A 57671-nucleotide genomic window follows, 5' to 3' on the forward strand; every position below is an offset into this window, starting at 1 on the left:
TTAAATATTAAACACCGATCCTCACAATAATATTATGCCATTATGCCAAATTTCTGCTTTTTTTTGAAAAAATAACATTTAAATAATTCAATATAGTAAAAAATATAAAAGAAGATGTAAATTTTGTGTTTGGCTCATACCTCTTACTTATCAGAACACTTACAAGAGCAACTTAAATAATTTAAATTAACTTTCGTAAATAATGTTGAATCGTTTGAAGATTGGAACCAAAATTGGAGCAGGTTTTGCCTTGAGCTTGGCAATTCTGAGTACGATTGGTTTAATCTCTTACCAAAGTACCAATGAGCTAATTGAAACTTCCCGCAAAGAAAACCACACTTACCAAGTGTTAAGTCAGCTTGAAGAACTCAACTTGCAACTGACAAATGCTGAAACTGGGCAACGTGGTTACATTATTACTGGAGAACAGCGTTATTTAGAACCTTATAATGCTGCCATACAAGCACTAAATCAAAAAATCAACGAACTTCAAAGGTTGACATCAGATAACCCCAATCAACAAAATCGGATTGATATTTTGCAGCCATTGCTAACCGAGAGAATGACTGTAATGAAAGATGTCATTAATCTACGGCAAAGTAAGGGCTTAGAAGCTGCCCAACAAGCTGTGTTGACAGATCGGGGTAAGCAGTTGATGGATCAGATCCAGAAACTTATCCAAGCAATGAAAAATGAGGAGAATTTACTCTTAAAGCAGCGCTCTGAGAGGGCACGGGCAGCTGCCCAACAAACTATTGCCAATATTATTTATAGTATTCCTCTATTTTCTCTAATCTTGGCTACGATCGGATTTATCCTCACCAGGCATATTTCAGTACCGCTGAAGCGAGTTTCTGATTTGGCTCAAAAGGTCGCGGAAGGTGATTTATCGGTGAGTTTATTAGATAGCGATCGCCAAGACGAAATCGGCGTACTGAAACGAACTTTCAGCCAGATGATTGTTAATTTGCGAAATACAACTCAAAAAAATGACGAGCAAAACTGGCTAAAATCTAACTTGGCTGAATTTACCCAGATGCTCCAAGGGCAGCGAAATCTAGAAAGTGTGTCTAGGATGATATTGTCAAATCTAGCACCGCTAGTTGGGGCAACTCAGGGCATTTTTTATATCATGGACTCAACAGACGACCAGCCTTTATTGAAATTGTTGAGTAGTTATGCTTACAAAGAGCGTAAAAATCTGGCAAATCAGTTTCGATTAGGGGAGGGATTGGTAGGACAATGCGCCTTAGAAAAACAAAGAATTCTCTTAATGGAAGTTCCCAGTGACTATATCCGCATCAGTTCCGGCTTGGGAGAAGCTCCACCACTGAATATTATTGTGTTACCCATACTATTTGAAACTCAGGTAAATGCTGTAATTGAACTTGCCTCTTTTCAACCTTTTAGCGAACTTCACCTTTCATTTCTAGAGCAATTGAGTGAAATTTTGGGTGTCTTTTTAAATAACATTGCCTCACAATTCCAAACTCAGCAACTACTTGAAGAATCTGTTGCTTTAACAGAGGAACTCCAAACCCAGCAAGAAGAACTACAGCAGAGCAATCAACGGCTAGAAGAACAAGCTCAAGAATTGCAAGAATCACAATTTCTTGTCAAGCAGTCCAACGAAGAATTACAGCAACTCAACGAAGAGTTAGAAGAAAAAGCAGAACTATTAGAAATCCAAAATCAAGAAGTTGCCCGCAAAAACCAGGAGATTGAAGGGGCAAGGCAGTCATTAGAAGAAAAAGCTGAGCAACTGGAATTATCTTCTAAATATAAGTCAGAATTTTTGGCGAATATGTCCCATGAGTTACGGACACCACTAAATAGCCTGTTAATTTTAGCAAGATTGTTATCAGATAATTCAGGTAACAACTTGACCGATAAACAAGTAGAATATAGCCGGACAATTTATTCTGCCGGGACTGATTTACTGGAGTTAATTAATGACATTTTAGATTTGGCAAAAATTGAGTCGGGTACTATGTTACTAAACATTGAGCAAGTTGCCTTTACGGATTTGCAAACATCTTTAGACCATACTTTCGCTCAAGTTGCCCAAAATCAAAAACTCAGTTTTGCCATTGAATTGGACGACAATTTACCCCCGGTAATTTCTACCGACTCCAAACGCTTGCAACAAGTTCTAAAAAATCTCCTAGCCAACGCCTTTAAGTTTACTGAACAAGGAGGCGTCAAGTTAAAAATTAGTATGGCAACTGAGAAATCCAGGGTTGATAATCCGATGGTTGCTTTTGCAGTCACGGATACAGGTATTGGCATTCCAGCCGAAAAACAGAGGATTATTTTCGAGGCATTTCAGCAAGCAGATGGCACAACTAGCCGCAGGTATGGCGGAACTGGCTTGGGCTTGTCCATCAGCCGTGAACTAGCTCAACTTTTGGGCGGGAGAATTGAACTAGTCAGCCAACCAGAACACGGAAGTACTTTCACTCTCTACTTACCGCTGATAGAAAAAGGGGAAATGGGAAGACGGGCGGCTTTAGAAAAAACACAAAGTCGAGTTGAGGGAAAGGGAGAAATAGCTAAAAATGTTCTCACCACTTTAGTGCATTCCACCTCCAAAATGCCGCCGATTGAAAGCCGAACCACTTCTGTGGACATTTCTCCATCAGCGAAAGTGGTTCCCACCCCCAACCCAATCCCAGACGATCGCGAAATAATTGAATCAGGCGATCGCGTTTTGCTGATTATTGAAGATGACGATAAATTTGCTCGCATCTTATTAGATATGGCACGTCAGCAGGGCTTTAAAGGAATTGTTGCTTTACAGAGTAAACAAGGTCTAACACTGGCGCAACAGTTTAAGCCAAATGCAATTATGCTAGATATTTATATGCCTGAGATGGATGGTTGGACGGTGCTAGATCGTCTCAAGCATAACCCAGACACCAGACACATACCAGTACACATACTTTCTGTAGATGAAAGACAGCAACGGGGATTACAACTAGGAGCAATTACTTATCTACAAAAACCTGTTTCTCCAGAAGACCTAAATCAGGTATTAACAGAGATTAAAGGCTTTATTGAGCGTCAGGTAAAAAATCTTTTAGTAGTAGAAGATGACCGCATACAAGCTCAAAGTATTATTGAATTGATTGGTAATAACGATGTCCATAGTACAGCTGTGGGTACGGGAGCAGAAGCACTCGAAATATTGCGATCGCAACATTTTGATTGTATGGTACTGGATTTAGGTCTGCCCGATATGACGGGATTTGCACTGATTGAGCAGATCAAACTTGAACCCAGGCTGATGAAACTACCGATCATCGTCTACACCGGCAAAGAACTAAGCCGACAAGAAGAAACCAAACTGCGGGGGCTAGCAGAGACAATTATTATTAAAAATGTGCGATCGCCAGAACGGTTATTAGACGAAACAGCCCTGTTTTTGCACCGAGTACAAGCAAATTTGCCACCACCTAAGCGGCAAATTCTCGAACAGCTACACCAAACCGATCCGGTGCTAGCTAATCGGAAAATTTTGATTGTCGATGATGACTTACGAAATATCTTTGCCATCACCAGCTTTTTAGAAAGCTATCACATGCAAGTGCTGTTTGCTGAAAATGGCAGAGATGGCATCAAGAAACTGCAAGCTAATCCTGACATCAATATTGTTTTGATGGACATCATGATGCCAGAAATGGACGGTTACGAAACCACCCGCGTCATCCGCCAGCAACCACAGTTTCGCTCATTACCAATAATTGCTTTAACTGCCAAAGCCATGCCAGGCGATCGCGAAAAGTGCATCGAGGCTGGAGCCTCTGACTATATCACTAAACCTGTAGATACCGAGCAACTGCTTTCACTGCTCCGCGTTTGGTTGTATAGGTGAGGGGATTGGGGATTGGGGATTGGGAATTAGGCGTTAGGAGTTTTGTTTATCTCCTTGTCCCCTTGTCACCATCTTTAGTTAAAACAATATCAATGACACGAAATTCATTTCAATAATAAAATAATTTATAGAACTTCTATCTTTTGACGAAATAACTCTGTTTCATGCAACTTTTTAGGTTATTTCTCTAGATAAAACATCTTTCTCTCGGTGGATAGGTGTACTTACATTAATATACCTGTTATGTTTCCAATATGACAATAGTAAGACAAACCCCCTTAAACACATCAGTCAGTTCTCCAGAAAAATTAGCAGAAAAGTATATTGAAGCAGAGCGTATGCATGATGTTCTGCTATTACTGCAAAATCTGATTAACAGTGAAGAAGCCACTGTGAAACTTATTCTGGATTGTCTGTATGATGTTGGCTCAGTCAACCTAATCAACCAAAAGCTGCGGGTACAACCTCTAAACAGGTTGATGAAATTAATTGCCCGAATGTCCAAACCAGTTTTTAGAATCTTAGCTTTTAATTGGTTTAAAAAGAACTGTCCGCAACTGATTGCTGATTGGTTACACTCTCAGGTAACTTTTGGAACTCCCCAAGCCAGACCCCAAGAACTAGCGATCGAAGTTGCACAAGTTAAACCATATTCTACATCACAGACAGAAATTCTCAGCCAAGAGATTAAAAATCTGCGTTACCAGGTGAGATGGCTAGCTGGAATTTCCATAATTGCGATCGCTGTTTTAGGAGTAACAGCCACTTGGTTAAAATAATTCGTTATGATGCTCCTACGCTAAACGTAATTCGTAATTTATAGGACTTATACACGAGTTGAGCAATAATAATCCCCAGAGGATTCTGAGAAATAAGAGTTTTATTTCTGAATTTACTTGAGTAGGAAGGAAACAGAATTAAGAAAATAGAAGTAATTAAGTTTTGTAACGGGTAGTGAAAAATATCTGTAAAACTTACCTATGAAAAACGAGACCCAGAATCTAAACCCTGAGAGTTTGTTAAAAGTAGCACCAATATCAAACTTAATCGATCCACTAAGCTATTTTAGAGGTAAGATTCACTTGGGTTATAAAACCCTACCAGCTAGCTTAAAATCTAAATCATAAAAATCATCTAAAGCCGACAAACATTATTTGAAAATCCCATTCAGAGATGGGCTATTAACTATTAATTACAAATTACGTTACTGTAGCGTTAGTAAGTATTCGAGCGTCATTACGAATTATGAATGATTATGACTTTGCTCAAACCCAGCTTGGAGGACATCGAAATATATCTGCTTTTGGAAGGGGTGTATCAATACTATGGTTACGATTTCCGTAATTATGCTCTTTCCTCATTGAAGCGGCGCATTCAAGGCTTTATGCAGTTAGAAGGGTTAACAAATATTTCTGCATTGCAAGAACGGTTACTGCACAACCGTGCATATCTAGAACGATTTTTACTGGCTTTGACAGTAAATGTAACATCCATGTTTCGCGATCCTAGCTTTTATAACACCTTCAGAAATCAAGTTATCCCATTCTTACAGACCTATCCATTTATTCGCATCTGGCACGCTGGATGTTCCAGCGGTGAAGAAGTCTACTCAATGGCAATTCTGCTGCAAGAAGAAGGACTTTATCATCGTTGCCGCATATATGCAACTGATACCAACGAAAAGGTATTACAAAATGCCAAAACTGGTATTTTTTCGCTAAAATTAATGCAGGAATATACACACCTTTACCTAAAAGCAGGGGGCAAAAAATCTTTTTCTGAATACTATACGGCAGCTTATGACAATGCTATTTTTCGATCGTCCTTAAGAGAAAATATTGTCTTTGCACAGCATAATCTAGCAACAGATAGCTCTTTTAATGAGTTTAATGTTATCCTGTGTCGGAATGTGCTGATATATTTCAACCAGATACTTCAAAAGCGGGTACATGAACTGTTTTATAATAGCCTCTGCACTTTTGGTATCTTGGGTTTAGGAAGACAAGAATCCATTAGATTCACTTCCTATGAGCAGCATTATGAAGAGCTAATCAAAGGTGAAAAGCTGTATAGAAAAATCGGGATGTAATAAGATTGTTTAGACTGAGGTGATGATGCAGAGCAAATGTTAATTAGAATATTTATACTGGGTAAATTTTAACATTCTGATATTTTTACCAAAAAATACTATTAAAAAAAACCATTAACTTGGATTATAAATAAAGATTTTATGGCAAACACTCTTTCAATTACCGATTCGCTACTTCCTAATCCTGTACCAAAATCAACTATTATTCGTTTAGAAAATATATATAAAATCTACGGTACTGGTGAAACTGAAGTCAAAGCACTCAATGATGTGAATTTGAGTATTCACAACGGTGAATATTGTTCAATTATGGGACCTTCTGGTTCAGGTAAATCCACAGCGATGAATATTATCGGCTGTTTAGATCGACCCACAGGCGGACATTATTACTTAGACAATATAGATGTAGCGCAAATGGATGATAAATCCTTGGCACACATTCGCAACAAAAAGCTAGGTTTTGTATTCCAACAATTCCACTTATTACCCCAACTGACAGCACTAGAAAATGTGATGCTGCCAATGGTGTATGCTAGGGTGACTCCTGGAGAAAGACGCGATCGCGCTACAGTTGCACTGACGCGAGTAGGTTTAGCAAATCGCCTCAACAATAAACCAACTCAACTATCTGGTGGACAACAGCAACGAGTGGCCATCGCCAGAGCGATCGTTAATCGTCCTGTGGTACTCTTAGCCGATGAACCCACAGGCGCACTTGATTCGCGCACAACCCAAGAAGTCTTAGATATCTTTGGCGAACTCAATGCTAGTGGGATCACCGTAGTCATGGTAACTCATGAACCAGAAGTTGCCCGTCAAACCCAGCGCATCATTTGGTTCCGTGATGGTCAAGTAGTACACTCTAACCTCACCCCAGCCGAATTGAATCATCTAGCTGTGTCATAAATGATTAAAGTCCTTGTACTGTTCTCTGCGGGACGCTCTCTGTAGGTTCCTCAGAGGGGTAGTTAGAACCCGCAGAGTAGGCAGACTTTACTTGTGTAGGCGTGGCTCGAAGTCCTCAGGACTGATTATAAACTTGTGGTTTTCCCAGTTTCTGCTTGTGTTGCGATCGGCTTAACATCGGTATAACCCAATTCACCAGCTATTGTACGGAACACCGAAATTTGCTCGTCAAACTCTAGTTTTTCTATTTCGGAAAGCAAATCATTAATTGCCTTAGCTGGCTGATAGGTGGCTGGTAATCCAACTACTGTATTTCCCATAGCTACCGCCCAAGCATACCAAACTAACAGCTGGTTGTTTTCTTTGATCGCTCCATAGGCACGAGAATATTCGGTATCTTTCCGATTAACTATATCTCGCATGATATCTAGTTGCTGCTCATCTGATAATTCAAAATAGTCACCTAACAGAAGTGGTGCTAATTCTGGTTCAGCCGCAGCTGGAGCAGCTGGCGTGATAGAATCACCCATTTTTTCATAAACAAAATAGAACCAGGCTAATTTGTCATCGGTATTTAACGCGTTAAACCCATCTACGACTTTTTGAGTTTCATTGCTTCGCGCTTGAGAAATAGTTTTATCGTAACTTGCAGTCATAATTTATCATCAATGGTAATTAAACAAGTCAACCTAAGTGTTAACAGAATTCGATAATCAGATTCTACTATCAATAGAAAGAGTTAAATGAATTGGGAATTACAGGTTTAATCCACCTTTTAATAGAGGTACAAATCTCTCGCAAGGAAGCAATAAAATACAGAATCATTTTGCTATTATTACCCCAGTAATAAAAAATTTACCTAAGGTTTTAATTATGTCTGATGAAGTAAAACCCAATGTTAATCAAGCTCCCACTCATGACGCTCAATTAGCTGCCGAAAGCATAGCTACTGGTGAAGAAAAAGCACCAAAGGTCGATTTTGAAGCTGATTATGCAGCCGCACAGCAATTTAGTGTTAGTGAAGTTGATCGCACAGGAAAAGGAGCATCAGCAGCCGAAGCCGCAACTGCTCCTAAATATAAAGTCCCTGAAACAAAAGAGATAAAAACTCAAGCTCAGTCAACAGGTAATCCTGATGATTATGTAGAGTTAGCTAAGGAAGTTGGAAATTCCCAAACTGAGGGTGTAGATAGTGTCAGTGACGATCTAGTAAAACAAGCTTTAGAAAAGGGTCAAGCGAAAAAGTAATACCATTTTGGATTATCAAAGAGTTATAACTAATCGCTTTGAGTACTCCATGTGTCGCAATCAGTCGCAATCATTAGTCACTAATAGTCAATAATTTTGATAACCGCAACTTTTTCTAGAAGTCGCGGTTATCAATCTGTTTTAAGTAAATGAATTTAGAATTCTGAATTATTACTTCATTACTTCTAATAGTTCGCTAGGTCGGTGAATTAAATAATCTGGATTTTGCTTAGCTAGAACTTCCGATGAGTTAAAGCCCCAAGTTACGGCAATTACTTGAATATTTGCTTTTTTTGATGCTTCTATATCTCTGGTTTCATCTCCAACATAAATCACTTCTTGAGGTTTAAGTTGTTTTTGCCTCAATACATTATTGATGATCGTTGTTTTACCAAAAATTGTAATTCCTGAATATATAAAATCAAATAAGTGATTTAAATCATTAATCCGGAGAAATTGTGTAACATTTTCTTTAGAATTAGAAGTGATGATTCCCAGCTTATACCCTTGAGCTTGAAGTTCTATTAATGCTTCTTTCATTCCCGGAATAGGCTTTAATTCTGGGATTTTCCTTTTTAATTCTCCTTTAACTTTTTTCACGAGAAAAGGTATTTTAAATAGAGAAACTCCAGAGTACTTAATAATTTCCCTAGATGTTAAGTTCTTGAGGAGAGCTAATTGGTCTGGAGTGATTTGTATATAACCAAAGTCTACAGCTAGACGATTAGCAATACTGACAAGGGCATCTACTGTATCGGCAATTGTGCCATCAAAATCAAAAATAATTACTTTTTGGGTCATCTCTGGCGTGGATGCGTCAAGATTAGCTCTAGCGTTGCGTCGTAACATTTCTGGTTTAATCCGCCGCAAGGCAGATGCTGGAAATCGTTTATCCCACTCCCGATCTGAGATTTGGGCTAATTCTAGCAGTTGGGGAGCAACATTCCCAGGATAAGGCCCAAATTCTGCCACATCAGTTATACAGGCAAAACGTTGATTCCAAGGACAAACATCTTGGCAGATATCGCAACCAGCAACCCAGCCTTGCAAGTTAGGTGTGAGTGTCTGTGGCAATTCTTCTGCCCGATTTTCAATCGTATGATAAGCAATGCAGCGATTAGCATCCACAATAAAAGGCTGAGTAATTGCACCTGTAGGACAAGCTTCAAGACAACGAGTACAACTACCGCAGTGTTCTGTATGGGGGCGATCGCTTTCTAGTTCCAAATTTGTCAACACTTCTCCTAAAAATACCCAAGAACCGTACTCGCGCGTAATCACATTACCATTTTTGGCAATCCAACCAATTCCGGCTTGTTGTGCCCACACTTTATCTTGTACTGGTCCAGTGTCTGCATAATAAATAGCCCGCACGCTTTGATCCAGTGATTCTAACCATGTGGCTAGCTGCTTGAGTTTTTTATGTATCACCTTGTGATAGTCTCTTCCCCACCCATAACGGGAAATTTTGGCATATTCTTCACCTTCAGGACGTTGATGTGGTGTGTAGTAATTCAATGCTACACACACTAGCGATCGCACTTCTGGCATCACTAACCGAATATCCTGACGCTTTGGATTCTTCATCCACTCCATATTGGCGTGATAACCCAGGGCTATCCATGCCTCCAACCTCTCTGTTTCTGTGGTATCTACCATATCTACAGCAGCAATTCCAACCTTATGAAAGCCCAACTCGCTGGCTTTTTCTTTCACTACGCTGCTGTTTACCGAACACTCATTCATTGTTTTATATTTGGATTTTGCCTAAATACAGGCGTAACAACTATACATTATTTAGTTATTTATTTGGATTAATATTTGTTGCTTCTTTTACATTGAGAATTCAGGAGTGATGATTGAAAAAAGAGATAAGGAGACAAATCAGATGGTGATTCAGACCCCACTTGATTTTAAGTCGAACAAATTATAACGCCTTGGCGGAGCGTTTCGGGCTCCCATCCTGACATCTGACATCAAAACTTCTATCGTGAGATATATTTCTACATACGTGGAAATATATCTCAACAGAGGCTTTCTTTTTACCTCTTTTTGTAATGAAATTAATATTTAGCTAGTATGATACAGGTAATACTATGACCTTTGCTGAATTTATATCCCCAGTAGAGGGGAAAACAGAATTCGAGATTGAGGGAATTACAGAAACAAGTGTAGTCCGTTATTTTCAAACATTAAATTCAGGAGAATTTGAGGTAACTGCCGCCTTATTTACCAAGGATGGTGTGATGCATCCACCATTTGAATCTGATATTCTTGGCACAGATGCGATCGCAGCTTACTTAAAACAAGAGGCCAAAAATATAAAAACCTACCCAAAAGCAGGAATAGCCGAGACTTTGGAAAACGGTAATATCCAAATCCAAGTCACAGGTAAAGCACAAAATTCTTGGTGTAGCGTAAATATCTTGTGGCTATTTATACTCAACCAACAAAGTCAAATTCTATATACTAGAATCAAACTTTTAGCTTCACCCCAAGAGCTACTTTCTTTACGTCGTGAGAACTAGCAACTAACCAATAATTATTCATTTATAATTCATAATTATGAAACTTGCTAATAATCGATAGAGACATAAAAGCACCCTAAGATCATTAGTTGAGGCAAAATGACTTAAATTATGCGATAAGAATTATGAATTAGTAATAGTAATTATGAATTAATTGGACTTATTCATTTGACTAATTCGGGTAAAGTAGCTTCTAACTTCAGACAATTAGCCCCATTAATTTGCAACTTGTAGTCAACTTTATCCATCAGACGATTCATAATCAGCCAACCATAACCACCTTCTTGTTTTTCCATCGGGTTTGGAGCGTAGTATGTAGACATATCAAAGCCTTCGCCGTAGTCCCAAACCTCTAGGGCAAGATCCCGATCTTTTAGTTCCAAACGCAGCAAAATAGGCAAATTTGGTTTGTCTTTGTGGGCATGACGTACTGCATTTGAGTAGGCTTCCACTAAAGCTAATCTTAAGCGACTGGATTGGCGTGACCAATCCACTGATTCTCCTAGCTCAATTTTTAAACATCCCAACAACCAATTTTCCACAATATTGAGAAAATTCAAATCACTTGGTACATGAAGCTCACTTTTCATTACTTACAAAATCTCCAGCGAGAGTATAGTTTGATCATCTTCTTGCACGTGGTTATCTGCCTGAATACGAGCTACTAAATGGTTAAGAGAAAGGGGTTTTTGCTCTTGTTGTAAGAGATACCAAAGTCCATCTTGATTCAGCATAGAACGGTCAACTGGTTCAACGCCAGACACTGTTTTTATTGTTGAATCCAAATTATTTGATACCATTGCTTCTGTAATACCATCACTAGCTAGTAATAATGTGTCTCCAGGAGCGAGAACCAAGCGACCAGACTGGGCTTGCCACTTGGGCAAGATCCCCAAAGGAACGCTGCGGACTTTGAGGTAATTGGGATTTTCGGCTAATCCCGATTGCTGTGACCATAATAGTGGATAGATATGACCAGCATTCGTGTAAACGAGTTCCCTCGTGGTAGGGGTATAACAGGCTAACACAAGAGTAATAAAATAATTATTGCTAATTAAATCTTCACTCAGAGCGTGGTTAAGGTTTTGCATAATGATATTTGGCTCGGCTGGCGCTTCTTGAGATAATTCCCGGCGCAAGACGGAAATAACACTAGCCATAAATAAAGCCGCTGGGACACCCTTGCCAGAAACGTCACCCACTGCCAACCACAAATCGCCTTTAGGATGGACAAAGACTTCAAAAAAATCTCCTCCGACTTCCCGCGCGGGGTAGCAGCAAGCCTGAACCTTCACACCTTTGATATCAGGTAAACTTTGGCGTAGTAGGTTGTATTGAATTTGGCGAGCTACTTCCAACTCAGTGTGAATCTGCTGTTGCTTTTCCTGGAGCCGTTGGTAGAGTTTTGCTTGAGACAGAGCTAAAGCTGCTTGTTCGGCAACACCTGCAATCAGTTGAATGTCTTCGTATTGCCAAGGGCAATCACGTCCCCATTGGTGGAGAGCCAGTACAGCTAACAGGTGTTGCTGGTAGCTAAGTGGCACAACCAGGTGGTGACATGGGTTACCGTCATATATTTCTTCAGCAAGTTGATAATGGCGGGTTTCCAGCACTTTTTCAATTAAAGCACTGGGGTCGAACGCGCAATCAAAGACATGACATTGAGGATCGTGATATGAAAATATATCTGGTGTTAAGCGATCGCCTTCTATTGGCCTGAGCAAGCAACTGGTAGCTTCAAATGTTTGTCCAATCGTTGCTACAGTCTTTTCCAGCATACTGTCGTAGTCTAAAGACTCCCGAATTGCCGTTGTGACCGCATTAAACAAAGATTCTCGCCGTAAAGCACGACTTAACTCTTGTGTGCGCTTCTTCACTACGCGATATGTATCAGTGGCTTGCTCAACTAACGTTCTGAGCCGCTCTGGATTCCAGGGTTTGGTGATGTACTTGAATACCTGACCAGAGTTAATCGCATCTACCAAATCTTCGACATCAGTGAAACCAGTTAACAAAATCCGAATTGTGTCCGGAAAGCGTTCCACTGTGCGACTAAAAAATTCGCTGCCGCTCATTTCTGGCATTCTCTGGTCAGAAATAATTACAGCCATCTCGCCAACTTTATCCAAGATTTCTAGGGCACCAAGAGCATGATTAGCTTTGTATACTTGAAAATCTCGTCTAAAAGTGCGGTAGAGTAAATCTAAGTTATCCGGCTCATCATCTACCACCATGAGCTTGAGTTTTTCTACCCCTGTCTCAGCCATATTTGACTTTATTTTTCAACTATTTTAATGGCGAGATAGTACAATATTTATCCCACCTGACAACCAAGAAAAATTCCGAAATGATCATTTTCAACAGTTATCAGTTATCAGTGTTTGAAACCTTGATAACTGTTCACTGTTTGGTAAATTTAACTTTTATCCTACTAACCCAGAACGCAAGGCGCGGACTGCTGCTTGAGTACGGTCATCGGCACATAGCTTATTCAAAATATTGCGGACGTGAGTTTTAACAGTCCCAACAGTGATGTAAAGTCTTTCCGCAATTACTGCATTGCTACAACCTTCGACAATCAACTGTAACACTTCCAACTCCCTTTCTGTCAGGGTGTAGGGTTCAATTTCTTCCAGATTTTCGGCAAAATCAGGGTTAGGAGCAATGGTCTTAGTCTCTACAAAAGCCGATTTCGACTTTTGGGGATTTTGTTGGGCTTGTTGTAATACAATCCGAGCGATCGCCGGATCGATCCACGCGTTGCCATTGTAAGTTACTCGCACCGCTTCCAGCAAATTATCAAATTTGATATCCTTCATACAATACGAGTCTGCCCCAGCAGCAAAAGCTGCCAACACCGCTTCTTTATTATCCCGCAGCGTCAAAATTAACACTTTTGTGCTTAACTCCTCCGTATTGGTAGATTTTACCTCCCGTGTCAATTCAATACCATCCTTATCTGGTAAACCAATATCTACTATGGCAATATCTGGCTGTAGCACTTTTAACATTTTTAGCCCGTCAACGGCATTGGCAGCTTCACCTACAACTTCAATGTCATTTTTTTGTAGTAGTGCTGTCCGAATACTCACACGAGTTAGGTCATGATCTTCAATCAGAGCGATACGAATTTTACTCATAGCTAACTTCAGCCTGTTACACTACCTTAACTGTAAAGTCGAGTTTACTAAAAAGTCTTAATAGGCGGAGATTAAGGACATCTGTGTATATGGCTTTTCATGGGAAGTCTTAAAACCCTTGTTGATAGAAGGTGTAGGCTGTAGGGGAAATGATGAAAGTCTTACTACACCCGACAGCCGTTCCCTTTTTCCAGATCAGATGAAAAGTCAGGTCATTTGTCCTTTATCATTGGTGAGCCACTGCGTTGGACGGGTTTTCCGACTTGTTCGCTCTTAGTATTCCCGCAGGGCAGACTAGTAAGTGGCTTTATTGGTAAGGGTTTTAAGCTCGTTTATCCCCACCGACTTACTTACCTCCTCCTAATTTCTTCTCTGATAAAAATATTTGATAAATTAAACGTTTAAGTTAACGTTTAAGGAGATGTGGTGTAGGATGAATCAAAAATTAGGTTATGTCTGAATCGCTTGAAGCATTTTCAGTGTTGGGAATACAAGTTCATGTGATGAGTCACTATCCCGCCTGGTTGTTAAAATGCCTGCAAGAAGGCAGAGGAACTCATGTAGTAACGCTCAATGCAGAAATGACTATCCAGGCAGAGCGAAATAAATTCCTAGCTCAGGTGATTCAAAATGCTGAACTAGTAATTCCAGATGGAGCCGGAGTTGTTCTATATTTGCGCTGGCTCCTATGGCAAAAAGTGCAGCGTTCTCCAGGAATTGAATTAGCAGAAAAACTTTTGCAGGAACTTGGACAACAGAAGACAGGAGCAAAGGTATTTTTTTATGGAGGAGCGCCTGAAGTAGCTGCAAAAACAGCAGAGTTTTGGCAGCAGCAAGTTCCAGATTTGAATATAGTAGGTACTCACTCAGGCTACCATTCCCCAGAAGAAGAAGCACAATTGCGGCAAACTCTTGCCCAATTACAGCCACAAGTAATTTTTGTCGGTTTAGGAGTGCCACGTCAAGAATTATGGATTGCCGAAAACCGCCATTTGTGTCCCCAAGCAATTTGGATTGGCGTTGGTGGCAGTTTTGATATTTGGTCGGGAACTAAAACTCGCGCTCCTGCTTGGTTAGGAAATAACAATTTGGAATGGCTATATCGGCTGTATCAAGAACCTTGGCGCTGGCGTCGGATGTTGGCTTTGCCAGAATTTGCGATAAAAGCCTTTGTTTATAGGTTGACTGCAAGGGGTGCAATTAAGTGCTAAGTGGGGATTGGGGAAGGTGGAGTCGTCCCCTCTGGGGATAAGGGGTAATTGGGACACTTCTCTGCGAGAGGCTGTGCCAACGACAAGCTCAGTGCATCGCTGGGGAGATGTGGAGACTTGTACTGAGTTTCGACTACGCAAAAATCGAGCGTTCGCGTAGCGTCTCCGTTAGGAGAAGTCGAGATTCAACTACCGCAAAGCCGAAGTATGAGGAGAGAATTTCACCCCATCTCCCCACCATCCCACCACCCTACGTCTCCCATGCCCAATGCCCAATTCTGTGTATTAGTACTGAACTCTTCAAAAAGTTTTAATTTTCTCTGTTGAATTTGAAATTCCCAGGCAAAACCTGGGAATCCTGGTTTTGGGGGGAATATCAAATTCTAAGTTGCCAAAGTGTTTAGCTTTGGGTATGAGGAAAATTTAACAATGCCAGTATTAACAACTCAAGTTAAGACAGAGAAATCCGTTGAGCGAGAGAACAGTGAAACTCAACAGCACATTAGTAATACTCCTGCCAAGGTGCAATTGCAATCTGTAACTAAAACTTATACTAATGGTTGTCACGCCTTATTGAATGCGAATCTTGAGGTTAAAAAGGGAGAATTTATTTTTATCACAGGACCAAGCGGTTCTGGTAAATCAACCCTGTTGAAACTGCTGTATGGTCAGGAGTTACCGACACAGGGAGAAGTTATTGTTGATGAATGTAATGTAGCAGCTTTAAGGGGCGATCGCCTGTCATTATTACGGCGACGTATTGGCATTATATTTCAAGACTACAAACTAATTACTCAACGGACTGTAGCGGAAAATGTGACTTTTGTCCTGCAAGCTCAAGGGTATACCCGTAAAGAAATTCAACGGCGTTTAGAGCCAACATTAAAACTGGTAGGTTTGCTGAATAAAGCTGACTGCTTTCCAGATCAACTGTCTGGGGGAGAACAACAGCGGGTAAGTATTGCGCGGGCGATCGTTAGCACACCACCACTGCTGTTGGCAGATGAACCAACGGGAAATCTCGATCCAGATAATTCCTGGCAAGTTATACAAATTCTCCAAAAGTTAAATTCCTTTGGCGCTACGGTGATTGTTACAACCCACGATGAGCAATTAGTCCGGCGTTGCAATCATCCAGTAGTACAAGTTCGTAATGGACAGCTATCTCGAAAATAGATATTGGGTATGGGGCTAGGAGTGCTGTTAGCGATAGCGGGGCGTTTAGCCCGTGCTGTACATGGATAGCGGGGCGTTTAGCCCATGCTGAGTTAGGAGTTAGGAGTTAGGAGTTTTGTTTATCCCCTTGTCCCCTTGTCCCATACCCAATAACTAATAAATATGATGTTTAATTTTTGCTGAGACGGGTACGAAGGTTGTGGCTGTTTTGGGTGGTAGTGCTTGTAGGCGATCGCAAGCTTGTAAGCTTTTAAAAGCTGCCTCTCGAATCACAAGTTCTTCCTCTCGACTCAGTAGGAGTTGTAAGCATTGGACTACATCTTGCTGCACTGAAGAATCAACTCGTTTACGGGCGATCAATTTAGTCAGTTGACGTAGGGCAATTAACCGCTTTAATGGATCTTTTTCTGTTAAATTCACTAATAAGCGATTGAGATGGTCTTCTTCTCGATTTCCATAAAAGTTGACGATTTGCCATACCAATAAAATTAAAGTTAAAAGGGTTCCCACTCCTTGAGCGATCGCACCAGCAGCAATCCAGGGACTGGGGGAGTCAACCCAAATTGCCGCCGCCATGTAAGTGCTGACAGTAGCAAGACCACCACTGATGACTGCTAAAACTAAACGACGGTTTGAATTGTTTAAAAACTCACGTATTTTACACCACCGTAATTGCCAGTCCCACTCCTGCATTGAGTAAACCAATACCATTACTCCAACGCCAATTAAGAGAGCTAATAAAAGTTTCCAGTTCCACAACAGCATCGCAACAACAATTGTCAGGAACCCCAAAAAGCCTCCAGGTCCAGAGAAGCGCTTGAAAGTTTGTTGTTTTGAGCTTCCTCCTATCTCGATCTTTGGAAGCGACCAGTTGGGAATCTGGTTGATCGATTGTCGCCAAGAAGACGAAGCCTGTGCCACAGTGTTTACCTACTTGATTACGAAACTACCTATTGTATAAGTTTTATTAGAGACAAATAAACAAACGAGCATCCCGAATTGCTAAAAATACGAGGCCATTAGAAATCTCAGACCAGTTAGCACCTTTCAGGAGATTGATGAATAATATACTCTAAAAGAATACCCGGACTAGGGCGATTCAGTTTAATTTTGTTACTGAGTTTTTAACGTTTTAAGTCTAAAGACAAAAACGAAAGTCATCAAGGGTGAACTGACCATCAAAAGCACAGAAGGTCACACTATGGATGTTATTCACAGTTATGGATAATAACGTATTAGGGGAAATTCCTGAGTCAGAATTGGCAAGATTAGCGCTTGCTAATACAGTTTGTCCAAGAAGTTGCCGATCGCGATCGTAGGCGGAAAGCACTAATCGCTGCGAACTAGTGACAAAGGCGCTAACTGAGTTAACAGGGCGTAAGAAAGTAGCTTCTAAAAATCCGCTTTTGGGCGCTCCCATTAAGACTGTTAGCCCTGAATGACTTGGAAATGCTGGGTTTGATGGCTGTATTGCCAGAGAATTGTGAAAAATGACTCCCCAGCGTTCATACTGCCGTTCTACTGCTTCAAAACACTTTAAGTCTTCCAAGTCTAAACAAATACAAGTAGGTAGAGTCAATTTGGCAAACTCAATACCTGAATCTACTTGACCACGCCGAGATGAAGTTGCAATTTGGTTTTCTATATTTTCTATATTAAAGTTGTCAAGCGCAAATTTAGGGTCTTCAATCCTTGGTACTTTATTTGATTGAAGAGTAGCCTGCTTTACCATGACATTCCACCTTACCATTACCTAGAGAATAATCAGATTAGTAATATATCAAAAGCTATTCTTTTTAGATCCAGAACTAAAATTAATAGCTTATTAAATGAGCGTTTTGACTATTCTCGACGCTCAAAATTATTTATCAGTTTCTTGCTAGAGTACCATAAAAACTCATATGAATTCATCCCATAGTGATACTCGCTACCATTGAAAACCCTTGCAATACAGTACTTACAACGTAATCTTACTGGCTTATGTGAAAAAAGAATCACAAAATATTTACAAAAAAATCAGTAATTTTACATCTACTTAATCTAACGGTGGCCAGAAGTCTTAAAGTAATTGGTTGGCAGATAATAAAACTAAAGACCCAAAGAAAGCAGATGTAGGGACGCAAACAAAGACAAAGAACTCTCTCTGTCCCCGAAATTCTGATTAGCCAAAGCCGTCCCTCAGACTTCTCTTGGCGTCCCCATGTCTTTGCATCTCCGTGCTAATCACTAGGTGAAAAAAATATTTATGTTTCAGCCAATAGGATTTGAGCAACGCTCCGTAATGACCTCACTAGGTAAAATGGTGTACTATACTGCCCCTGGATCGCCTTGGCAGGACGATGTGACCGCCAAAGACGACCGCGAAACCTTAGTATTCCTACACGGCTTTGGGGGTGGATCTTCTGCTTATGAGTGGTCGAAAGTTTATCCGGCTTTTGCTGCTGAATATCGGATTATTGCACCAGATTTGATTGGTTGGGGTAGATCTGAGCATCCAGCACGAAGTTACAGTATTGACGATTATTTGACAACGATTCGGGAGTTTTTTGAGCAGACTTGTACCAGAGCAGTAACAACGATCGCTTCTTCCCTGACCGCAGCATTTACAATTCGAGTAGCGATCGCTCATCCTGATTTATTTAAGTCTTTAATTCTGACTACTCCTGCAGGACTTTCTGACTTTGGCGAAGACTATTCTCGGAGCTTTTTTGCTCAGTTAGTCAGTGTTCCCGTGATTGACCGTTTGATATACAGTACTGGAGTTGCTACCAGTGGTGGTATTCGCGCTTTCTTAGAGCAACGACAATTTGCCCAGTCTAATCGAGTGTACGAAGAAATTGTAGATGCTTATCTACAATCTGCCCAACAAACTAATGCTGAGTATGCAGCACTGTCCTTTGTCCGTGGTGATTTGTGCTTTGATTTATCCCTTTATATTCAACAGTTAACCACTCCCACCGCCATTATTTGGGGAGAAAAATCCCAGTTTACAGGTCCCTCAATTGGTCGTCGCCTCGCCGAAATCAATCCCCAAGCAATCCGATTTTTTCAACAATTGGAAGATGTGGGGTTAACGCCACAGTTAGAATTGCCAGCGGTCACAATTGGGTTAATTCGCCGATTTTTATCTATCTTTGCTTAATTAATCCAAGAATTCAGAAGTCAGAATTCCAAATAATCAGAAAATCAAACCTCCTAATTAAGGCTTGATTTTTTTTAAGCGTTATAGTTTTTGAATTCTGAATTCTGGATTGTCAATCCCACAAATACTATTTATCTTTTAATCTGACATCAATGACAGTGGCATTGAAGTTGTAGTTAAATCCTTCTAACTCAAATGGCATCCCAATTTTAACTTTACTGTTACCAAGAACTGGCCCACTCTCGGTAACTTGGGCTTTGCCATCTAAAGTCAAAAGCAAATCGGTACTAAAATTGTTGGTTTTTGGATCGGGCAATTCTTTAACGGAACCATCCGGTTGGGAAACATTAACTGTTCTGGCTAGCTGTTGAATTGATTTAATCTCAATCTCTCCATAGGGTTGATTGCGGATAATCACATTAGTTTTACCGCCTTTTTTTAATCCGTTATTGAATAATTGTTCGGGGTCACGTACATTCAAACCACGTACTACTAAATCTACCTCTATGGGAACTGTTTTTGCACCAACTTGGGCAACAGAACCAGAAGTGCCAGGAAAGATAAATATGCCAAATAAAACTAGCAGAATTACCAGCACAGCACCTAAATCTAGGAGGTTGATTTTGCCGAACAAACGACCTTTTGAATCTAAAATAGTCATAAAAAATTTCCTAGGTAATAGCCAAGTAATTGATTGTAGCAAGAAGGTTTTCAATGGAAACGGCAATTTTCCCTGTTTATTAATAACTCAAAGTGGCTGGGTGTTGCGGTTATGCGACAGTTTATCACGAGTTAGTAAGTTTCAAGCCGCGCTAGCCAACGCAAAAATTTTTGTTTAAGCCTATCTCTAGAGGGAATCGTGAGCCGTTCCCAGTTCAGTATATTTGCTTAAGGATTAGTTGTATAATAACCCATTTGGTTTTAAGCTAACAATGCAACTTAGAATACTCTAAATCCGTCTCATAATTTGTCTTATCATTTTACGTTCTCTCAAAATTATTTTCAGTACAGATTATGTTGAATTGGAAAGGTTTTTTTGTAAATTATCGTATCTGGCGGCGTCGCTGGTTTTATCCACTAATTTCAGTAGTAGTCGCTTTGAGTCTGTGCTTGGGTACACCCATGCCTGGAAGAACTTTAGACTTCTTGCCCCTTTTACTCCAAGGAGTCCAGGCATTTCAGCTTTCTAATATATCACCTCGTCAGGAAGTCGATCTTGGTAAACAAATCAATCAGGAATTAGTGGGGAGTGAAGTTAAGCTTTACCGCGATCCTGAAGTTAATCGCTATGTGGAACAAGTTGGGCGGCGTTTAGCAGCCAATAGCGATCGCCCCAATCTTCCCTATACTTTTCAGATAGTTCAGGATGACTCTATTAATGCCTTTGCTACTTTAGGAGGCTATGTATATGTCCATACGGGTTTACTGAAAACCGCAGACAATGAAGCGGAACTAGCAAGTGTACTCGCCCATGAAATTGGTCACATTGGCGGAAAACACGTAGTCAAACAGATGCAGCAAAAAGCTCTCGAAAGTGGTTTATTAACAGCAGCTGGCTTAGATCGTAATTCAGCAGTGCAAATTGGTGTACAGTTAGCGCGAGACTTACCACGTAGTCGTCAAAACGAATTTGAGGCCGATCAAAGAGGACTACGGACTTTGACACGTACTGGTTATGCTCAGTCGGCAATGGTTTCTTTTATGCAAAAGTTGTTGAAAAAAGGTGGTTCTACACCGACATTTTTGAGTACCCACCCTGGAACAAGCGATCGCATTGCTGCCCTCAGACGTGCAATTGACTCTCAACCTAGTAATGGAAGTTATGGTTTGGATAATGTTAGTTATAGAGCCAATATTCGACCATTAGTGAGGTCTTGAGGTCAACGATCGAGTGAGCATCCTAATTCTAATTGTGGCGGGCAACTTTGATTTTGGTTGGATCAACTGCGATCGCTAAATCTTCTAAGGGCAAGGCACGAAGATAATTTCTAAAAATGTTAACTTGATAAACCAACTGATTTGTAATATCCAGTCCAGTCAACCAGCCACTGCGGGGATGATAAGCACCAGTATCTATCCCTAGCCATCCCTGTCCTTGTGCGAGTTGTCCAGGAGAAACACCCGGTAGGGTAAAGGTAATGGTGTGACCGATGATAATTTGTTTATCGGGAAAGTAAGGCTTTTTAATACTGTGAAATTCTTCTCTTATCCAGCACAGTTGCTCGGCTGTTTGTTCGCTCACTGACTTTAAAGGGTCAACACCAGCATGAGTTAACCAAATATCCCCTAAGTCGATATATGTAGGTAAAGTTTTAAACCAATCTAGATGGTCATCAGGAATTGTTGCCTCGTGATAACTAGCTACGGTAGCTTGCCCCCCACTGTACAGCCATGCTTGCATCTTTGGGGAACAACTCCTTTCATCAGTCAAAATGCTTAATAACATCTGCTCATGATTTCCCAGCAAACAGGCGTAGTTATTTCGTTTGACAAAATTAACTACTTGTGCGCTGTGAGGTCCGCGATCGATTAAGTCTCCCAGAAAATACACTTGATCCTCTGATGTGGGGGCGATCGCCTCCAACAATGTCATTAAACCTTCATAATGACCATGTACATCCCCAATTACAATTCGTCTGGGGTTAATTTCGCTCATTGTCTCTTAGCTGCGATAATTTGGAATTTTGGCTAACACTTCTGCTACAGTTTAAGCTGTCTGGTTTCCGCAAGAACAGGTGAAATTACTGGATAAGTTTTATTTTAATTTAAAGTTTAATTTTAATTTAATTATTATTCCAGCAATGAATAAAGTTGACTGATGATAGCGATATATTACAGCCAATACTTTTTGTAACAATTTCAAAACCAGTAAGCTCAATCTACTTTGTTAGCCTAGAATTTAAGCTGTTGCTACATAACTCTTCAATCTCACAATGTCTAATGATTTTTCTGCTGATATTAGTTCACGCATTTGTAACCACATGAATGAGGATCATGCTGAAGCTGTAGTTCTTTATGCTAAAGCTTTTGGTGGTGTAACAGATGCGATCGCAGCCGAAATGCTGTCAATTGATGCACATGGTATGGATTTAACAGCTCAAGTGAATGGAGAAACTCTGCCAGTTCGTATTCAATTCGATCGTGTCTTAGCTAATGCAGAAGATGCTCATCAAACTCTGATTGCAATGGTAAAACAGGCGCGGGTAAAAGCAAACTAGAAAATTATAAGGTAACTTAGAGCGGTTTTCAATTGAATAATTTATATGAGTAGGGGCACAATATATTGTGCCCCTACAATGGTTTGTATTTCACACATTTAAAATAAAAATGCTATGCAGAAAATTCAATTTGTTGATTTATTTTCAGGAATAGGGGGAATTAGATTAGCTTTTGAACAGGCCGCTGATTCTTTAAATATAGAAAGTGAATGCGTTTTCAGCAGCGAAATCAATTCAGATGCTCGATTAGTTTATGAAAAAAACTTTGGTCAAACACCTTTAGGTGATATTCGATTAATTGAGAAACTACCAGAACATGAATTTTTATTAGCTGGGTTTCCTTGTCAGTCTTTTTCTCATGCTGGCAAAAAAGAAGGGTTTGGCGATACACGAGGCACACTATTTTTTGAAATAACCAGATTACTTGATAGCTATAAACCACAAGCTTTTATTTTTGAAAACGTCCGAGGGCTTTACAATCACGATCGAGGGCAAACACTAGCAACTATTAAGCATGAAATTAAAAAAAGAGGTTATAGTTTTGATGCTTTTTTACTTAATAGTGCAAACTTTGGCTTACCACAAAATCGTGTCCGTATTTATCTGGTAGGTATTTTAAACGCTTCCCCTAATTTTAAATTAATTTCTGATTTAGGTCCAAAAGATTCTCATTCATATAACCCTCAGCAATTATCTTTGTTTTATCCTACGAAAAAATCTGTGACTGTTGGCGATATTTTGGAAGAAAATCCAGAGGAAAAGTACGATTGTTCCCCAGAGTTTGTCAATGCTTTGAAACGAATATTTAATAATGATTTAAATCGCTTACATGGAGTCAGGCTGATTGATTATCGTGGTGGAAATTCTATTCACTCTTGGGATTTAGGATTGCGCGGTGAGTGTAGTAGTGAAGAAATTGAATTAATGAATCGTTTCATCTTGAAGAGACGGAATAAAGAATTTGGACAAGAACAAGATGGTAAATTATTAACTCAAGAACAAATCGCTAGTTTTTTTGAACATTCTGAACTGCGAGAAATTTTAAATTCACTCGTTACTAAAAAATATCTAAAACTGATTAATAATAAATATAAACCTCTATCAGGTAACTTTTCATTTGAAGTTTATAAATTTATCGATCCAAATAAGATTTCGGTAACGTTAGTTGCGAGTGATGCCAATAGATTGGGAGTTTATCATAATCACAGAGTGCGGCGATTAACTCCGCGAGAAGGAGCAAGACTGCAAGGTTTTCCTGATAGCTTTATACTTCATCATAATGATAATAAAGCTTATTACCAACTAGGAAATTCTGTAAGTATTAATGTAGTGAAAGCAGTAGCTCAAGAAGCGATAATGAAAATCCCAATTAACTCTTTATGTACAAGATAAATAAATATGTGATTAGTGCCACCTTTTTCAGAAATGGCTTAGCATAAATCTCAATACAACGCTAGACTTGACAAAGATTCTCTTCTTAATTGCTTCGTAAATATTCAATTGCAGCCTCTAATTTTGAGGAATAACTTTCAGCAAATCTTTCAAACCAAAGTCCTTCAGACGAGAAAGGATCTACTTTAGCTAGCCATTCTTTGGCCTCGATTTTTAAAGCCTCTAGTTGTTTAGCCTTGAGTTGTTCTTGTTGAATTCTTTCCTGTTCTAGCTGTTGCTGTCTTTTCAATTCCTCTGCAACATCCTTTTCGACAAAATCAGCCTTCACTTCTGCCAAAAGATTATCGATTAAAGATGCTGATTTTGGTGATGTTGGAATAAACGATTGGGATGTGGTTGATTTTGGTTGTTGTTGAGGTTGTACTTGTTCGTATTCAGTTTTGAGTTCAGCTAACAGCTTATCAATCGAATCCATTTTTACAAGTCCTATAAAAAGAAAATCGACATTCTATGTGGTATTTGTTCAAAATGGCACAACAAAAAGATTTTTCAATTTTTAATTTTGCCGAGAGGCATCAATAAATCATCTACAAAGAATCGATAAAACCCTTGCTCTAGTGGAATTAGAAATTACGAATTACCCAAAATTATGCTAGTCATTAATAGCATTGAGTAACACTTCTGATAAACTCATATCTTCCATATCTTCCATAGTGATTGTGTCACAGATATCAAACTTAGCACCAGCTCCTTGGAGTTCATCGTCTAAAACTTTGAGAAAACGGGTAGCTTGCTGATCTTTACCGACTTGAATGAAAGAAATAGCTAATTCTTCGTCTCGATCCATTCGACGAGAAGCTTCAATAATGACCTTCATCACTGCTTTGCGATCGTCTGGTTCACCATCAGTAACTACTAAAATTGTTTCACCATTTGGCTTAGTTTGACCGGCTCCTTTGCGTTGAAAGTAATCATCAGTTGCGTGTTTTAATACACCTGCCAAGTCAGTTGTACCAGAAGGATCGTTTTCTTGAAAGATTTGTGATACCTTACTGGATGTCACATTGTCATAGCGCTTAAATTTCCCAGCAAATAGATAGATAGTGATGCCATCTGGGTCAAATTGCTCACATTTACTAGCTAAAGCTAAAGTAGATTCTTGTGATGCTACCCATCTGGTTCTACCACCCTTTGTATCTGGGGTTGACATGCTGCCACTCTTGTCAATAATTAAGGTGTAATCACGATTTTCTAGCATTTATAATTTCCCCAAGTGGTTACTAAAAATTTCTCAATTATCAATCAATTCTGTACGAAGGCTAATATTTCTCAAAACCCTGATGATTTATGAGATAAAGCTTACAAAATTAAGTCTTACAACAAGCAGTTTACAACTAGCTGAAGTACAGAATCAATAAGTGAAAATCAGATATATAACGTGTGTTACATCTGAATAATTCTGCTGTATCAGTCAGTTATGGCTTTGCTTAATACATCTGCAAGGCTCATTTCTTCTAAGTCATCTAAAGTGACTGTATCGCAAATATCGAATTTAGCACCAACACTTTGCAGTTGGTCATCTAAAGCTTTGAGAAACTTAGTTGCTTGGGCATCTGAACCTACTTGGATGAGCGAAATTGCCAATTCTTCATCACGCTCCATTTGACGAGTAGCATTAATGATGACTTCAAATACAGCTTTGCGGTCGTCTGGTTCACCATCAGTAATTACTAAAATTGTTTCTCCATTTGGTTTGGTTTTACCAGCAGCTTTACGTTGAAAGTAATTATTTGTTGCATCTTGGAGTACACCTGCTAAGTTTGTGGTTCCAGAGGGGTCATTTTCGAGAAATATTTGTGTGACTTTGGCTGATGTAACATCGTCGTAGCGTTTAAATTTACCAGAAAACACGTAAACAGTGATGCCATCGGGGTCAAATTGTTCCGCTTTCCTTGCCAAAGCGAGTGTAGACTCTTGTGCTATTTCCCATCTACTTCTACCACCCACCTGATCGGGTGTGGACATACTACCGCTTTTATCAATGATTAGTGTGTAGTCGCGATCGCTCATCATACTTCTTCCTGTGATTGTTGGTCTGTAGTTATAGTCTAGTCCAGGATTTTGACGATACAGTGGGCTTGTTAAGGTTCTGTATTAGTTCACCGGCTCATTTGCTACTTAAAACAGCTATGGTTACTGGGATTCCCCACTTGTAACCGCCCTACTCAATCTCTAAGATAAAACTGCCGTTAAGCATTTGGGAACACTAAATTTGCAAGCCTTCAAAATTTAGCAGCATGGTCAGTATTCCCGGATACCACGTAACTGAAGAAATCTACAATGGTTCGAGAACCCTGGTTTATCGAGGATATCGAGAAATTGACTCATTACGTGTAGCGATCAAACTACTGAAAAATCCTTATCCGGGTTTGGGCGAACTCGTGCAATTTCGCAATCAATACACCATCGCCAAAAATCTGAACTCACCCAAAATCATCCAAACCTATAGCCTAGAGGCATATCAAAATGGTTATGCGTTAGTAATGGAAGACTTTGGGGGGATTTCTCTCAAAGATTATTTTGCCTTTGACCAAACACGATATGTCGAGTCTTTACAAGAGTTTTTAGAAATAGCGATCGCACTAGGCGATACCTTAGACATACTCTACCGAGAGCAAATTATTCATAAAGATATTAAACCCGCTAATATTTTAATTAATCCCGAAAGTAAAGAAGTTAAATTAATTGACTTTAGTATTGCATCTTTATTACCAAGAGAAACTCAAACTATTATCAGTCCCAACATTTTAGAAGGAACACTCGCTTATATATCCCCAGAACAAACAGGAAGAATGAACAGGGGAATTGACTACCGCACTGACTTCTATTCTTTGGGTGTAACTTTCTATGAATTGCTCACAGGAGAGTTACCATTTACATCAAAAGATGTGATGGAGTTGCTACATTCTCACATTGCTAGACCAGCACCAAATTTAAGGGAAAAAGAGATACCTCAAGTCCTTGGCGATATTGTCAGCAAATTGATGGCGAAAAATGCTGAAGACAGATATCAGAGTGCATTAGGATTGAAATTTGATTTAGAAAATTGCTTACATCAGCTACAAGAAACTGGTAAGATTCAGGCTTTTGAGGTTGGGCGTAGGGATGTGTGCGATCGCTTCATCATCCCTGAGAAACTTTACGGACGAGAAGCCGAAGTAGAAACCTTACTCCAAGCATTTGAAAGAGTCGCTAACCCCCCTGAATCCGCTGAGGGACTAAGGGGGGTAGAAATGATACTAATAGCTGGTTTTTCTGGTATTGGTAAAACAGCAGTTGTCAACGAAGTTCATAAACCAATTGTGCGACAACGCGGTTATTTTATCAAAGGGAAATATGACCAATTTCAACGTAACATTCCCTTTTCGGCATTTGTACAAGCATTTCGGGATTTAATTGGGCAATTTTTAACAGAAAGTAATATTCAAATTCAGCAATGGAAAAGTAAAATATTACAGGCTGTCAGGGAAAATGGACAGGTAATTATTGAAGTCATCCCGGAATTAGAAAAAATTATTGGCCAACAACCACCAGCTATAGAATTATTAGGAACTGCGGCACAAAATAGATTTAATTTAATATTCCAAAAATTTACCCAAGTGTTTACTAGTAAAGAACATCCATTAGTGATGTTTTTAGATGATTTGCAATGGGCTGATTCGGCATCGCTGAAGTTAATAGAGTTGTTAATGACTGATACAGGTCATCTTTTATTAATTGGTGCATATCGTGATAATGAAGTCAACCTTGCCCATCCTTTAATGTTGACTTTGAATGAAATTGCCAAAACCCAAGCAAAGATTAATACGATTACTTTAGAACCACTAAATCAAAGGCAAGTAAATCAATTAGTCGCTGATACACTTAAATGTTCAGAAAAATTGGCATTATCTCTTTCTAAATTAGTCTATCAAAAAACTCAAGGAAATCCATTTTTTACTACACAATTTATCAAGGCATTGTATCAAGATAGGCTAATTAAATTTAACTTTGAGTCACGCTGTTGGGAATGTGACATTACACAAGTTAGTCAACAGGCGCTTACAGATGATGTCGTTGAGTTTATGGCCTTGCAATTAGAAAAACTACCATCCTCTACACAAAATGTCCTGAAGTTAGCAGCTTGTATTGGCAATCAGTTTGATTTATCTACTTTGGCAATTGTTTTAGAACAATCAGAGGTAGAAACAGCTGCTGATTTATGGAAATCATTGCAAGAAGGGTTGATTTTACCGATTACTGATGTTTATAAATTTTATCATGATTCATCTGGTCAAACTCTGCGGGAAGGCGAAGCGCTAATTTCATTAGAAAATAGCGAACAAATGACAGTTACTTATAGATTTTTACATGACCGAGTACAACAAGCAGCCTATTTACTGATTCCTGATAACCAGAAAACAGCAACTCATCTGAAAATCGGGCAGTTACTCCGAGAAAATTTATCCGAGATGAATCAAGAGGAAAAACTGTTTGATATTGTCCTTCATTTAAATTTAGGACGAGCGTTAATTACTGAAGCAAGCGATCGCCAAGTCTTAGCTCAACTTAACTTAAAAGCTGGAGTCAAGGCGAGAAATTCTACAGCTTACGCAGCAGCAAGGGTGTATTTGCAAACGGGGATTGAGCTACTCACAGCAAACTGTTGGCAAAATCAGTATGAATTAACCCTAAATCTCTATATTGCTGCTGCGGAAGTTGCCTATTTGAATGCTGACTTTGAAAGTATGGAACAGCAAGCTGGGTTGGTGTTGCAATCAGCGCAGACAATTTTAGACAAAATCAAAATTTACGAAATTCAAATCGCTGCCCAGACAGCTCAAAGCCAAATGCTAGAGGCGATCGCAGTGGGTAGAGAGGCGCTACGGCAATTGGGGGTTGAATTACCTAACGAACCTGACGAAGCCAAGACTGGCAAAGCCATACAAACCCTTGTCAGCCAACTCCAGGGTAGACGGATTGAGGAATTGAGCGATCTGCCCATCGTGACCGATCCCACAACTCAGGCAGCTATGCAACTGTTAGCAATCTTATTGCCATCCATTCTCCAGGGAATGCCAGGTTTATTGCCCTTGTTGAGCGCAACAATGGTAAGTTTATCACTCCAGTTTGGCAATACACCCGCATCAACTGCGGGGTATGCAAGTTACGGTATGGTGCTGTGTGCCTTTTTCGGGGAAGTCGAAACAGCTTATGCTTTTGGGAAATTGGGACTCTCCTTGCTGGAGCAGTTCAATGCCCAGAAATTCAAGTCGATGATTATGGTTTTGTTTGGGTGCTTTATTCAGCATCGGCAGGAAGATATGAGAGCAGCGATACTGACGCTGAAGTGTGGCTATGCTGCGGGTATGGAAACTGGTGATTTTCTCTACGCTAGCTACAACATAGCTAGTTACTTCGATCTCAAATTCTTAATTGGGGTAGAACTGGATAGTTGGGAATCAGAAATAGCAGGTTATATTGCTGCTTTGGCACAAACCAAACAATATTCGGCCCAGATTTATTTGGATATGAAACAGGAAGTGGTGCAGAACTTGAGGAAAACGGTGAGTGAACCACATTACTTAATTGGCACTGCATACGATGAAACGGTGATGATTCCCAAGCACCATCAGGATAATGAACTAACTGCGATCGCTCAAGTTTATATCTACAAACTACTACTTGCCTACAACTTCGGCAATTACGCAGCTGCCCTAGACTATATCTCCCAAACCAAACAGTATTTGATGGCAGTATCGGGAATGGTTTGTGTTCCCATTTTCCATTTCTATGCAGTTCTGACATACTTGGCAATTTTCTCCACACAGTCAGAACAGACGCAAGCTGAAATTATGATCCATGTAGAAACCCATCAAACAACTCTACAGCAATGGGCACAGCACGCTCCCATGAATTATCTCCATAAGTGGTATTTGCTTGAGGCGGAACGGCATCGGGTTTTAGATCATAAACTAGATGCCATTGAAATGTACGATCGCGCCATTCAGCTGGCTCAAGAAAACGGCTACATCCACGAAGAAGCAATCAGCAATGAATTAGCAGCTAAATTCTATCTTGATTGGGGTAAAAAGCAATTTGCTCAAATTCATATCATAAATGCTTACTACGGCTATGCTCGTTGGGGAGCAAAAGCTAAAATTGCAGACTTAGAACAACGCTATCCCGAATTATTAGCAACCATACTCCAACAGTCACAAAGCAGCCTTAATTTAGACAATACTATTGTCAGCTTTGCTTCTCAAACTCTCTTTTCTAATAGTAAAAGTATTTCCCAAAGTCTAGATGTAGCAACTATTTCTAAAGCTTCTCAAGCATTATCAAGTGAAATTAAGCTCGAGCAATTGTTATCAATTTTCATGGAAGTAATCATCGAAAATGTAGGTGCGGATAAATGTGTTTTGATGTTATCCAAAGATAACAGTTTAACTATAGAAGCAACCGCAAAATTAAAGGCAACTAACACAACGATTCATAGCACTTTGCAGCCATCCATACCCATAGAATTAAGTCCAGATATTCCTGTGAGTGTAATTAACTATGTCTCTCGTACCAGTGAAACCTTAGTTATCGATCGTGCAATAGTTAAAATTTCCTTAGCATCTGACCCTTATTTTCAACAGCAGCAACCCCAAAGTATTTTGTGTACACCCATCATCAACCAAGGAAAATTGATTGGTATCCTTTATTTAGAAAATAACCTGACAGCAGGAGTATTTACAAGCGATCGCCTACAAGTTCTCAATCTCCTTACTACTCAAGCCGCAATTTCTTTAGAAAATGCCCAACTTTATCGCCAATCAGAGGATTATTCCCATACTCTGGAGCAAAAAGTCAAAGAACGCACCCAGGAACTAAACCATTATTGCACTCAATTAGAATCAACACTAGAAAAACTTTATTCCACTCAAGCGCAACTAATTCAATCTGAAAAAATGTCTGGATTGGGTCAGCTAGTTGCTGGAATTGCTCATGAAATTAATAATCCAATTAATTTTATTTATGGCAACTTGGAACCTGCGAGTGCATACGTTACATCCTTAATTGAATTAAATAGTTTATACCAGCAATTCTATCCAAAACCATTAGCAGAGATTAGAGATAAAATTGCCGATATGGAATTAGAATTTCTGTTAGATGATTTACCAAAACTATTATCATCAATGAAATTGGGAGCAGACCGCATTCGTCAAATTGTGCTGTCACTACGGAATTTTTCTCGATTGGATGAAGCAGAAATTAAACCAGTAGATATTCATTCTGGTATTGATAGTACTCTTTTAATTTTGCAGCATCGCCTGAAAAATAATAGCAAATATCCAGAGATTACAGTCATTCAAAAGTATGGTCAATTGCCTTTAGTTAATTGTTATGCTTCTGCTCTTAATCAGGTGTTTATGAATATTATCAATAATGCTATTGATGCCTTTGAAGAATTACAATCTAATCGTCAACCTACTATTGTCATTCGGACTGAATTATGCAATCAAAAAAAGGTATTAATCAGCATTGCAGACAATGGTGTAGGGATAAGCGAGTCAGTTAAAAATAAGATATTTAATCCATTTTTTACCACGAAGTCTATAGGTCATGGTACAGGTTTGGGATTGTCAACTAGCTATTCAATTGTGGTCGAAAAACATGGTGGTCAATTAAGCTGCATTTCTACACTAGGAGAGGGTACAGAATTTATCATTGAAATACCAATATAGATTTTTGCTAGAGATTATCGTTAAAATAAAATCTCTAGTTATTGTCGATTACTCTTGTACTTGTTATGATGACAACTCAGTTTTCATGGACTAAGCAGTGGTATCCAATTAGTCCGTTAAGCTACTTGGATACTTGTAATCCGACACCAGTGACTCTTCTGGGAAAAAAGTTGGTGATTTGGAGAGACAAAAATCAAAAATGGATAGTGATGAATGATGTTTGTCCTCACAAGTTGGCGCGGCTATCTATGGGAAGTATCACTGAAGATGGAACCATGATGTGTAGACATCATGGTTGGTGTTTTAATGGAGACGGGAAATGTACTTTTATCCCCATGTTGACTGGTAGTGAAGCAGAAGTAACTGCTTGCGATAGTTTAAGATCGAGAATAACTACATATCCCACACAAGTTATTCAAGGATTACTTTGGGTCTGGCCAGATGATACTTCAACAGCCTTTGAAGATTGTAATTCAAAGCAACCAGCTACTATACCTGAGTGCGAACTAGATATATCTTCCACGCCCTGGCATATGACAGAAGTTCCAGTTAGTTATACGGTGTCTGTTGAAAGTACTTTTGACCCTTCTCATGCAGAATTTCTTCATCAAGGAATAGGTTTGTTTTCACCTCAAGCAGCTGTACCTATGCAAGATTTTGCAGCTGTTGGAGAAATATCGGCTGAAGGAGGTTTTACTCTTAAACATCAAGGATACAATCTTTTCAACAAAGATATGGAAGCTATGCGGAGGTTTACTCCACCTTCCTGTAACACTACAATATACCGCTATCCCAACGGAAAAACTAATTTATTCCAGTTGTATTTTGTACCTACACAACCAGGTTTCTGTAGGTACATTGGCAAGTTTATTTCTGATGGAAATTCCGTTAAAAGGAACTTTTTGTTGGAGATTATGCCTAAGGATTTGCAAACTGGGTTACAGCACTTATCTGCATACAAGCTAAGCGATCAAGATTTATCAGTTATGCACTCCCAAGAAGTGAATCAGTTATCATTAGACAAAAAATGGCAACGTGCATACTTTATGCCTTCTCCTGCTGATGTAGGCATTATAACTTTTAGAAAATGGCTAGATGAATTTGCTGGAGGTAGGCCTTCGTGGGAAGGGTGTGTAGAAGGGAGTGTAAAAGAATTAAATGATGAACAACTTTACGACCGATGGCATAGACATACAAAGCATTGTCCTAGTTGTCGTAATTCTGTAATTTTTATAGAAAAAATCCGAATGTTTTGTAAGATTTGCAGTCTGATATTTATGCTTTTAACATTGGTCTCGATCTTTATCGGTTTTCCTCTGAAACTGGCGCTAATATCAACAATTCTTGGAGTCTTGAGTTTTTTCTTTTCATATCTATCAGACGATATCAGACAACTTTTTTTTAGCAGTGTTCCCAAAAGAGGTTTACCTCTGCTCAAGCTTTATGAAAGCAAAGAAGGACTTTAGTCCTCAAAATCAGGGCTGTTGGCGGAGCCTCTCTAAGAGTTGCGTTCCCGTAGGGTAGTCCTCACTACAAACTAAAAGTTTTTATTTTTGTGACACTTCCGAAAGTTCTAATATACAGATAATTTTGACAACAAAAGCCCAGTCAATCTCAGAACTGAGCTTTTGGCTATGTCAATCTACCAAAGGAGGTAGAGTGTGCGATCGCCACTAGACTTCTTGCAGAAGTCGGGAAAAGGGGGAAAGGTTTTGTATTTTCCCCCGCCCCTTATCCCCAAAGGGGACCCCAACTTCCCCTTTAACCTTTTCCCTTTTCCCACCTCTTGCAAAAAGCACTTTTGCAAGAGGTCTACTGATTAAGCAGCAGGTTTTAGAGATTAACCTTGACAACTTTGTTCTTTTCTTTCTCAGTTTTAGGTAGTGTCAGATGCAAGATGCCGTCTTTATAATCTGCCGAAACGTTAGTATTTTGAATCCGAGCAGATAAAGGAATTACACGTTGGAATTTACCGTAGTAAAATTCAGTCTTGGTAGTCCCATTTTCTTCGGTTTTAGTTTCAGACTTCCGCTCACCGCTAATGTGAACAGCATCTTCAGTGACTTGAATATCTAGATCTTTAGCATCGATTCCTGGTAGTTCTAGCTTCAGATAAATGGCATTATCAGTTTCTTTTAGTTCCGCAGCTGGAACTTTGATAAAATCTCTGTCCACCAATCCAGACGGTACTCTGTTGTCTTCAAATAAGTTATTGATTTGACGTTGTAGAGTGTCGATTTCTCTCCAAGGATTCCAACGAACTAATGTCATAACTCTTCCTCCCATTAATTAGTTTTGTTTAATTAGTTTTGCACTTGGCTCTGTGCTTAATTTCAATGTTACGTATGATTTAAACTGCTGTAAATTCGGTTTTTAGCACCAATAAATTGATGATTACCGCACCATGTTAGGTACGGTAAAAATTACGGTTTACTCGAATTATTGTGTTCGGTAAACCGTAAAATATTAGAACAGACTTCTGAAAGTCACATATCCCCAGCTCCTTTGAGAAGTGGGGGATATTCTCTCTCACGAATGATTTAGGATTGCTATATCAATCAACCAATGGGACGATTCCCAGGATTGACTGCATGAATATATTCACTACCCGATCGCGGTCTTCCTCGTTTATAATAGGCTTCTTCTGGTTGACCCCACCCTAGCTGCAAAATTATTTCCAAAAAGCTAGAATTTTCCCACTTACACAAACTTGCCCATTCTGTTCTGTGAGCAATTCTCTCTACATCAGGTGTGACAATCTGTTGGTGTTGTTTACTATTATTGAAACTCAAGTACAAATCCATCTCCATAGTGACTTCATACCAAAATTCCAAAATAGAATTTTTAGCAGCTTTTAATACTTCTAAGTCACTAATAAGGGCGATTAATTCAGTATGGACTTCGGGATAATCCAAACTTTTACCTTTGACTGTAACCTTGCGCCAGATAATACCTGAAACTTCATTTTCTCTTTGATACTCGTGAATTGCAGCTTTGAAATCTTGATAGGCAGTAAATTGTTGTAGCCCATCAGTTTTGATAAACTGGTCAATTACGGGATTACCAGAAACTGTTACTTCTAATTTTAGGCGTTTTCCATTAAGGCAAGCTTGGCGCTCATCTGCCAAAATTTGGATTAGTTCCTGGGTGGTGTAAACCTTTGACATCAGAATACACTTTAGTTAGACATTGGTTATTGGGCATCCCTTCTCTGCGAGACGCTACGAGAACGGCTTACCTCGGCTACTTCGGCTTTGCGGTAGTTGAATCTCGACTTCTCCTAACGGAGACGCTACGCGAACGCTCGATTTGAGCGTAGTCGAAACTCAATACAAGTCCGCTCGGTACAAGTAGCTCAGGTCAAGTGGGCATTAGGCATTTGCTATGAACTATAGACTGTGAATTAAGTTTCTAACTCGTTAATACAGAATATTTAAAAAAGTAGGTGGACATAATGAAATCTTAAATAAGACAAGTAAAATCAGCTTGTTGAGGAGATTTTACGTTATGTCTTTTGCTCTGTGCCTTCTGCCTTCTACTTATTATGCTTTGGCATCGGAAGAAATGCAGTAACAGATAGCACTAAAAATTAGGGCAGACCAATTTGGTCTACCCTAGAAGTTATTTAGCTAACTCACTGCTGAACTCATTGAAAGCCCGTCGCTTTAGCTGTGCGGTTTCAGTGCGTGGTGATAAATCAAATATTTTGCGAAATTCATCGTCTATCTCTTCAAAAGGTACTTGACCCTTCTTATTCAAAACGACCTCACCTGATTGATTAAAGACCAGAACTTGAGGAACACTCCCAGAGTAATAATATCCTGGTTCTCTAGGGTCGTAGGTCTCTTTGGGCGGGATAGTATCTACATTAATAGGGATAATCTCTGCTACCCGACCGTAGAATTCTTGTACCCGTGAAATGGAAATGGCATATCTTTTTGACTCGCTGCTGTCATCCACATAAAACGCCAAAAATACAGGTTTATGTTCTGCTAAAGACTGTGCGAGTGTTTGTCTGGGAGGAACCAATGAACCATTACCAGCATAAACGACAAACATGTTGCCATCATATCTATCATCATTGAGACCAGCATATGCAGTTTGCATACTTATAATGAACAGACAAACAACCAACAACAAGCATTTGGACAGCAATTTTTGCCAGCCAGTAATTTTTTTATGTAAAAAAAGAAACTTTGTGCTATTCATCAAAAGAAACCTTGCAAGCTACTACTTGTCGTGAGTTGTACTGAAATCGGCAAACTGGGCTGGATATATAATTACGTCCGCGCACTATTTTTTAAGATAACGCCTAGTACGTCATGGGGGAAATAAATTTACCATCCTAAATGGATAAAAAGCTTGCAGTATAAATATTCTTTCTTTTGAACGCACTCAGTACTGATGTTGTACTAGTGAGATCATCTCTTGCTAAAGGCTGGTATTATGGCTAAGATTCCTTGCAGTAAAAACTCCTCCACAGATAAGCTCCAAGGGGAAAATAATTAACTAAATTAAGTGGTAAAAATTGTTAGTGGCTGAATTAAGAATCCAATCTACTGTAAGGCTAGGGCTAATTACTAAAAACCCCAATAAAGCCCGATAAAATTTACGGAGTAATATAGGAATCATATTTGATTTCTGAAAAAATCTCAGTAGTCTTTTAGGGTCTATTAGCACAGCGTAACGCACTATTCCAAGCTTCTAGTGCCGTACTTTCTGCGCTAACACAACGCCAGTTGCTACAACTTTGGTAACCAAAGCAATGCACTGGCTCCCCTACGTATATTTCAAAAATTAAATACTAGTCCTAATAGATCGGGATTAAAATATATTTATGAGCAACTCAATTTTGCAAGATGTCCATAAAAAGGAATTCTCAACGAGGCCGTGCAATAAAATTTGTTTGAGCGTTTCTGTCATAATTTGAATCAAACGAAGATTCATATATGTCACAAAATAGCTCCTTGGTTAAGACTCTAGACATTTGTAACTCTAGGATCTCTAAACCACATGTGTCAGCCAAGAAATCGTAAATTATATCGGGTGTTGTTCCATACTCCTGGTTATGAATTTTTGCGTGTTCAAAAAGAATTGTTGGTTTGCACCGCTTTATAGTCAATTCTGCCCCTTGTAGAACTTCAAACTCTGCACCCTCCACATCAATCTTAATGAAATCCACTTGGATTTTATCTTCGATTACATCATCAAAACGCTTGATTTCTACTTCTATTTCTACTGGATTAACTTTTGCTGGGTAATGTTGTTTTTGGAGTCCGCTCCATGCTTCATATCCAGGAACACAATAAAATGTAGTTCTACCTGCTCTATTGCTTAGGGCACAATTGAAAACTTTGACATGCGAAAAATTTTCAACCAAGCCTTGTGCTAATTTCGGCAAAGGCTCAAATGCATAATGTTCACCTGAAGGGCAAAGTTGACTAAAAAGAGTAAGAAACTCTCCTTGATTAGCACCGATATCTACGCAGTTTGAATCTGTTCTCAAGATATTGTGCAGTAATAGTTTTATGTTCTCGCTATCTCGTTTTATTCTTAAATTCCATTCTGATTCTTTCTTCTTACGAAATAATTTTATCAAAGAGCGGGCTGGTGCTTCTAAAGGAGTTTCAAGGATCAATTCTTTGAAAAAATTCATAGTTTCTTCTACTAATACTTTGTCACAAATTTGTCGACTTTAACTATTTAATAAATGAGATAATGTTGAAAAGTATTGTTATTAACATTAAAACTTTGCAAACCTAACCTGCATTGCTTTCAAAACTCGCAAGTTCAAGAGGGTTTCAAAGCCTCTTAATCTGTAAAAAAGAGGTTTGGAGAGGGTTTTAAGTATACTTAACGACTTTCTAAACAATCTCTCAATCGTGGTTATTTAGAAAAAACATTATTAAGAAATATTTTTTCTATTTATCAATCTGATAGTACCATTTTCTGTACTTTTTGTATAATTACGTTAGAAAAATTTTTATTTAGAAAATGAGTATTTATTTTTACATTTTTGGCATCCTGAATTGAAATAATCTTATGTAGTTTTAACTCAGCTACAGGTAAACTTTATTACCTTATTACTCGCTGTTTCCTAAAAACTTTTGTAAGATCGGCTTTCCAGTCAAAAAAATAGCGTCTTTATGTTTTTCAAATCCACTTAGGAAAGTTGAATACTACAGTTACTAAAACCAGGTTTTAAATTTTTAATTTTTGATGACTGGCTTTTTAAGCTAGGATTCGCTAAACTCACAAAATTAAATTTGTGACTCAAAACTTTCAATTAGGAACCGCCAGAAGATTAGGGTACAGATGTGGAAAACACAATAGAACTTATAGATAGAGTGCGATTGGGTTTCGCGGTGTCAGTGGCCAAAAGTGTGACATTTTGGGTGCGATCGCTGCGTCTAGGTGCTGCTAGTGTATTACCAGGCTCCATTGCTCGTCGCATTGAACCCAGACTTTTACAATTACTAAGCCAGCAAGTTAAAAAGGGAGTGATTTTAATTGCTGGTACTAACGGCAAGACTACTACATCGCTGCTTTTAAAAACGATACTAGAAAACCAAGGCTACCGCATCACTCATAACTCTACAGGTGCAAATCTCGAAAATGGCTTGATGACAGCTTTATTGGAAAATACCAATTTAGTCGGTAGGCTAGATGCTGACTACGCTATTTTGGAAGTTGATGAAAATATTGTACCGAAAGTATTAACTCCACTCCAGCCGCGAATTATCCTTTGTTTAAATTTGTTTCGCGACCAGCTCGATAGGTATGGGGAAGTAGACACAATTAGTAAGCGTTGGACAAAAGTTATTTCTACCCTACCACCAGAAACCGTGGTAATTCCTAATGCTGACGATCCAACTTTATCTAACCTTGGTCAGCAGTTACCCCAACGAGTGTTATTTTTTGGCTTGAATGAACCAGAACATTATTTGGAAGCAATTCCTCACGCTGTTGATTCTATTTATTGTCCCAGATGTGGACATTCCTTAGATTACAAGGGTGTTTACTTGTCTCATTTGGGAGATTTTACTTGTCCCAAGTGTGGTTTTACTAAAAGCCAACCAACTCTTGAAAGTAGTGAATGGTCGCAAATTCTTGTTGGTTTATACAATAAATACAATACTTTGGCAGCAGTAACAGCAGCCAAAGAGTTAGGAGTTAATGAAGCAATAATTAGAGATACTATTAACACCTTTCAAGCGGCTTTTGGTCGTGCTGAAGATTTAGTAATTAACGGTACAAAAGTGCGGATTTTGTTATCAAAAAATCCTGTGGGTACTAATGAAACAATTCGCGTAGTGACTCAAAGTACAGATAAAACTACACTGCTAGTATTGAACGATCGCACGCCCGATGGTACTGATGTATCCTGGATTTGGGACGTGGATACAGAGAAATTAGTCGAACGAGGAGGAACTTTAGTAGTGAGTGGCGATCGCCTTTATGATATGGCACTACGTCTGCGTTACAGCCAAAAGTCTCCTGAGAGTACATTAAATTTAATTGTCGAAGAAGATCTAAGGCAAGCGATCGCTACTGCCTTAGAACATACACCAGAGAATGAAACTTTGCACATTCTGCCTACCTATTCAGCCATGCTAGAAGTGCGAGAAGTTCTCACTGGGCGGAAAATTCTTTAAATTTGTCATTTTCTAGCGTCTCCATGTCTCTCCATTCCCAATTCCCTAAATTTTATGAGTTCCCAAAATTTAGAATTAACAATCGGTTGGCTTTATCCGACGCTGATGAGTACTTATGGCGATCGCGGTAATGTAATTACTATAGAACGTCGCGCTCAATGGCGGGGATATAGCGTTAAAGTATTACCCCTAGATCAAAATTCCACAGCAGATGATATTAAATCGGTAGATGTCATAGTGGGTGGTGGCGCACAAGACCGTCAACAAGAAATTGTTATGCGTGATTTGCAAGGCGCGAAAGCTGAGGCGATGCGCGAGAAAATTGAAAATGGGACACCGGGAGTTTTTACTTGTGGTTCCCCCCAATTACTGGGACACTATTACGAACCAGGCTTAGGACAACGCATTGAAGGTTTGGGGATACTCGATTTAGTTTCTGTACATCCTGGTGAAAATACTAAACGCTGTATTGGCAATTTAGTAATTGAAGTAACAGCTTCGCGTCTGGCGCAGGATTTAACAGAGATGACGGGTAGTACACCATATTTAGTAGGCTTTGAAAATCACGGTGGACGCACCAAGCTAGGAAAAGTAGAGGCTTTGGGGCGAGTGGTGTACGGCTTAGGGAATAATGGTGAAGATGGCACAGAGGGAGCATTTTATCAGAATGCGATCGCTACCTATTCTCATGGCCCCTTGTTACCTAAAAATCCCTTTGTGGCTGATTGGTTAATTCAAACGGCGTTGCGCCTAAAGTATCAGCAGCCAATTACCTTAGAACCATTAGATGATAGTCTGGCTCTCCAAGCCCGAGAAACAATGTTTCAGCGCTTGAAGGTGGCTTTACCAACTCGTGGGACAACGAAAGTTTGAATCTTCTTTAGCGATTACCAAGAAATAAATTATCCAATCTTATCGGTTGGGTTTCTTAGAGGTTGTTTGAAAAGTCCTATTCTCAGTAACAAAACGTTCTAGATCCCCCTAAATCCCCCTTAAAAAGGGGGACTTTGATTCCAGTTCCCCCCTTTTTAAGGGGGGTTAGGGGGGATCGACAAGTGACTAAAATCACAGCTAACTACTTTTCAAACATCCTCTTACATTGATTAAGGGCGAACAAGATGTCCACCCCACAATAAAAATTGGATGTTTTTTTATTTGTACGTATAAAAATATCTTGAATTTTGAATTGTTAATTACCTCGTGTATTTTCAAATACGAGGTAATTTTTATTTGATGTAAACCCTTTAATCACGAAATCAAAAATTTTTTTGTTAGATTCAAAATTATAGGCTTTTTGAAGTAAGCTATTACGCATTTAATTTGTACATTTACCTGATGACTGTTAACCGTTAACCGTCAACAATCAACGACCATCAAGAGTGTTTATATACTTTAGACGCGCATCAGCTTAGATGAAATACATTAATCTAGTATGCAGTCACTAATTTATAGCCATTTTCACTTATTTACTTGCATTTATGCCAATTACTCCTATGATTATTAAGCCGATGGAAATTAGCTTCATAAATGTAACAGATTCCCGAAACCAGATCATCCCAATCATTGCAATTAAGATAGTTCCCAATCCAGCCCAAACAGAATAGGCAACACTGACTTCAAGTCTTTTGAGAGCAAAGGTTAAAAAAGTAAAACAAAGTCCATAGAAGACAAATATTAATACTGAAGGGACTATTTTAGTAAACCCTTGCGATAATTTCATGCAAGTTGTGCCTGAGACTTCAAAGATGATGGCTGCCAAAAGGTAAATCCAACTTGTTGACATATCTGTTGTGATTATTTGATTAGAAGTCTTTTATTATCTCTATGAAACTAAAAAAATGCAATCAATCTCATTATTTCCAAGTTCTTTGTAGAGAGGTGATAAATCGCCGTCTCTTATCTTAACCAAACCGTATTGATAGATACCCGACTTCTTTGAGAAGTCGGGTATCTTGTTTTGTCTCTCAAGAATTTTACAAATGGGGCTATAGATTTAAAATCTGTTTTTGTCAAGGTTACTGAACCTGCACTATTTCAGATTCCCGTACCTTTTAGTCATTAGTCACTAGATTTATGGTTCAGTAATTATGAACAATCAGGTGATAATAACTGAATTTACGCCACTTTTATTTTTCAATATTATTAAAACAAAGCAACAAATAAAATCAATCTAAATTAGTTTTTCCAGGAATTCAACATAAAGACCTAGATTTACAAGTTACGAAAAATGCTGTATATCTCACTGTTGAGCGTAAATCCGAAGCTAAATCTGAAGATAAACGTGTAATCAAAAGCGAATTTCACTATGGTAAATTCCAACGTGTAATTCCTTTACCTGCTCGGATTGAAAATATCAATGTCACGGCAGATTATAAAGATGGCATTTTGAACCTGACGCTACCCAAAGCTCAAGAAGAAAAAAACAAAGTCGTCAAGGTTAATTTACCATCAGCTGGCTAATTTTCGGGTTTATTTGTAACAATCCATTAAACGGAATAAAAAGCGCTCCCTTTTGGAGAGCGCTTTTTAGTGTGAATTACTCAGCCTATACAGGTTTTTTAAGAAAGTGCAAAATTTTAAATCTTGTAGGGGAGCCAGTGCGTTGCGAAGATAAGTTGGAGCAAAGACTTACTTCGCCCCAAACTTCGGGACGTTTTCTCCGTTGTCGCAACTGTTAAACCAGCGCTGTAAGAAGGTTTTCTTCTGTAGCGGACTGGTAAACCGCAAAAGCGTTGTCTTATCGCGTAGGGTGACCCACCAGTTAGATTTTAGGTGCGTTAACAAAAATGTGCATAACGCACTCTACAAACTTGCTCTTTATTAAATCGAGATTCCTTAGTTAAGAAGCCTCTTGGAGTGCTTCCTCTTGATGAGTTTCGATGACGCAATCAGAAAGGGGCTTGGCCACGCAGGTAAGAACCCATCCCGCATCAAGTTGGTCGTTGTCTAAGAAATTCTGATCGTCTTGGTCAACTTTACCTGAAATCAGCTTCCCGGCGCAGGTAGAACAAGAACCAGCGTTACACGAATATGGTAAGTCTAGATCGTTTTCCTCGTTAGCAATCTCTAGAATGTAGTCGTCTTCCGAAACATCAATCGTTTTGTCTCCATCTGGGGTCTTTAATGTGACTTTATAAGTTGCCATGTAACAATCCCTAGTTAAGATAAACTCCATATTCGATACTACGAGTTTATGTGCTGCTAGTCTAGAGTTGATTGGTTGACTGTTTTAGATTGTCAAATGCTTACTCAGGCTAGTTGACATGTACCAAAAGCTGACAGGAAAATCAAAAAGAGAAAAATGTGGCGATCGCTTCAGCAAATCCCTCAAATGAACTATAATCCTGAGACACGATAGAGACGTTGACTGCCAGCTTTTGAGCATTGGCAGTTGTATAGGGGCCAAAGCACGCGATAACACAATGTTCATAATCCCTTGGCGAGTTTACCATTCTCAAAAAGCTTTCTATTTCTACTGTGCTACTAAAAGCAATTACATCAATTCTTCTTTGACGAATCAGGTTTAATTCAATACCGTATATATTTTTATCTAAACCCTGCGTAATATAGGTGGGTACGCGAGTTACTTTTATGCCCAAATTCTGTAAGTCTGTAATTAAATTCGGTACAACATCAGGTTCCGGCAAACCCACAACTTCCGGCGCAGGTATCAGCACTGTTTTTTCATGAATTTGGGGAATTTTCCTTAATTCAGCCACAATTCCAGCCGGGCTAGATTCTCTGGGAATTAAATCCACCTTGCCAAAAAAAGATAATAAGCTTTCTGAATCCTTTCCCAATGCACATAATTGACAATTTTCTAACGCAGATACAGGAATATTCAAATCATTCATGCGCTGAAAAAATGCAGCGATGCCGTTTCTACTTGTGAAGAGAATCCAATCAAATTCTTTTATGTGGCCGAGAGCAGTATCTAATTGACTATAGTTTGATAAATAACAGGTTTCGATAGTAGGCATGAGAACAGGTAGACCACCTTTTTTAATTATTTGTTCAGATAATCTATAAGCATAATTTCTCGGTGCTGTAACTAAAATTCTCTTGTTATATAGAGGTAATTTGCTAGCTGGAGTCAGCAAGTTAATTTCTGTTGATTTGGTGTGCATTGGTTGAGTTGATCTGTCACTTTTAGATACAAGGCACTGTAGGTTACCACAGATATGCTAGCTGTGGCAAAATTGGTGATACCTCCTAGTAGTCTACCAACCCAAAAATGCTAAGTGAGGACTGGGGAAAGGGGAAAGGGAAAAGGGTAAGAGATTTAAACCCTTTCCCCTTTCCCCCTTACCCTTTACCCCGCAAAGTTCACTTGGCGAACTACTAGTTGGCGAAGGATCTTTGTAATGCCTTCCACATGTTTGGCTTTTATTAATAGCCCAAATTCTGTGACAATGGTTATAGAGTAAGCCAGAATATAGTATCAAAACTATTCATGAGCCAGAGTTATCAAAACAGTCCTTTGCCACGTAAACCCCTTCCATTATCTTTGGATTGGTTGTACGCTTTGTGGAAATTCTCTCGTCCTCACACGATTATCGGTACAAGTCTGAGTGTCTTGGCTTTATATTTTATTGCCATTGCCGTTAGTAATAGTACTGATTCCGTATTCTCCAATCCCTACTCCCTACTTCCTCTCTTAGGTGCATGGATTTCTTGTCTGTGTGGCAATGTTTACATAGTCGGTTTGAATCAGTTAGAAGATATTGAAATTGACAAGATTAATAAGCCTCATTTACCCTTAGCATCAGGGGAATTTTCTCGGCGGACTGGGCAATTAATTGTAGCCATTAGTGGCATTTTGGCGTTAGTTGTAGCGTGGCTAACTGGCCCCTTTTTGTTTGGTATGGTGGCGATTAGTTTGGCCATTGGTACTGCTTATTCATTACCGCCAATTCGCTTGAAACAGTTTCCCTTCTGGGCGGCGCTGTGTATTTTTTCGGTGCGCGGCACAATTGTGAATTTGGGATTGTATTTGCATTATAGTTGGGCATTACAACAAAGCCAAGTCATTGTGCCTGTGGTCTGGGTATTGACGTTATTTATTTTGGTGTTTACCTTGGCGATCGCTATCTTTAAAGATATCCCAGATATTGAAGGCGATCGCCTTTACAATATCTCTACTTTCACTATCCAACTCGGCGGCCAAGCTGTGTTTAATCTCGCCCTTTGGGTGATAACTGTCTGCTATGTGGGAATCATCTCAGTTGGTGTGCTACGTGTAGCCTCTGTTAACCCCATATTTCTGGTAATTACTCATCTAGGATTGCTTGTTTGGATGTGGTTCCGGAGTTTTGGAGTAGACTTAGAAGATAAAAGTGCGATCGCTCAGTTTTATCAATTTATCTGGAAACTCTTTTTTATTGAATATCTGATTTTTCCTATGGCCTGTCTTTTAGCTTAGATAATGTTAGAAACCTTTCCAATTAGTTCTATTATCGCTACTAGCATAGTTGCAATCAGTCTGGCAATTCTCGGGTATTTCGCCTGGAAAACTTTAGCTACTTCAGACTTATTTCAAGAAGGAGTCAATCTCTATCAAGCAAAAGATTACCAAGGTGCAGAAGCAGCTTTTCGCAAAGTGATTTCCCTAAACTCTACTAATGATGTGGTGCGCTTATTTCTGGGAGATGTTTTAAACCAGCAAGGCCAAGTACAAGAAGCAACAGAATTATTCTGCGAAGTAATTCGCCGCAGCCCCAAAAATCCTGATGCTTACTTGCGTTTGGCAAATGTTTTAATGCAACAAGAGAAACAAGAAGAAGCTAAAAATAACCTGCTACAAGCTAAAGAGTTATTGCAAAAACAACGCCAACCTGAAAAAGCTCAGAAGATAACTCATCTTTTGGAGAAGATGAGTGCTAAGTCAACTGGATATTAAGTTAAATGAAAATTACGAAGATTAAGTTTTTCTGTTCTGTCTCCTAATTTGCGCTCTTATTTACGAGAGGGTAAGGGAATGCGTTCGGGAGCATCTTTTGTAAATGTACCCTAAATCGACCCCCCTTAGTCCCGCCTTAGTCAGGGGGGAAACAAGATATTTGCTCCCTCTCCTTAGTAAGGAGAGGGTTGGGGTGAGGTTTAAAGAGCTTTCTACAAAAGTGAGATGCTTCCAATGCGTTCTTCTCTGCGAAACGCTCTGCCAATGCAGTTCTTTTCATTATGCTATTATTTATATCCTGAGACAGGATATTAGTAGATTTATTTTATAGATTATAAAAAATTAAGTATTTATGTCAGATATCATATCAGAATTGTGGACTAACTTGTTTACATCAGGATCGTTTATTCCACATGGACACTGCTATTTATGGGAAAAGAATTTAGTTTGGTTACATATATTATCTGATGCATTCATTGCACTAGCTTATTACTCAATTCCAACTACCCTCTTCTACTTTGTTCGTAAGCGACAGGATTTGCCCTTTGATTGGATTTTTTTGCTGTTTAGTGGATTTATTGTAGCTTGTGGTACTACTCATTTAATAGAGATTTGGACACTTTGGCATCCAACTTATTGGCTATCGGGGTTTGTCAAAGCACTAACAGCAATAATATCTGTAATTACGGCAGTAAATCTTGTGTCTTCAGTTCCCCAAGCACTAGCACTTCCTAGTCCTGCTGAACTAGAACAAGCAAATGAAGAACTTCAAACACAAATAGCCGAACGCTTACGGATAGAAGAGGAACTGCGAAAATACCAGAATCATTTGGAAGAAATGGTTACTGTTCGCACCAATGAAATTACCAAAACCAATGAGCAATTACAACTAGAAATTCTTCAACGCCAATGCATCTTAGAAAGTCTCCGACAAAGTGAAGAACGCTACCGTTACTTGGCTGAAGCAATTCCTCAACTTGTATGGACAACTGATGCTAACGGTGAATGTGAGTTTTTTAATCAAAATTGGTGTGACTACACAGGGCTAACATTAGAGCAATCTTTGGGTTCTGGTTGGTTGGCTGCATTGCATCCAGATGATATCCAAAATGCCCATGAGGTGTGGTCTAATGCTGTACGAAATAAAACTATATATAACAATGAATATCGCTTTAAACGGGCTTTTGATGGCTCCTATCGTTGGCAGCTAGCGCGAGGTTTACCAGTCAAAGATGAGCAAGGTTTTGTAGTTAAGTGGTTTGGCACATGTACAGATATCCACGAACAAAAACAAATCCTTGAAGAGCGGGCGCACCTCTTGGAATTAGAACAAATAGCACGAGCTAAGGCAGAAACAGCAAATCGAATTAAAGATGAATTTCTAGCTGTTCTCTCTCATGAACTACGCACTCCACTGAATGCAATTCTCGGCTGGTCAAAGTTGTTGCAAACTCGCTCTTTAGACAAAGCCAAAACATCTGAAGCAATAGCTACAATCGAGCGGAATGCTAACTTACAGGTTCAACTCATTGAGGACTTGCTAGATATCTCTAGAATTTTACAGGGCAAACTGACGCTGAATATTACGAAGATTAACCTCGAATCTACAGTATTGTCTGCACTAGAAACAATGGGTTTAGCGGCAGAAACAAAGTTGATTAAGTTAAATACAGTATTTGCATCGAACGTAGGAGAAGTTATGGGCGACTCCACTCGTTTGCAGCAAATCGTCTGGAATCTCATTTCTAACGCGATCAAATTTACACCTAAGGGAGGAAAAGTTGAAGTGCGATTAGAGCAAGCTGATGGCTATGCTCTAATCATCGTTAAAGATACAGGTAAGGGAATTAGCGCTGAGTTTTTACCCTATGTGTTTGATTACTTCCGCCAAGCAGATAGCACCTCTACTAGAAGTTTTGGTGGATTAGGACTGGGATTGGCAATTGTCCGTAATATTATCGAAATACATGGTGGCATAGTCAAAGCAGAAAGTGAAGGTGAGGGTAAAGGAGCAACATTTACTGTTAGCTTACCGCTGATATCAGATGAAAGCCCAAGCTTGCCAGACAAACAAAACTACCCTGCATTGTTAGCTTCTAACTCCTTTCCCCTCACTGGCGTCCGGGTTTTACTTGTGGATGATGATGCTGATTCACGAGATTTCATTGCTTTTGTATTAGAAGAAGATGGGGCTTTTGTTATCGTCGTATCTTCTGCATTAGAAGCATTACAAACTCTAGTAGAGGAAAAGCCAGATGTATTGGTCAGCGATATTAGTATGCCCTATATGGATGGCTATATGTTAATACATCAAGTAAGAAGTTTGACACCAGAACAAGGTGGACAAATTCCAGCTATTGCCTTAACTGCTTTTGCAGGAAACAATGACAAACAAGAAGCCCTAAAAGCTGGGTTTCAGATGCATTTATCCAAGCCTATTAACCCGGAAAAATTAATTGCAGCGATTGCCCAACTTATGGCAATAAAAGTGTGAGCAATTACCTAAAAAATGACTTTTGAGTCGGAATAGAGCATCGTCTATTGACAAATAGACAATTATATTCAGAGTATACTTGTATCAAGTTAGGTTAATAACTTATAATTCCTGCTATAACGCAGCCAAAGCTAGGCTTTTGCTAGCGTCAGAGCAAGCGTATCATGTATGTACTTGGCAATTAGCCGAACTTAATATTACGTGTAAACAAGCAGGTAAGGGAATAAAAATGCTGAAAAACAATAAAATCCTGGTAGCAGCTATTATCTGCTTGTGTTTGAGTAATGGAAATACTGCCTTTGGTAAAGATATTGGCGTTGTTTTATCAAAATTCCCAAACTCAAATCAAGCAGCACTCCCTGAGAACAAAAACGCAGTTACTAACTTCGAGAAAGGAAGGAATCTATACAAACAAGGAGATTTCAAGGGAGCAGAAGCGGCTTTTCGGAAAGCAATTGAACTAGATCCAAAATTTGTACAAGCTTATATTGGTTTGGGAAATAGTCTTGACGATCAAGGTAAACCACAAGAAGCGATCGCCTACTATAAGCAAGCCATCAGCCTTGAACCCAAAAATTCTGATGCACACTTTAATTTGGGTTTAACTTTAGCGAGGCTCAATCAATTAGAACCAGCGATCGCAGAATACAAAAAAGCCATAAGCCTCGATCCCGAATACCCAAAAGCTCACTTTCATTTAGGAAATGTTTTATACCTTCAAGGCAAAGTAGCAGAAGCGATCGCCTACTATAAACAAGCCATTGCCATCGATCCCCAAAATGGAAGCGCTCACTATTACTTAGGGAACGCATTCTATGCTCAAGGAAAGCAAACAGAAGCAATTGCAGAATATACAACAGCCATTCGCCTCGAACCGAAAAACGCAGCAGGTCATAATGCGTTGGGAAATGCACTGTACGAGCAAGGTAAGCTAACAGAAGCGATCGCTCAGTACAACCAAGCCATTCGCTTTAATCCCAAAGATGCAGACGCTCACTATAATTTAGCAAGTGCTTTATACGCTCAAGGTAAGCTAACAGAAGCAGTCGCTAGCTATACCGAAGCCATTCGCATCGATCCTAAACATGCAGAAGCTTACACAGGTTTGGGAAATGCTATGGACGATCAAGGTAAGCCTCAAGAAGCGATCGCACATTACAAAAAAGCTATTAGCCTTGTACCTGACTATGCATATGCTTACTATAATCTGGCCATCACTCTAGGAAGAGAAAGACAGCCACAAGAAGCGCTCATCAATTTCAAAAAAGCCAGAGAATTATTTCAAGCTGAGAAAAACAACGAGATGGTTGAGAAAATTGATGGGCTAATCCAAAGAATTAACACCCAAACGAATTGAATAATGGGCATGGGGTATGAGGTGAGAATAAATGACAAATGACAAAGGTAAAGTCTACCTCGTAGGTGCTGGGCCTGGAGACGTGGAATATCTAACGGTAAAAGCTTACAATCTTTTGGCTGCTGCTGAGGTGCTAGTCTACGATGCTTTAGTAGATGCTCAATTATTGCAGTGTGTACCACCTGATTGCTTAAGATTAGATGTCGGTAAACGCGGTGGTAAACCCAGTACAACTCAAGCGCAAATTAACAAATTACTAGTAAACTCCTGTCAGGAAGGAAAACAAGTTGTACGGCTCAAATCAGGCGATCCGTTGGTTTTTGGGCGTTGCACTTCGGAAATAGAAGCCTTGAAAGCCTCCGGTTGTGATTTTGAACTGATACCAGGAATTTCCTCAGCCCTCGCTGCACCTTTGTTAGCAGGAATTCCTCTGACAGATCCGGTTTTAAGTCGCTGTTTTGCAGTGTTTACAGCTCACGAACCAGAGGCTTTAGACTGGGACGCGCTATCACGGTTAGAAACACTAGTAATTTTGATGGGAGGGCAACATTTGCCGGAAATTATACATCAACTGGTGCGATATGGGCGATCGCGCTTAACACCCATAGCTATCATCCGTTGGGCGGGCACTCCTCATCAACAAATTTGGACAGCACAACTCGGCAATATTTCCGAACAAACCGCTGGATTATCTCTTTCCCCAGCCGTCATTGTCATTGGCGAAGTTGTTGGGCTACACAATTACTTACAACCTGAGAATATATATAGAGAAAGAGAAACGCACGCCAGTACTTCCATAGCCCAACCTATGTCAACCAACTTCTCCCCATATCCCCTTCCTCTCGCTGGTAAAACAATCCTGGTGACACGTTCAGTTGGACAATCTAATCAATTTAGCGATCGCCTCATAGCATTAGGTGCAACCGTCATCGAAATGCCTACCTTAGAAATCTGCCCGCCTTCTAGTTGGGAACATTTAGATAATGCGATCGCTCATTTATCTGACTTCCACTGGTTAATTCTCACATCTACCAATGGCGTAGACTATTTTTTTGAAAGGCTAATCGCCCAAGGTAAAGATAGCCGTGCTTTAGCTGGCGTTAAAATTGCCGTTGTTGGCGAAAAAACAGCCCAAAGTCTCAAACAATATTCTCTGCAACCAGATTTTATTCCCCCTAACTTTATCGCTGATTCTTTAGTGGAAAATTTCCCAGAAAACCTGCATGGAAAAAAGATTTTATTTCCCAGAGTTGAAAGCGGTGGAAGAGAAGTTTTAATTAAAGAATTAACTGCAAAAGGTGCAGAAATAATAGAAGTTGCTGCATATCAATCTTGTTGTCCGATTAATATTTCACCTGCGGCAGAATTAGCTCTCCAAAACCGCAAAGTAGATGTAATTACTTTTGCCAGTTCTAAAACTGTGCAATTTTTTTGCCAACTTACTAACAACATATTGCCTAATAACTCTAATATTAGTGAATTCTTAGACGGTGTTTGTATTGCCTCTATCGGTCCTCAAACGTCCCAAACTTGTCATTCTTTATTTGGACGTGTAGATGTAGAAGCCCAAGAATATACTTTAGATGGTTTAACCCAAGCACTGATAATCTGGGCAGGGAGATGAGGGATTAGGGACTGGGGAAGAAGTTTCCTAATACCAATACCCAATGTCCTTCAGGAGTGCTGTACATGGATAGCAGGGCGTTTAGCCCGTGCTGATACCGTTTTACTTTAAGATTGAGACAGATTCTTGCAGGGGGAACAGGGGAGGCAGGGGGAGCAATAATAGTGATTCATTTGTATCAATAATTTCGTGAAATGGTATGAGTGGGGAATTTCAGTTCTTTACTCAGAACTCGGAACTCGGAACGGGCTAAACGCCCCGCTACCACTAACGCAACTGTTTTGCCCAATGCCCCATACCAACAAATGACAAAACGCATAATCGGCTTAACCGGAGGTATTGCTACAGGCAAAACCACTGTCACAAATTATTTAGCTAGCACTTATAATCTGCCGATTTTCGATGCAGATATTTATGCTAGGGAAGCAGTATCTTTAGGTTCGCCTATTCTGGGTGCGATCGCTCAACGTTACGGACAACAAATTTTACTATCAGATGGCAGTCTCAACCGCCAAAAGCTAGGCGAAATTATCTTCAATTATCAAGATGAACGCAACTGGATAGACAATTTGATTCATCCTAATGTGCGCGATCGCTTTCTCAAAGCAATCACTGAATCTTCCTCACCAACACTGGTGTTAGTAGTGCCTCTATTATTTGAGGCTGGAATGACTGATTTAGTGACAGAAATTTGGGTAGTACGTTGTTCCCAAGAGCAACAACTGCAAAGATTGATTCAACGAAATCATTTAAATAAAGGACAAGCACAAGCTCGGATTAACAGTCAATTATCTCTTGAAGAAAAAGTCGCTCACGCAGATGTCGTTTTAGATAACTCTTCTACTCCAGAAGCACTACTAAAGCAGATAGATGTAGCCCTAAAAAACGTAAGTCTAAACTAACTTAATTGTGATTCCTGCCTCCTAAATTGTGACTCATAAATTTTTATTTAAGATTCACTAAAAAATTAGTATTAAGCTAATAGACCTCTTGCAAAAGTGCTTTTTGAAAAGGGAAAAGGTTAAAGGGGAAGGTGGGGTCCCCTCTGGGGATAAGGGGCGGGAGAAAATACAAAACCTTTCCCCCTTTTCCCGACTTCTGCAAGAAGTCTAATAATCATTGAAATTGCATCCCAGCGTCCCCCATTCTCCGCCTAAGAGCATCTTTCTGAAGCTAAGAGGATGTTTGAAAAGTAATTGGTTGTGATTTTAGGCACTTGTTGATCCCCCCTAGCCCCCCTTAAAAAGGGGGGAACTGGAATCAAATTCCCCCTTTTTAAGGGGGATTTAGGGGGATCAAAAACGTTTTGCTACCAAGAAGAGGACTTTTAAAACAACCTCTAAGGGACTTCCAGAAATTAAATTATTCAATTTTGGGAGAGAAGACGATCGTTAGATTCTTCCTCCTCTGCGTCCCGGAAACGATGGGATATTTTTTATTTGGAAGTCCCTAAGGATTATGCAACTTCAAGGCATATTAGCTTAACTACTTACGAAAAGGTAGTGAACCTAACTGCTCTTCTAAATAATCCGCCATTATTCGTTTCATATCAGCAATCATCTTATCAACATCTCCACCATCCGTCTCAACTTCTTTTTCCTGCTGTATGAGATAACTCATACCTTTGTAGAGAGCTTTCGTTATCCGCGCAATCTGCCAGCCCTGGATAGAGTTCAAATCAGGAGAAACCCGTCGGAGTAAATCGTAGATGGTCGCCAGTATCTCTCGATCCATTCGTTGAGCCGCTTGAGCCAAGGTTCCTTCTCCTTCTTGCCCAGCATTCAAATGTCTAAAGGCAGGGTGTTTGCGCTCAAAGGCAATCATCGGGTCAATTACCCGATCAACCATTCTGGCAAAATCCAGACCGGATACATCCTGTTGTAAAGCAGCTACTGTATTACTGCCCAATTGCTGCATATATCGCTCCATCAAGGCTGTGAGGATTGCTTCCTTGTTAGAAAAATACTGGTAAACCGAGCCAACTGAAATACCAGCTTGCTCAGCTAAAACATTGGTGTTAATGGCTTCTGCACCTCCCTCCGCCAGCAAATCGGCGGCAGTGTCCAGAATTAAATTGCGCCGTCGCTGACCACGCTCCCCTGAAGGACTGCGGCGGGTTTTCCCAGATGTTGGATTGCCATCCTCTGAAACGGGTGACTTCACTGTTTTATTGCCTAGAGATTGACGATGTGAGTTTTTGCTCATATACTTGTCAATATGGATATGAGTAATAGCTCACATTAACAAAGTTCGGACTAAATCTACAAGAAATGCGATCGCCAGGGGATAACCATCATGAGTGGCAAAACAGCGTTTGTAACTGGAGCAACAGGTCTACTAGGTAGTAATCTTTGCCAATTGTTAGAGGAGCAGGGATGGCAAGTCAAGGGGCTGGTTCGCTCTATTGATAAAGCTAAACGCTTCCTGGGAAGCAGCCAAGTTGAATTTATTCAGGGTGATATCGAGAATGTGTCTGCTTTTGCTCAAGCATTAAAGGGAGTAGATGTGGTGTTTCACACCGCAGCTTTTTTTCGGGAGTATTACCAACCGGGCGATCACTGGGAGAAGATGAAGCGGATCAATGTCGATGCCACAATAGAACTTTCGCAAGTGGCAGAGGCACAAGGGGTAGCACGAATGGTTTTCACCTCATCCAGCGGTGTGATCCAGACCCACCCAGATCGGGCTGCTACTGAAACAGATTCTTACAGCAAATTCGCTCAAAAGAACCTCTATTTCAAAACTAAGATTTTGGCAGAACGCGAAATTTATCGGTTTCTGGACAGTAGCAGAATGGATGTGGTGATGATTTTGCCTGGTTGGATGATGGGTCCTGGGGATGCCGCACCGACTTCGGCAGGACAACTGGTGTTGGATCTATTGGCAAGTAAGCTGCCAGGGATAATTAATGGTGGTGCTTCATTGACTGATGTTCGGGATGTGGCAGCAGCTATGGTTACCGCTGCTGAACGAGGGAAGCGTGGAGAGCGTTACATTGTAGCTGGATCGCTGAAAACCATGAAGGATATTGCCATAGAACTGGAAGCAATTTCAGGGGTGAAAGCTCCCAAAATGGAAATTCCTGATTGGATTGCAATCTCAATCGCCTGGTTGTTGGAAACCTGGGTGGGTTTGACAGGTGGAGTCAACCCTATGCCGTTGGCTGGCATCCAAACTTTATTGGAAAAAGCTAACTTAAGTTCAGCCAAAGCTCACCAAGAATTGGGAGTAACCTTTCGCCCGTTAACCGATACATTGAAAGATACAGTCTTGTGGTACCAGTCTCAAGGGTATCTATAAATCAAATCTATTTAGGATATTAGTCAAGCAGTCTCTACCATCGTAGGGTTTGTAATAGGGGTGAGGGCGTTTTTCTTGACAATCTCTTTTTAATTTCTAAGCCCATTGCACGGGATCTAATTGATAGTAATGTTGCAGTTGCTCATAAAGTGCTGGATGTTTGGACATCATTTGCTGTGGTTTTTCAAAGAATGTCTCAGTTGCAACGGCAAAAAATTCTGCAGGATTGGTCGCGCCATAGCTATCGATTACAGTTTTTACGTCTTGTAGAACATCATTGCAGAGTTGTTGATATTCTTGTGTCATGACTTTTGCCCAACTAGTATAGTCTGAGGTTTGTTGTAAAACAGGAACACCCTCGGCTCTACCATTTTCTTGATCTAACTGATGGGCAAATTCGTGAAGCACAACGTTATGTCCATCTTTCCAGTTATTAGTGTCTTGTTTGACCTGTGACCAAGATACTATTACTTGGTCATTTGTCCACGACTCACCTAGTCTTGCCACGCGCCTTTCTTCAACAACATAATTTCCAAACAATGTCGTTTCGTTAACAAGATAAGCGCCCTTATAAATCAGAATTGAACGAAGCCTGGGGAAATACTTGCCTTGTTCATTGAGTAGGAGTAAGCACGCGTTAGCAGCAAGAGTAAGTTTCATTTCCTCTGTCACACGTAATCCTCTACAGCCAATAAATTGCTTTTCGGCTAAGAATACTTGAATATGTCCCTGAAGTCGTCTTTGTTCATCAGGAGAAAGATAGGGGTAAATTGGAAGATTATTCTCAATAATAGTATGGCAAACTTGGCTGAAAGGACGATTTTTCAGACGGTTTCTTCGGCGTTTGATTAAAATAGGATAGACTAAAATCCCAGTGAGTATCAGCGCAATAATCACAAAGACAATTATTATTCCAATCATTGACTTGAGAGCAAGTTTCAACTAACTTTTTCAGTGGCCTTATTTTTTCGTCACTTGGATTTGGCTCTTTGAATAAAGATTCTGGACATTGTAAGAGCAACTTTTTTGTGTGGCGAAAACTTCGTGTAAATAACCAATTTTAACCAAAATTTTAACCAATTAGTATTTTTTTAGTGATACCCAATTGCTAAAGTGGATTTCAGACAAGCTTTTGTGATGGCGCGTAATCCAAACAACCTACGCATCGAAAATTTGACGGCACATGGGTTTCAACTAATTATTCTCAGAGATTATCAAACAATGAAATGTAAAGCAATATCATCCTTTGCGCTCACAAAACTGTTTTTTGCCTGTGGTATCAGTTTATTGAGTGCGAAATTGGTAGCGGCTGCTGTCACCTACAGCGTATGGCCTAGCACTACAACTGTAGTCACTGCCGATGGCTCCAACCAGTTTGGTGGTAATCTCAGCGGTTTGTTCTACGACCCAGCAACTGGAACACAACAAGCTGTGTTGTGGGGGGTGCAAAATTCGCCATCAAAACTCTATAACATGGTTTGGAACGGTAGCATTTTTGTCAAAAATACTGCTAATTCTTGGAGTTCTGGAAAAACGTTGCGTTATCCCAATGGTACTGGTGCGCCGGATGCGGAAGGCGTGACCAAAGCTGAGCTTTCTTCAACGACTATCTACGTCTCTACTGAGCGAGATGGCAGCGGCTCTAACCGCTTTAGCGTACTGAGTTATGACAGCAGTAGCAGTGCTACCACCCTCAATGCCATCAAGGAATGGAACTTAACTTCTAATTTGCCGACGGTTAGTTCCACTAATTTAGGCTTGGAAGCGATCGCCTGGGTGCCAGACAGTTATTTGCAGACTAATGGATTTATAGATGAAAGTACTAATCAGCCTTACAATCCAGCTAATTATCCGTTACATGGCACGGGATTATTTTTTGTTGGACTGGAAGCGAATGGACAAATTTATGCATATGCGCTCAACTCCGACTCTACGTATACGCGTATCGCTACCATTGCCAGTGGTAATACAAAGATCATGGATTTATCCTTCGACCGGGATAATGAGACTTTATGGGCGTATTGCGACAACAATTGCAGTAACCGCTCAACCCTGCTCGCCATCGATACCACCGTTGGCTCCCCAACAAAAGGGAAATTCATTATCAGCAAGGGTTATGAACGTCCAACTTCAATGCCAAACATTAACAATGAAGGTATTGCCATTGCGCCCAATTCTGAATGCGCCAGCAATCTAAAACAGTTCTTCTGGGCGGATGATTCTGAAACCAGCGGTCATGCGATTCGTCGTGGAACAATTCCTTGTGGAAGATTGTTTTAAGCCGACATTAATCCTGATGTGCTAGTGCTAGGTTAGGTCGCTAGGAAACCTGAACCGTGGTGATTTTAGTTCCGTGACGTTCTCTGCTGTTAATCTGATGGTATGACGGCAGAAAAATAGGATCGAGCATTCGGAGTGCTTCACGAGTTTGTTATAACTAGCTCCGACTGATTCACTTGCTTTAGCGGGATAGGATCTATTCTATAATGGTGGGATACATCGATTCATCTACAATACCTGAAAGTCGATCTAAAATTTATCATCCTAGCGTGTAGATATAAGCCTGTCTTAACCGCCGTACCATCTCTCTACGCACCTCATTTTGGATACGGTTCCCGCGCCGCCAGTGTTCTAACTGAATATTATCAACGTAAAATCTCACAGAAAATTGCATAACAGAGCCTTGGATATCAGTTAGCTGAACTTCTGGTTCTTTCCAAGCAGTATTAGACTCTTTAAAACTATCATGTAGCCATTCGACAAATTTTAATGAATAGTCATCTAATCTGCTTTCATCTACTCCTGGGTTTAAAAATTTCTGAAATAATTTATTTAGTTTAATTTTCATAAGTTCAATTTTCTGTTCCCACTCATCTGGTAAGAGATGTTGGTCTTCAATTACTAAGTCAGGATCTTTTAACCAAGTTTGATACCATTGACGAATCAAGCCAATTAGAGTTTGTTTTTCAGTCTGTACTTCTTCTTCTAAACGCAAACGCAGCCTGTTACCCTTACGTTCTGTGATGGCTACCAGTCCGACAAAATTCAATATTTCAAGATAATTTTTCTGTAAACTTCCCAGTTCTTCTGAATTTAATCCACCTTTTTCTAACTTCTTCACTTCTCTAACCAAATCTTCAAATGCTTGTTCAACTTTTTTTAGTTGACTGTTAACATCTTTTTCAACTAATAAACGTAGCCGTCCAGCTTCTTTTTTTGACAGTTTATCTCCCTCTGCTTCTCTCAATGCAGCAAAACTGTCTAAATATTTAAGTTTTTCATCAATATTACCTAATGTGTCTGGATGACCAATGATAATTTCTTGCAGAATATTTGTTGCTACAACTGCATCAGCGTCAACTCTAACTGACACTTTAATTGTATAAGCATAGTGAGTTGTAGGACGGCTAAGATTGACTATATTTTGACCTCCTAAAGTTGTGTTTGGTGTATACACCTCGCAATGCTCGTTAATCAGATATAGTTTGGTCACTCGGATACCAATATGTTTGATAATTGCAATTGAACCGTCTGGCATGGAGATGACATCTCCAAATCTAAAAGGTGTATCAACTAACAAAACTAACCCACTGAAAAAATCACTTAAAATATCTTTTACTGCCAATCCTAATACTACAGTAATACT

The 57671-nt window shown here is 39.7% G+C and carries 46 protein-coding genes and 2 pseudogenes (1 of these 48 only partly in view); 25 read left to right on the forward strand and 23 right to left on the reverse strand.

All coding sequences use genetic code 11. The features are described from left to right. The first annotated feature begins 202 nt into the window (after window positions 1–202). From ACFG4S_RS27995 to ACFG4S_RS28010, 4 genes are all read left to right on the forward strand, one after another. Window positions 203–3874 carry a response regulator gene (locus ACFG4S_RS27995; protein ID WP_392532180.1) on the forward strand — a complete coding sequence of 1224 codons (3672 nt, stop codon included), beginning with the start codon at window positions 203–205 and terminating at the stop codon, window positions 3872–3874. A 254-nt stretch (window positions 3875–4128) separates the two neighbouring features. Continuing rightward, window positions 4129–4653 (forward strand): hypothetical protein, encoded by a 525-nt coding sequence (locus ACFG4S_RS28000; RefSeq protein WP_392532181.1) that lies wholly within the window; start codon window positions 4129–4131, stop codon window positions 4651–4653. A 476-nt stretch (window positions 4654–5129) separates the two neighbouring features. Continuing rightward, window positions 5130–5963, forward strand: a complete 834-nt coding sequence (locus tag ACFG4S_RS28005) for a CheR family methyltransferase (RefSeq protein ID WP_392532182.1) — start codon at window positions 5130–5132, stop codon at window positions 5961–5963. A 141-nt stretch (window positions 5964–6104) separates the two neighbouring features. After that, on the forward strand, window positions 6105–6869 hold the full coding sequence (locus tag ACFG4S_RS28010) for an ABC transporter ATP-binding protein (protein ID WP_392532183.1): 765 nt from the start codon (window positions 6105–6107) through the stop codon (window positions 6867–6869). 125 nt (window positions 6870–6994) lie between these two features. Here the strand turns inward: ACFG4S_RS28010 and ACFG4S_RS28015 are convergent, their stop codons facing one another. Beyond that, window positions 6995–7525 (reverse strand): orange carotenoid protein N-terminal domain-containing protein, encoded by a 531-nt coding sequence (locus ACFG4S_RS28015; protein WP_392532184.1) that lies wholly within the window; start codon window positions 7523–7525, stop codon window positions 6995–6997. Between the two features lie 217 nt (window positions 7526–7742). Here ACFG4S_RS28015 and ACFG4S_RS28020 point away from each other — a divergent pair, with 217 nt between their 5' ends. After that, window positions 7743–8117, forward strand: coding sequence for a hypothetical protein (locus ACFG4S_RS28020; RefSeq protein WP_392532185.1), 375 nt, complete (start codon window positions 7743–7745; stop codon window positions 8115–8117). Between the two features lie 171 nt (window positions 8118–8288). Here ACFG4S_RS28020 and ACFG4S_RS28025 read toward each other — a convergent pair whose 3' ends face one another. Then, entirely contained in the window at window positions 8289–8918 is a 630-nt protein-coding gene (locus ACFG4S_RS28025; RefSeq protein ID WP_392532186.1) for an HAD-IA family hydrolase, read from the reverse strand. Next, window positions 8893–9863 (reverse strand): annotated as a pseudogene (gene queG, locus ACFG4S_RS28030) (tRNA epoxyqueuosine(34) reductase QueG). The gene ACFG4S_RS28025 and the pseudogene queG overlap by 26 nt, the downstream one beginning before the upstream one ends. A 350-nt stretch (window positions 9864–10213) precedes the next feature. Here queG and ACFG4S_RS28035 point away from each other — a divergent pair. After that, window positions 10214–10645: a ketosteroid isomerase family protein gene (locus ACFG4S_RS28035; RefSeq protein ID WP_392532187.1), complete on the forward strand. Its 432-nt coding sequence runs from the start codon at window positions 10214–10216 to the stop codon at window positions 10643–10645. Window positions 10646–10809: 164 nt separating this feature from the next. Here ACFG4S_RS28035 and ACFG4S_RS28040 read toward each other — a convergent pair whose 3' ends face one another. The 3 genes from ACFG4S_RS28040 to ACFG4S_RS28050 all read right to left on the reverse strand — a co-directional run bounded on the left by ACFG4S_RS28040 (window position 10810) and on the right by ACFG4S_RS28050 (window position 13785). Then, a complete protein-coding gene (locus ACFG4S_RS28040; RefSeq protein ID WP_392532188.1) occupies window positions 10810–11235 on the reverse strand; it encodes an ATP-binding protein in 426 nt (141 codons plus the stop codon). 3 nt (window positions 11236–11238) lie between these two features. Then, complete coding sequence (locus ACFG4S_RS28045; RefSeq protein ID WP_392532189.1) at window positions 11239–12912, reverse strand: SpoIIE family protein phosphatase; 1674 nt, start codon at window positions 12910–12912, stop codon at window positions 11239–11241. Between the two features lie 156 nt (window positions 12913–13068). Beyond that, window positions 13069–13785 carry a response regulator gene (locus ACFG4S_RS28050; RefSeq protein WP_392532190.1) on the reverse strand — a complete coding sequence of 239 codons (717 nt, stop codon included), beginning with the start codon at window positions 13783–13785 and terminating at the stop codon, window positions 13069–13071. A gap of 452 nt (window positions 13786–14237) precedes the next feature. Between ACFG4S_RS28050 and ACFG4S_RS28055 the strand changes: the two genes are divergently transcribed. Both ACFG4S_RS28055 and ftsE read left to right on the forward strand, forming a co-directional pair. Further along, window positions 14238–14996 (forward strand): WecB/TagA/CpsF family glycosyltransferase, encoded by a 759-nt coding sequence (locus tag ACFG4S_RS28055; RefSeq protein ID WP_392532191.1) that lies wholly within the window; start codon window positions 14238–14240, stop codon window positions 14994–14996. Between the two features lie 429 nt (window positions 14997–15425). Beyond that, on the forward strand, window positions 15426–16172 hold the full coding sequence (gene ftsE, locus ACFG4S_RS28060) for a cell division ATP-binding protein FtsE (protein WP_392532192.1): 747 nt from the start codon (window positions 15426–15428) through the stop codon (window positions 16170–16172). A 153-nt stretch (window positions 16173–16325) separates the two neighbouring features. Here ftsE and ACFG4S_RS28065 read toward each other — a convergent pair whose 3' ends face one another. After that, a complete protein-coding gene (locus tag ACFG4S_RS28065; RefSeq protein ID WP_392532193.1) occupies window positions 16326–17093 on the reverse strand; it encodes an armadillo-type fold-containing protein in 768 nt (255 codons plus the stop codon). A gap of 217 nt (window positions 17094–17310) precedes the next feature. Continuing rightward, window positions 17311–17904: a hypothetical protein gene (locus ACFG4S_RS28070; RefSeq protein ID WP_392532194.1), complete on the reverse strand. Its 594-nt coding sequence runs from the start codon at window positions 17902–17904 to the stop codon at window positions 17311–17313. A 513-nt stretch (window positions 17905–18417) separates the two neighbouring features. Between ACFG4S_RS28070 and ACFG4S_RS28075 the strand changes: the two genes are divergently transcribed. Beyond that, the gene (locus tag ACFG4S_RS28075; RefSeq protein WP_392532195.1) at window positions 18418–19314 is read left to right on the forward strand and encodes an alpha/beta fold hydrolase; all 897 of its coding nucleotides are present in this window, start codon (window positions 18418–18420) and stop codon (window positions 19312–19314) included. Window positions 19315–19441: 127 nt separating this feature from the next. Here the strand turns inward: ACFG4S_RS28075 and ACFG4S_RS28080 are convergent, their stop codons facing one another. Continuing rightward, window positions 19442–19975 (reverse strand): DUF4330 domain-containing protein, encoded by a 534-nt coding sequence (locus ACFG4S_RS28080; protein ID WP_392532196.1) that lies wholly within the window; start codon window positions 19973–19975, stop codon window positions 19442–19444. Between the two features lie 353 nt (window positions 19976–20328). Here ACFG4S_RS28080 and ACFG4S_RS28085 point away from each other — a divergent pair, with 353 nt between their 5' ends. After that, window positions 20329–21192, forward strand: coding sequence for a M48 family metallopeptidase (locus tag ACFG4S_RS28085; protein ID WP_392532197.1), 864 nt, complete (start codon window positions 20329–20331; stop codon window positions 21190–21192). A gap of 28 nt (window positions 21193–21220) precedes the next feature. On the opposite strand, the gene ACFG4S_RS28090 is transcribed toward ACFG4S_RS28085, so the two are convergent. Then, window positions 21221–21970: a metallophosphoesterase family protein gene (locus tag ACFG4S_RS28090; protein WP_392532198.1), complete on the reverse strand. Its 750-nt coding sequence runs from the start codon at window positions 21968–21970 to the stop codon at window positions 21221–21223. Window positions 21971–22247: 277 nt separating this feature from the next. Here ACFG4S_RS28090 and ACFG4S_RS28095 point away from each other — a divergent pair, with 277 nt between their 5' ends. Both ACFG4S_RS28095 and dcm read left to right on the forward strand, forming a co-directional pair. Beyond that, window positions 22248–22532 (forward strand): DUF2470 domain-containing protein, encoded by a 285-nt coding sequence (locus ACFG4S_RS28095; protein ID WP_392532199.1) that lies wholly within the window; start codon window positions 22248–22250, stop codon window positions 22530–22532. 114 nt (window positions 22533–22646) lie between these two features. Next, complete coding sequence (gene dcm / locus ACFG4S_RS28100; protein WP_392532200.1) at window positions 22647–23924, forward strand: DNA (cytosine-5-)-methyltransferase; 1278 nt, start codon at window positions 22647–22649, stop codon at window positions 23922–23924. A gap of 85 nt (window positions 23925–24009) precedes the next feature. Here the strand turns inward: dcm and ACFG4S_RS28105 are convergent, their stop codons facing one another. The 3 genes from ACFG4S_RS28105 to ACFG4S_RS28115 all read right to left on the reverse strand — a co-directional run bounded on the left by ACFG4S_RS28105 (window position 24010) and on the right by ACFG4S_RS28115 (window position 25997). Then, window positions 24010–24399: a salt stress protein, Slr1339 family gene (locus ACFG4S_RS28105; protein ID WP_392532201.1), complete on the reverse strand. Its 390-nt coding sequence runs from the start codon at window positions 24397–24399 to the stop codon at window positions 24010–24012. A gap of 177 nt (window positions 24400–24576) precedes the next feature. After that, a complete protein-coding gene (locus tag ACFG4S_RS28110; RefSeq protein ID WP_392532202.1) occupies window positions 24577–25182 on the reverse strand; it encodes a vWA domain-containing protein in 606 nt (201 codons plus the stop codon). Between the two features lie 209 nt (window positions 25183–25391). Continuing rightward, window positions 25392–25997 carry a vWA domain-containing protein gene (locus tag ACFG4S_RS28115; RefSeq protein ID WP_392532203.1) on the reverse strand — a complete coding sequence of 202 codons (606 nt, stop codon included), beginning with the start codon at window positions 25995–25997 and terminating at the stop codon, window positions 25392–25394. Between the two features lie 224 nt (window positions 25998–26221). On the opposite strand from ACFG4S_RS28115, the gene ACFG4S_RS28120 reads away from it, so the two are divergent. Then, on the forward strand, window positions 26222–31696 hold the full coding sequence (locus tag ACFG4S_RS28120; RefSeq protein WP_392532204.1) for an AAA family ATPase: 5475 nt from the start codon (window positions 26222–26224) through the stop codon (window positions 31694–31696). 65 nt (window positions 31697–31761) lie between these two features. Next, complete coding sequence (locus tag ACFG4S_RS28125; RefSeq protein ID WP_392532205.1) at window positions 31762–33162, forward strand: Rieske 2Fe-2S domain-containing protein; 1401 nt, start codon at window positions 31762–31764, stop codon at window positions 33160–33162. A 367-nt stretch (window positions 33163–33529) separates the two neighbouring features. On the opposite strand, the gene ACFG4S_RS28130 is transcribed toward ACFG4S_RS28125, so the two are convergent. The 4 genes from ACFG4S_RS28130 to ACFG4S_RS28145 all read right to left on the reverse strand — a co-directional run bounded on the left by ACFG4S_RS28130 (window position 33530) and on the right by ACFG4S_RS28145 (window position 37352). Next, window positions 33530–33967 (reverse strand): Hsp20/alpha crystallin family protein, encoded by a 438-nt coding sequence (locus ACFG4S_RS28130; RefSeq protein ID WP_392532206.1) that lies wholly within the window; start codon window positions 33965–33967, stop codon window positions 33530–33532. Window positions 33968–34254: 287 nt separating this feature from the next. Further along, window positions 34255–34863, reverse strand: coding sequence for a hypothetical protein (locus ACFG4S_RS28135; protein WP_392532207.1), 609 nt, complete (start codon window positions 34861–34863; stop codon window positions 34255–34257). Window positions 34864–35317: 454 nt separating this feature from the next. Beyond that, a complete protein-coding gene (locus ACFG4S_RS28140) occupies window positions 35318–35905 on the reverse strand; it encodes a thylakoid membrane photosystem I accumulation factor (RefSeq protein WP_392532208.1) in 588 nt (195 codons plus the stop codon). 670 nt (window positions 35906–36575) lie between these two features. Beyond that, window positions 36576–37352, reverse strand: coding sequence for an FkbM family methyltransferase (locus ACFG4S_RS28145; protein ID WP_392532209.1), 777 nt, complete (start codon window positions 37350–37352; stop codon window positions 36576–36578). A 661-nt stretch (window positions 37353–38013) separates the two neighbouring features. On the opposite strand from ACFG4S_RS28145, the gene ACFG4S_RS28150 reads away from it, so the two are divergent. Both ACFG4S_RS28150 and ACFG4S_RS28155 read left to right on the forward strand, forming a co-directional pair. After that, window positions 38014–39351: a MurT ligase domain-containing protein gene (locus ACFG4S_RS28150; RefSeq protein WP_392532210.1), complete on the forward strand. Its 1338-nt coding sequence runs from the start codon at window positions 38014–38016 to the stop codon at window positions 39349–39351. Between the two features lie 54 nt (window positions 39352–39405). Further along, on the forward strand, window positions 39406–40224 hold the full coding sequence (locus ACFG4S_RS28155) for a type 1 glutamine amidotransferase (protein ID WP_392532211.1): 819 nt from the start codon (window positions 39406–39408) through the stop codon (window positions 40222–40224). 589 nt (window positions 40225–40813) lie between these two features. Here the strand turns inward: ACFG4S_RS28155 and ACFG4S_RS28160 are convergent. After that, the gene (locus ACFG4S_RS28160; protein ID WP_392532212.1) at window positions 40814–41134 is read right to left on the reverse strand and encodes a DMT family transporter; all 321 of its coding nucleotides are present in this window, start codon (window positions 41132–41134) and stop codon (window positions 40814–40816) included. A gap of 389 nt (window positions 41135–41523) precedes the next feature. Between ACFG4S_RS28160 and ACFG4S_RS28165 the strand changes: the two are divergent. Further along, window positions 41524–41811, forward strand: a pseudogene (locus ACFG4S_RS28165) (Hsp20/alpha crystallin family protein); the annotation flags it as partial. Window positions 41812–42190: 379 nt separating this feature from the next. On the opposite strand, the gene ACFG4S_RS28170 reads toward ACFG4S_RS28165, so the two are convergent. Further along, window positions 42191–42496: a 2Fe-2S iron-sulfur cluster-binding protein gene (locus ACFG4S_RS28170; protein ID WP_392536097.1), complete on the reverse strand. Its 306-nt coding sequence runs from the start codon at window positions 42494–42496 to the stop codon at window positions 42191–42193. A gap of 142 nt (window positions 42497–42638) precedes the next feature. Continuing rightward, a complete protein-coding gene (locus tag ACFG4S_RS28175) occupies window positions 42639–43478 on the reverse strand; it encodes a uroporphyrinogen-III synthase (RefSeq protein ID WP_392532213.1) in 840 nt (279 codons plus the stop codon). A gap of 326 nt (window positions 43479–43804) precedes the next feature. On the opposite strand from ACFG4S_RS28175, the gene ACFG4S_RS28180 reads away from it, so the two are divergent. From ACFG4S_RS28180 to coaE, 6 genes are all read left to right on the forward strand, one after another. Beyond that, window positions 43805–44773 (forward strand): homogentisate phytyltransferase, encoded by a 969-nt coding sequence (locus ACFG4S_RS28180; protein ID WP_392532214.1) that lies wholly within the window; start codon window positions 43805–43807, stop codon window positions 44771–44773. 3 nt (window positions 44774–44776) lie between these two features. Continuing rightward, complete coding sequence (locus tag ACFG4S_RS28185; protein ID WP_392532215.1) at window positions 44777–45250, forward strand: tetratricopeptide repeat protein; 474 nt, start codon at window positions 44777–44779, stop codon at window positions 45248–45250. A gap of 352 nt (window positions 45251–45602) precedes the next feature. After that, window positions 45603–47744 (forward strand): ATP-binding protein, encoded by a 2142-nt coding sequence (locus ACFG4S_RS28190; RefSeq protein ID WP_392532216.1) that lies wholly within the window; start codon window positions 45603–45605, stop codon window positions 47742–47744. A 229-nt stretch (window positions 47745–47973) separates the two neighbouring features. Next, entirely contained in the window at window positions 47974–49101 is a 1128-nt protein-coding gene (locus tag ACFG4S_RS28195; RefSeq protein WP_392532217.1) for a tetratricopeptide repeat protein, read from the forward strand. 31 nt (window positions 49102–49132) lie between these two features. Next, the gene (gene cobA, locus ACFG4S_RS28200; RefSeq protein ID WP_392532218.1) at window positions 49133–50725 is read left to right on the forward strand and encodes a uroporphyrinogen-III C-methyltransferase; all 1593 of its coding nucleotides are present in this window, start codon (window positions 49133–49135) and stop codon (window positions 50723–50725) included. A 305-nt stretch (window positions 50726–51030) separates the two neighbouring features. Continuing rightward, window positions 51031–51627, forward strand: a complete 597-nt coding sequence (gene coaE / locus ACFG4S_RS28205) for a dephospho-CoA kinase (protein WP_392536098.1) — start codon at window positions 51031–51033, stop codon at window positions 51625–51627. Between the two features lie 583 nt (window positions 51628–52210). On the opposite strand, the gene ACFG4S_RS28210 is transcribed toward coaE, so the two are convergent. Then, complete coding sequence (locus ACFG4S_RS28210) at window positions 52211–52930, reverse strand: TetR/AcrR family transcriptional regulator (protein ID WP_392532219.1); 720 nt, start codon at window positions 52928–52930, stop codon at window positions 52211–52213. A 90-nt stretch (window positions 52931–53020) separates the two neighbouring features. Between ACFG4S_RS28210 and ACFG4S_RS28215 the strand changes: the two genes are divergently transcribed. Beyond that, window positions 53021–54025 carry an SDR family oxidoreductase gene (locus ACFG4S_RS28215; RefSeq protein ID WP_392532220.1) on the forward strand — a complete coding sequence of 335 codons (1005 nt, stop codon included), beginning with the start codon at window positions 53021–53023 and terminating at the stop codon, window positions 54023–54025. 96 nt (window positions 54026–54121) lie between these two features. Here the strand turns inward: ACFG4S_RS28215 and ACFG4S_RS28220 are convergent, their stop codons facing one another. Beyond that, window positions 54122–54946, reverse strand: coding sequence for a M90 family metallopeptidase (locus ACFG4S_RS28220; RefSeq protein WP_392532221.1), 825 nt, complete (start codon window positions 54944–54946; stop codon window positions 54122–54124). Between the two features lie 192 nt (window positions 54947–55138). Between ACFG4S_RS28220 and ACFG4S_RS28225 the strand changes: the two genes are divergently transcribed. Continuing rightward, on the forward strand, window positions 55139–56305 hold the full coding sequence (locus ACFG4S_RS28225; protein ID WP_392532222.1) for a hypothetical protein: 1167 nt from the start codon (window positions 55139–55141) through the stop codon (window positions 56303–56305). Between the two features lie 259 nt (window positions 56306–56564). Here ACFG4S_RS28225 and ACFG4S_RS28230 read toward each other — a convergent pair whose 3' ends face one another. Continuing rightward, on the reverse strand, window positions 56565–57671 hold the 3' portion of the coding sequence (locus ACFG4S_RS28230) for a mechanosensitive ion channel family protein (protein WP_392532223.1). 549 nt of this gene lie beyond the right edge of the window; the window shows 1107 of its 1656 coding nt (coding positions 550–1656); its start codon lies beyond the right edge, outside the window — the gene reads right to left on this strand; its stop codon occupies window positions 56565–56567.

It is taken from the genome of Nostoc sp. C117, from assembly GCF_043099735.1.
Lineage (GTDB): Bacteria > Cyanobacteriota > Cyanobacteriia > Cyanobacteriales > Nostocaceae > Nostoc.

Bases quoted from the DNA above. Each gene is read 5' to 3' on its own strand.
- ACFG4S_RS27995 (WP_392532180.1), top strand. From the start codon at position 203: ATGTTGAATCGTTTGAAGATTGGAACCAAAATTGGAGCAGGTTTTGCC.
- ACFG4S_RS28000 (WP_392532181.1), top strand. From the start codon at position 4,129: ATGACAATAGTAAGACAAACCCCCTTAAACACATCAGTCAGTTCTCCA.
- ACFG4S_RS28005 (WP_392532182.1), top strand. From the start codon at position 5,130: ATGACTTTGCTCAAACCCAGCTTGGAGGACATCGAAATATATCTGCTT.
- ACFG4S_RS28010 (WP_392532183.1), top strand. From the start codon at position 6,105: ATGGCAAACACTCTTTCAATTACCGATTCGCTACTTCCTAATCCTGTA.
- ACFG4S_RS28015 (WP_392532184.1), bottom strand. From the start codon at position 7,525: ATGACTGCAAGTTACGATAAAACTATTTCTCAAGCGCGAAGCAATGAA.
- ACFG4S_RS28020 (WP_392532185.1), top strand. From the start codon at position 7,743: ATGTCTGATGAAGTAAAACCCAATGTTAATCAAGCTCCCACTCATGAC.
- ACFG4S_RS28025 (WP_392532186.1), bottom strand. From the start codon at position 8,918: ATGACCCAAAAAGTAATTATTTTTGATTTTGATGGCACAATTGCCGAT.
- ACFG4S_RS28035 (WP_392532187.1), top strand. From the start codon at position 10,214: ATGACCTTTGCTGAATTTATATCCCCAGTAGAGGGGAAAACAGAATTC.
- ACFG4S_RS28040 (WP_392532188.1), bottom strand. From the start codon at position 11,235: ATGAAAAGTGAGCTTCATGTACCAAGTGATTTGAATTTTCTCAATATT.
- ACFG4S_RS28045 (WP_392532189.1), bottom strand. From the start codon at position 12,912: ATGGCTGAGACAGGGGTAGAAAAACTCAAGCTCATGGTGGTAGATGAT.
- ACFG4S_RS28050 (WP_392532190.1), bottom strand. From the start codon at position 13,785: ATGAGTAAAATTCGTATCGCTCTGATTGAAGATCATGACCTAACTCGT.
- ACFG4S_RS28055 (WP_392532191.1), top strand. From the start codon at position 14,238: ATGTCTGAATCGCTTGAAGCATTTTCAGTGTTGGGAATACAAGTTCAT.
- ftsE (WP_392532192.1), top strand. From the start codon at position 15,426: ATGCCAGTATTAACAACTCAAGTTAAGACAGAGAAATCCGTTGAGCGA.
- ACFG4S_RS28070 (WP_392532194.1), bottom strand. From the start codon at position 17,904: ATGGTAAAGCAGGCTACTCTTCAATCAAATAAAGTACCAAGGATTGAA.
- ACFG4S_RS28075 (WP_392532195.1), top strand. From the start codon at position 18,418: ATGTTTCAGCCAATAGGATTTGAGCAACGCTCCGTAATGACCTCACTA.
- ACFG4S_RS28080 (WP_392532196.1), bottom strand. From the start codon at position 19,975: ATGACTATTTTAGATTCAAAAGGTCGTTTGTTCGGCAAAATCAACCTC.
- ACFG4S_RS28085 (WP_392532197.1), top strand. From the start codon at position 20,329: ATGTTGAATTGGAAAGGTTTTTTTGTAAATTATCGTATCTGGCGGCGT.
- ACFG4S_RS28090 (WP_392532198.1), bottom strand. From the start codon at position 21,970: ATGAGCGAAATTAACCCCAGACGAATTGTAATTGGGGATGTACATGGT.
- ACFG4S_RS28095 (WP_392532199.1), top strand. From the start codon at position 22,248: ATGTCTAATGATTTTTCTGCTGATATTAGTTCACGCATTTGTAACCAC.
- dcm (WP_392532200.1), top strand. From the start codon at position 22,647: ATGCAGAAAATTCAATTTGTTGATTTATTTTCAGGAATAGGGGGAATT.
- ACFG4S_RS28105 (WP_392532201.1), bottom strand. From the start codon at position 24,399: ATGGATTCGATTGATAAGCTGTTAGCTGAACTCAAAACTGAATACGAA.
- ACFG4S_RS28110 (WP_392532202.1), bottom strand. From the start codon at position 25,182: ATGCTAGAAAATCGTGATTACACCTTAATTATTGACAAGAGTGGCAGC.
- ACFG4S_RS28115 (WP_392532203.1), bottom strand. From the start codon at position 25,997: ATGATGAGCGATCGCGACTACACACTAATCATTGATAAAAGCGGTAGT.
- ACFG4S_RS28120 (WP_392532204.1), top strand. From the start codon at position 26,222: ATGGTCAGTATTCCCGGATACCACGTAACTGAAGAAATCTACAATGGT.
- ACFG4S_RS28125 (WP_392532205.1), top strand. From the start codon at position 31,762: ATGATGACAACTCAGTTTTCATGGACTAAGCAGTGGTATCCAATTAGT.
- ACFG4S_RS28130 (WP_392532206.1), bottom strand. From the start codon at position 33,967: ATGACATTAGTTCGTTGGAATCCTTGGAGAGAAATCGACACTCTACAA.
- ACFG4S_RS28135 (WP_392532207.1), bottom strand. From the start codon at position 34,863: ATGTCAAAGGTTTACACCACCCAGGAACTAATCCAAATTTTGGCAGAT.
- ACFG4S_RS28140 (WP_392532208.1), bottom strand. From the start codon at position 35,905: ATGAATAGCACAAAGTTTCTTTTTTTACATAAAAAAATTACTGGCTGG.
- ACFG4S_RS28145 (WP_392532209.1), bottom strand. From the start codon at position 37,352: ATGAATTTTTTCAAAGAATTGATCCTTGAAACTCCTTTAGAAGCACCA.
- ACFG4S_RS28155 (WP_392532211.1), top strand. From the start codon at position 39,406: ATGAGTTCCCAAAATTTAGAATTAACAATCGGTTGGCTTTATCCGACG.
- ACFG4S_RS28160 (WP_392532212.1), bottom strand. From the start codon at position 41,134: ATGTCAACAAGTTGGATTTACCTTTTGGCAGCCATCATCTTTGAAGTC.
- ACFG4S_RS28170 (WP_392536097.1), bottom strand. From the start codon at position 42,496: ATGGCAACTTATAAAGTCACATTAAAGACCCCAGATGGAGACAAAACG.
- ACFG4S_RS28175 (WP_392532213.1), bottom strand. From the start codon at position 43,478: ATGCACACCAAATCAACAGAAATTAACTTGCTGACTCCAGCTAGCAAA.
- ACFG4S_RS28180 (WP_392532214.1), top strand. From the start codon at position 43,805: ATGAGCCAGAGTTATCAAAACAGTCCTTTGCCACGTAAACCCCTTCCA.
- ACFG4S_RS28185 (WP_392532215.1), top strand. From the start codon at position 44,777: ATGTTAGAAACCTTTCCAATTAGTTCTATTATCGCTACTAGCATAGTT.
- ACFG4S_RS28190 (WP_392532216.1), top strand. From the start codon at position 45,603: ATGTCAGATATCATATCAGAATTGTGGACTAACTTGTTTACATCAGGA.
- ACFG4S_RS28195 (WP_392532217.1), top strand. From the start codon at position 47,974: ATGCTGAAAAACAATAAAATCCTGGTAGCAGCTATTATCTGCTTGTGT.
- cobA (WP_392532218.1), top strand. From the start codon at position 49,133: ATGACAAATGACAAAGGTAAAGTCTACCTCGTAGGTGCTGGGCCTGGA.
- coaE (WP_392536098.1), top strand. From the start codon at position 51,031: ATGACAAAACGCATAATCGGCTTAACCGGAGGTATTGCTACAGGCAAA.
- ACFG4S_RS28210 (WP_392532219.1), bottom strand. From the start codon at position 52,930: ATGAGCAAAAACTCACATCGTCAATCTCTAGGCAATAAAACAGTGAAG.
- ACFG4S_RS28215 (WP_392532220.1), top strand. From the start codon at position 53,021: ATGAGTGGCAAAACAGCGTTTGTAACTGGAGCAACAGGTCTACTAGGT.
- ACFG4S_RS28220 (WP_392532221.1), bottom strand. From the start codon at position 54,946: ATGATTGGAATAATAATTGTCTTTGTGATTATTGCGCTGATACTCACT.